The following is a 56,576-nucleotide window of genomic DNA, read 5'->3' as shown; positions in this document are numbered from 1 at the left end:
ACGGCAGCATAGAGTGTACATCCAATGCCACATCTCCTGTTCCTGGCGGCAAGTCAAGAAGAAGGTAATCGAGGTCGCCCCATTCCACTTCTTTAAAAAAGCTCGTCAACATTTTACCGAGCATGGGTCCGCGCCAGATAATCGGGGAGTTATCTTCTACAAAGAAGCCCATCGATACAAGCTTAACTCCGAAACGTTCTACAGGAATAATCTTTTCGCCGCGAACGACCGGGCGTTCTTCCACACCCATCATATCCGGTACACTGAAACCATAGATATCCGCGTCAATAATTCCAACTTTCTTACCAAGGCGGGTTAAAGCCACAGCAAGGTTAACCGTAACCGTGGACTTCCCTACACCACCCTTACCACTGGCAATGGAGATAAACTTCGTCCCGGTATTTCCACCTAGAAGAGAAGCTTCCTGTTCCTGCTCCGCTTCTGGCTGGAATCTTTGAATCACATCATCCGGGAGCTGGTCGAAACGCAGGCCGACCGTTGCGGCTCCCCCACTTTTCAGTTCATTAACAATTTTCTGCTGCAATTCCATCTGTTCAGCGGTATTTGTCTTTCCGATCAATATCTTAACGCTGACATGATTTTTTTCTTCCTTAATTTTTATCTCTTCAACTCCACCTGTTTCTTCCAACGTTTTATGTAAAAACGGGTCTTCGATCGAATGGAGGATTTCTAGTACTTTTCCTTCTGTCAACAAGCCGTTCACCATCCTTAGAAATATGTTTCACTATGGCTAGTATAACATATATGAAACGCTTTCTAAGTGATTTGCTTCAATCAATCTTCTGATGGCAGCTCTCTTTCTGTCACATACCGGAGCACTCCCTGATAGATGGATGCTGACATTTTCCTTTGGTAATCATTATCCTTTAACAATTCTCGTTCCCCTGGGTTTGATAAAAACCCGGCTTCCACTAAGACACCTGGAGCTTTCGCGTGTTTAAGGATATAGATACTGGACAAGCCAAAAGCTCCACGATCCGTATTCCCTATGTTCTCCTTGATTTCGGATTGAATAAACTTGGCCAACGTTTTGCTTTCCTCATTTTTTGGATAGTAAAAAGTCTGGGCGCCGCTCCATTTTTCAGAAGGAATGGCATTCAAGTGTATACTGATGTATAAATCCGCTTCTTTTTCTTCAATGTACTGAACCCTGTTCCTGACATCTTCCGCCTGCCTGCGCCGAGCTTTTTCCGCTTCATCTGATGCAAGGTCATTGTCATCATCACGGGTTAGGTACACGAGTGCTCCCGCTTGCTGCAAATAATCACGAAGGTACTCAGCCATTTGCAGCGTAATGACTTTCTCTTCCGTACCATCTTTGCCAGAAGCACCAGCATCAGGTCCCCCATGCCCAGGATCCAATACAATCACTTTCCCGGACAGTGGAGATGACCATACTGTCCAAGCGTCCTTTGCTTCCTGAATCGGATAGGAAACAGCGCACACCAATACAATGATCCCTACTAACCATAGAAATGTTTTCAACCTAGGATTTCGCATGCCTCACACTCCCTTATACTCCTCCATTTCACTATATGGGACAGGATGGACAAATATGTGAAAGCATAAGGAAGCTTTTTAGCAGGGAATCATAACACTCTATTTTCGTTTTGGTTTAAAATTTAAACAGCTAACCGTATGCGGTTCTTTGATGGGTCTATGGTGTAGATCACTCCATCTTCTTCATCGACAGAAGCTCCCATTTGCCGGATTCTATGGATCGCTTCTTCCCTGGAGTGGTTCTGAGGAAAATGAATATCAAACCATTTCAACCCTGCTTCCTCCTTATCTGGAGACGGGGCATCGGTACCCTTCCATGTGTTGAGGCCGATGTGGTGATGATAGTTAGCCGATGAAATAAACAAGGCTTCATCACCGAGCCGGCCCACTACATCGAACCCTAAGCCATCACAATAGAATTGTTTCGCTTTTTCAAGATCAGAGACATGGAGATGAACATGCCCCATGACCGTCCGGTCCGGCAGCCCCATCCACCCGGGGTTCGTTTCAAAACGGAACAACTCCTCAAAGTCCAATGGGTCAACTGTCATCTTCACCTCACTTCCGGACCATTTCCATAAGGAAGAGGGTCGGTCAATATACACCTCAATACCATTTCCATCAGGATCAGAAAAGTAAATCGCTTCACTAACGAGGTGATCGGCTGAAGCCACCTGTACGTTGTTCTTAATCAAGTGTTTGACCAAATCGGCGAGATCTGACTTTTCTGGCAAAAGCAGAGCAAAGTGATACAGTCCTGTCGCTTTTCTATTAGGTGGTCTAACATCTTGATCCTCCTCAAGGACAAGAAGCGGCTTTTCTCCCCCTGCACTTAAGTGAACGGCTTTACTGGACCGTTCCCATATTTGAAAACCAATGATGTTTGTATAAAACTCCAACGAACGCTTCAGATCCATGACTCTTAAAGTGACCAGATTAACATGGATGTTTTCTTTTTCATGAAAAAGCATGTGAACCACTCCATTCGTATATCTTTTCCCTCAGTATATCTGAATAAGAATTTCACATATATTCATATGCTTTCAAGTATGTCTGGCACGTCATTTAAGACCTCACCGAAACAAATAAACATAAAAAAAGACTCCCAACCGAGTCGGTTGAGAGTCTTTTGTATAAGCATTGATTAACGCTTGGAGAATTGTGGAGCGCGACGAGCACCTTTAAGACCGTATTTCTTACGCTCTTTCATACGTGCGTCACGAGTCAATAGACCAGCGCGCTTCAATGGTGTACGGTATTCAGGATCCGCTTGTAACAATGCACGAGCGATTCCGTGACGGATTGCACCAGCTTGTCCTGTGAATCCACCGCCATCTACGTTTACATAAACGTCATAGTTACCTTCTGTTTCTGTAACAGCTAGAGGCTGTTTCAGAATCATACGAAGCGTTTCATATGGGAAAAAGTCTTCAGCATCACGTTTGTTTACTACTACACGACCAGTTCCTGGAACAAGACGTACACGAGCTGTTGAGCTCTTACGACGACCAGTACCTGAGTATTGTACTTGTGCCACTAAGATTACCTCCTTTGATTATCCGCGAAGTTCGTAAACTTCTGGTTTTTGTGCTTCATGCTTGTGGTCCGCACCAGCGTAAACATGAAGTTTCTTGCCCATCTTACGTCCAAGACTTCCTTTTGGAAGCATCCCTTTAACAGCAAGCTCTAGCATTTGCTCAGGGTATTTCGTACGCATTTCGTTAGCCGTACGGGATTTCAAACCACCTACGTGGTTAGAGTGACGATAATAGATCTTATCGTTGATTTTGTTACCTGTAAGTTGGATCTCACCAGCATTGATGATGATGACGTGGTCACCAGTGTCAACGTGTGGTGTGTATGTTGGTTTATTTTTACCGCGAAGGATCGCAGCAACTTCGCTCGCTAAACGGCCGAGTGTTTGCCCTGCAGCATCCACAACATACCATTTACGTTCAACGTTGTTTTCATTTGCCATGAAAGTTGTGCGCATATCGGTTTCCCTCCTGAAATGTTTGATTTCTCATAGACTTCGTTACTACTTTATCATTTATCTCAAATACGATTAGTTTTCCGGGGCTAACCGTGGTACAGAAATAAAATGCCATAGAATATAATATAACACCTTGTAACTATATGTCAAGGGCATGCACACCTGGATTCGTTGTTTTTTTAAAAGAGTGCCTCAATTTCCGGGGCGAACCCATCTAATAAAACACTTCCCATAAAAACAAGCCTTGCGGGGGTGCCGTCTTCCCTGCTTCGTTACGGTTTTTTGCTTCGATGATCCTCTTTACATCTTCAGGGTCACGTTCGTTCCTTCCAATTTCCAAAAGCGTGCCGACAAGAATCCGAACCATGTTATAGAGAAAGCCTGAGCCACGGAAGACAAAAACCATGTCATTTCCCTCTTTGGTTATCTCTGCTTTATAAATCGTCCGAACCTTGGCCCCTTTGATGTCTGTCTTCGGTGAACAAAAAGAGGTGAAATCATGCTCTCCCTCAAGATGCCGGCACGCTTCTCTCATCCGGTTGATGTCAAGTTCTGCGCGTACGTGGTGAGTATAATGACGGCGGAAGAGGTCCGGCTCATGAGCCTGATGGACATAATAGCGGTACTCTTTTCCCTTGGCATCATACCTTGCATGGAATTCTTCCGTTGCTTGCTCAGCAGAAACGACTTGAATATCATCCGGTAGAAGCGAGCCCAAGGCTCTTTTCCAATTCGCCATAGGAATATGAAGGGGAGTATCAAAATGGATCACCTGACCGACCGCGTGAACACGGGCATCCGTACGTCCGGAAGCGACCACTTTCACCTGATCTCCTTTGTGCATTTTCCTTAATGCTTTTTCAAGCTCAGCCTGAATGGTATTCCCATTAGGCTGAACCTGATAGCCAGCGTAATTCGTCCCATCATAACAGATGACCATACGAATTCTTTTCATAAAACGTTCCTCCCCGTCAGCTTCTCGTCATGAATAGGGCGATGACTAATAGAGCGAACAGGACATACAAAGAAATATCAAGCTTTGATATCCTCAGCTCCCTGAGTTTTGTACGCCCTTCCCCTCCTTGATAGCCACGCGCTTCCATCGCCATAGCGAGCTCTTCTGCGCGTTTGAACGCACTGACGAACAAAGGGACTAGAAGAGGTACAATCGCCTTCACACGGTCCTTTAACGCCCCTGTGCGGAAATCTACACCTCGGGAGGCCTGGGCTTTGGAAATTTTCTCTGTCTCCTGCATCAGTGTCGGAATGAAGCGGAGGGAGATCGACATCATCAGTGCCAGTTCATGGACAGGGAACTTCACTTTTTTCAGTGGACCCAACAGCTCCTCGATGGCATCTGTAATTTCAATCGGCGTTGTTGTCAACGTAAGCAGCGAGGTCACAAGAATGAGGAGAAAGAACCGTAATGAAATGGCTCCCCCCTGGACAAGACCTTCTCTGTATACATCCCAGCCCAATATAGAAAACACGACGTCCCCCTCCCTCGTGACAATCAAATGGAGAAGGAACGTAAACACAATAAGGAACCATACCGGTTTCAAACCTTTCATAATGTAACGGAAGGGGACCCGGGATAGCAAGGCACTGCCAACAGCAAAAAGAGCAAGTACCCCGTAGCTCATAACAGAGTTAGCAAAAAATACGATCACAACAAAAAAGAAGATGATAGCGATTTTCGAACGAGGGTCAAGGCGATGGATCACGGAATCTGTCGGAATATATTGGCCGATAATTAAAGAACTACTCATGATCGCTGCCCCCTCTCACTTTGCGGGCTAATTCTTTTGCTAACTCAGCTATGGTCTGCCCTTTATACTCAAGTTCAATCCCATACTCTTTCTCAGCCTTGCTCAAGAAGGAGATAACTTCCGGAACATCCAACTGGACGCGCTCAAGGTCTTCCTTCTGTTGAAAAATCTCCAATGGAGTCCCTTCTTTGTAAAGTTCCCCATGGTTCAAGATCAAAATATAATCGGCATAAGCAAGCGCATCTTCCATACTGTGAGTGACTAAGATTGTCGTCAGTTCCTTTTCACGATGAAGGTCGTAAAACATATCCATCACTTCTCTTTGACCGCTGGGATCAAGTCCTGCCGTTGGTTCATCTAAAACAAGGACCTTAGGATCCATGGCAAGTACCCCGGATATAGCTACACGACGCATCTGCCCACCACTCAAGTCGAATGGTGAACGATCGAGCAGTTCTTCAGGAAGCTTCGTTGCTTGAACCGCAGCTTTTGTCCGTCGCTCAATTTCTTCCTGGGGGACACCAAAATTCTGCGGCCCGAAAGCAATGTCCTTGGCCACTGTTTCTTCAAACAATTGGTGTTCAGGATATTGGAATACAACACCGACTTTCTCACGTAACTCTCTTAAGTGCTTGTTTTTCACACCGGCTTCAATGGTGAAGTTACCCACCTGTATTTTTCCTTCTGTTGGCTGCAGCAGTCCGTTCAAGTGCTGAATCAGCGTCGACTTCCCTGACCCAGTATGACCAATGACAGCTACAAAGGATCCAGATTCAATCGAGAAGGTCATATCATTCAGTGCTTTGTGTTCGAATGGACTATTCGGTTGATAGGTATAGCTTACATGGTCAAACGAGATGTGCATAAGTCCTCCAACAACTCCTGGTGATTGAGTGGCTCACGAGATAGGCTTAAACCTTCTGCTTTGAGGTGATCAGCCATTTTACTTACAAACGGAGTATCCAAGCCAATTTCAGTCAACTGTTCTTTTCTAGAGAATACGTCACGCGGCGTCCCTTCCATCCAGACTTCTCCACCATTCATGACAATCACTCTTGAAGCCAATGTCACTTCTTGAAGGTCATGGGTAATGGTCACTAATGAAAGGTCTCTTTCCTGCTGGACGTCGCTTACGGTCTGCATGATTTCTTTTCTTCCTTTTGGATCCAGCATAGCGGTTGCTTCATCAAGAATGATAAATTCAGGGGACACAGCAAGGACGCTGGCGATGGCCACGCGCTGTTTTTGGCCTCCTGATAATCGATGGGGTTCATGCGTCTCGTATCCTTCCATACGGACAGAGTTCAGACTTTCTTGAATCCGCTCAAGCATAAGGTCACGAGGCATACCGTGGTTTTCCATACCGAAGGCTACATCATCCCTTACGGTAGTCCCAACAAACTGGTTATCCGGATTTTGAAAAACCATCCCCACCTGTTTTCTGACTTCCCATACCGTCTCAGGAGTCACTTTCATTCCATCGACGATAATTTCCCCTTCCTGAGGGAACAAAAGCCCATTCATTAATTTAGCAATTGTCGATTTGCCTGAACCATTATGACCGATGATGGCCACCCATTCATCCGGGCCTATGGTGAAGCTCACGTCCTTTAACACCCAGGGCATGTCTTCCTGGTATTTAAAGGACACATGACGAAACTCGACTTGTCTCTCTCCCATCTGTGTTCCTCCTCTGCTCAACTGACTATTTCCCAGGAAATATGACACCATTTCCTATCAACCGAAGGGTGGCTCATCTAAATGTCGACGCCACCCTAACGGTATTTCCTTCCATTTGGATATAAAAAAAGGGCTGGATGTAACCTCGCGATGAGATTCAGTCCTGCCCTTTTACCCTCATGGTATTCATTAAACTAGTTCAATGATCGCCATTTTCGCTCCATCACCTTTACGCTCGCCTAGCTTAAGCACGCGAGTGTAACCACCTTGACGGTCTTCATAGCGTGGGCCGATGTCAGAGAATAGCTTTTGCAAAGCTGTTTGCTCCCCATCTTCGTCGGCTTGCGCATTGTAAAGGAATGATTCAGCTTGACGACGGGCATGTAGATCGCCGCGTTTCCCTAGTGTAATCATTTTTTCTACAACAGATTTAAGCTCTTTCGCTTTAGCTTCTGTTGTTTCCAAACGTTCGTGAATGATCAAGTCTGTCGCTAAGTTACGAAGTAGCGCCATACGCTGATCCGTTGTACGTCCTAGTTTTCTAGCCATTGATAATCCCTCCCTTATCTGAATCTCTTAGATGTGTTCTATCAATCAATCGTCTTTTCTTAGACCTAATCCAAGTTCGTCCAACTTGTGCTTCACTTCTTCAAGTGACTTGCGACCAAGGTTACGTACCTTCATCATGTCTTCTTCAGACTTATTCGCAAGTTCCTGCACTGTGTTGATACCAGCGCGTTTCAAGCAGTTGTAGGAACGGACAGATAGATCAAGTTCTTCGATCGTCATTTCAAGAACTTTTTCTTTTTGGTCCTCTTCTTTTTCAACCATGATTTCAGCTTTTTGAGCTTCATCAGTAAGGCCTACAAAGATATTGAGGTGTTCCATATAGATTTTAGCCCCAAGAGAGATCGCTTCTTCCGGACGAATGCTACCATCCGTCCATACATCTAACGTCAACTTATCAAAGTTAGATGTTTGACCGATTCTAGTGTTCTCTACTTGATACGTTACACGGGATACAGGCGTAAAAATAGAGTCAACTGGAATAACGCCAATTGGTTGATCCTCATGGTTGTTTCCTTCAGCCGGACGATATCCTCGGCCGCGTTCTGCTGTAATACGTGCACGGAAGCTGGAGTTGCTATCTAATGTTGCGATGTGAAGATCTGGATTAAGAACTTCTACATCACTGTCGTGCGTAATGTCAGCCGCTGTAACTTTTCCTTCACCCTGTACATCAATCTCCAAAGTCTTCTCTTCGTCGGAATACACCTTCAAAGCTAGTTTCTTCAGATTAAGAATGACTGTGGTTACGTCTTCGACGACACCTTCAATGGTTGAGAACTCATGAAGGACCCCGTCAATTTGAACTGATGTGACAGCAGAGCCGGGAAGTGAGGATAATAGGATACGACGCAAGGAGTTCCCTAGAGTTGTACCATACCCACGCTCAAGCGGTTCTACGACGAACTTACCAAAAGTAGACTCATCGCTGATCTCGACCGTTTCAATCTTTGGCTTTTCAATTTCGATCATTTACACTAAACCCTCCTTCAAAACGTCGAAACCCCGGTTAGACAATAGGTCTAACCGAAATTCCTCAGGTAGGCAGTCCCGATAAAAAGACAACTGCATATTTTCTCTGTCTACGACGGTGATGATATAAAAGCTATCATAACCCATTATAGACAGGGTGACAAATTCTATTCAGAACTATTATACGCGACGACGTTTTGGTGGGCGGCAACCATTGTGTGGAACTGGAGTTACGTCACGGATTGCCGTAATTTCAAGACCTGCTGCTTGTAGAGAACGGATCGCTGCTTCACGACCAGCACCAGGGCCTTTAACTGTTACTTCAAGAGTTTTCATACCGTTGTCCATAGCGTCTTTCGCTGCAGCTTCAGAAGCCATTTGAGCAGCGAATGGAGTAGATTTACGGGAACCTTTGAAACCAAGGGATCCGGCACTGCTCCATGCGATAACGTTACCTTGAACATCAGTGATCGTTACGATTGTGTTGTTGAAAGTAGAGCGGATGTGTGCCACACCGGTCTCTATATTCTTTTTCACGCGACGCTTACGACTACGAGTGTTTCCTTTACGTGCCATATAGTTAGCTTACCTCCTTTGTGATGCTTATTATTTACGTTTGTTAGCCACGGTACGACGTGGGCCTTTACGTGTACGAGAGTTGTTTTTTGTCTTCTGTCCGCGAAGTGGAAGTCCACGACGGTGACGGATTCCGCGATAAGAACCGATCTCGATCAAACGTTTGATGTTAAGAGAGTTCTCACGACGAAGGTCACCTTCCGTGTTGTGTTGTTCCACTGCTTTACGGATTTTACCTAGTTCGTCTTCTGTAAGGTCGCGAACGCGAGTATCTTCAGAAACGCCAGCTTCAGCTAGTACGTCTTTGGCAAGGGATTTACCGATACCATAAACGTAAGTTAGGGATACGACTACTCGCTTATCACGAGGAATATCTACACCTGCAATACGTGCCATAAGTTACGTGCACCTCCTTCAGTTTTAGCCTTGTTTTTGTTTATGCTTAGGGTTTTCACAGATAACCATGACTTTACCTTTACGTTTGATGACTTTGCATTTTTCGCAAATTGGTTTTACAGAAGGCCTTACCTTCATCATCCATACCTCCTTTAAGATCGGAGTTTTATTTATAACGGTACGTAATACGTCCTTTAGTTAAGTCATAAGGGGAAAGTTCTACCGTTACCTTGTCTCCTGGTAAGATTCGAATGAAGTGCATGCGAATTTTCCCGGAAACGTGCGCTAAAACGGAGTGACCGTTCTCGAGTTCAACCTTGAACTGAGCGTTCGGTAAGGTTTCAACGACGGTCCCTTCTACTTCAATTACATCGTCTTTCGCCATCGAGTTGATCTCCCTTCTTCAAATCAGTCACTGCTTCATTGACATATTTTGATACGGCAAATCGAAGCTTGCCATTTGTGACACGACCAGTTTCCAGAAGGCTGTCCTGGACTTCCGGAGAGATGAAATCCATAAGCTCAACATGTTGCAAATTCTTTTTCTTTGGTCGATCATACTTACGTTTCTCTCCGTCGGCAAGCAGCACAAAGCGGCCATCCAGTACATCGATTACTACCGCGTACTGTCCTGCCTCACGCCCCTGCACAATACGAACAATTTGACCTATTCGCGGACTCGACTCAGATTCGTTCAAAAACGATCACCTTCACTTAGGATTTTGTAAGGATTTCGTACCCTTCATCCGTAATTGCAATGGTGTGCTCAAAGTGAGCGCACCTTTTACCATCTTGAGTGACTACCGTCCAATGATCGCCGAGCGTCTTCACATAGCGAGAGCCAGCGTTCACCATCGGTTCTACAGCCAATACCATGCCAGGTTTGAGGCGTGGTCCTTTGTTTGGCGGGCCGTAATGAGGAATTTGAGGATCCTCATGAAGCTCCTGACCTACTCCGTGACCCACATACTCCCTCACAATCGAAAAGCCTTCAGGCTCAACGAAACTCTGGATCGCATGGGATATATTTGAAAGGCGTACACCTGGTTTTGCTTCATCAAGCCCTTTAAACAATGATTGCTCAGTAACTCTCAACAATTCCATGGTTTCATCATCGACGGTTCCGACCGGATACGTCCAGGCCGAGTCTCCGTGATAACCTTTATATTTGGCACCAATATCGATGCTGATGATATCACCTTCGTTCAACACCCTGTCTCCAGGGATACCATGAACGAGTTCTTCGTTGACAGATGCACAGATACTTCCACGGAATCCATTATAACCTTTAAAAGATGGGATTGCATCCATACTGCGTATGAATTCATCTGCAATCTTATCCAATTCCCCAGTTGTTATACCAGGTTGGATCTTTTGTTCCAACTTTTGGTGCGTCAAGGCGACGATCCGCCCTGCTTCACGCATAATATCTAATTCCCGTGAAGTCTTACAAATAATCATTCAGCTAGTTCTCCCAGCTTTTGATCGATGTCTTGGAATACTTCGTTGATATCTTTGTCACCTTCGAATGATACCAAGTAGCCTTTCTCTTGGTAGAAATCAAGCAGAGGTTGTGATTGCTCAACATTGACCTCCAGGCGCTTTCTTACGGTGTCAGGCTGATCGTCTTCGCGCTGAATCAACTCAGAGCCATCGTGATCACACTTGCCATCTTCTTTAGGCGGGTTGAAGACCACGTGATAGGTAGCACCGCACGTCGGGCAGATGCGTCGTCCAGTAAGACGCTCGATGAGTTGCTCCTTGGGAACATCGATATGAAGGACATAGTCCAATGACTCTTTCATATCAGTTAATAGGTTCTCAAGGGCTTCTGCTTGGGCGATTGTTCTCGGGAAACCATCTAAAAGGAATCCTTTTTGACAATCAGGTTTACTTAGACGCTCGCGAACGATTCCGATGGTCACTTCATCGGGAACCAATTCGCCTTTGTCCATATAGGATTTGGCTTCTTTGCCCAGTGCTGTTCCTTCTTTGATAGCTAATCGGAACATATCTCCAGTTGAGATATGAGGGATGTCATATTTTTCGACTATCTTCTCAGCCTGAGTACCTTTACCGGCACCAGGGAGACCCATCAGAATTAAATTCAACGTGTTCCCCTCGCTCTCATTTATTCATTAGCTTTGACACTAATTATTTAATGAATCCTTGATAGTGGCGTTTTACAAGCTGACTTTCCAGCTGCTTCATGATCTGAAGGGCAACCCCTACAACAATCAGCAGTCCGGTACCTCCGATTTGAATACTTGGTGGCAGCTGCGCGGCAGAGCCCAAGATGATCGGCAGGATAGAGACAGCTGCAAGGAAGATGGATCCTACGAATGTTAATCGGTACATCACACGAGTCAAGTACGTTTCCGTATTGGCTCCAGGACGTATCCCCGGGATATACCCGCCTTGCTTCTTCAAGTTTTCTGCCATTTGTTCCGGGTTGACCTGAACAAAAGTATAGAAATAAGTGAAGGCAATGATCAACGCAACATAGATAATCATTCCAGGCCAGTTTTGATAATCAAATATATATTGAATGACGGAGGCTACTTCGCTGTTCTCAAAAAGACCAGCGACGGTTCTTGGTGCGATAATGAAAGATATCGCAAAGATGACCGGAATGACTCCTGCAGCATTCACTTTTAGTGGTAAGTGAGTAGAATGCCCACCTACTGGCGAACGGTTAACCAAACGTTTTGCATATTGAATAGGAATCTTACGAAGGGCTTGTTGGATGAAGATGACTCCCACAACAACCGCAATAATAACAAGTACAATCAGAGCGATGATGACCAGGTTAATGAACAATTCTTCTCCAGCACCGGAAATGTATTGATCATATAACTGGTTGACACCGGTCGGGATTGCAGCAACGATCCCTGCAAAAATTAGAATGGAAATACCATTTCCAACGCCGTGTTCAGTGATTTGCTCACCAAGCCACATTAGAAACGCTGTACCGCCTGTCAAGACAAGAGCAATGATTAAGAATTTTGTAACCCCTGGGTCAGCGATCAATTGACCACCAGCCAGTGCATTAAAACCTATAGACATGCCGATGGCTTGAATGAAAGCGAGCACGATCGTTCCATAGCGGGTAAACTGAGCTAATTTTCGACGGCCGACTTCACCTTGCTTCTTCCATTCCGCAAACTTAGGAACGACGTCCATCTGCAACAATTGCATGATGATGGAGGCTGTAATGTAGGGCATGATCCCCATAGCGAAGATGGAGAAGTTTTGTAATGCCCCGCCTCCGAATGTGTTCAGGAAACCGAACGCATTCTGTTCATCCATGAAATTGATGGCTTCTCTATTTGTAAAAGGAACCGGGATGAATGTTCCCAGGCGAAAAACAATGAGCATCAACAAAGTGAAAATAATCTTCCGTCGAATATCACCCACGCGCATAAAATTGGAGATTGTCCGGAACATTAAATCACCTCAGTTTGACCGCCCGCTGCTTCAATTGCTTCTTTCGCGGAAGCAGAGAACTTGTGAGCTTTCACTGTAAGTTTCTTTTCGATTGAACCTTTAGCTAATACTTTGATTCCGGATTTTTGGTTGCTTACCACACCAGACTCAAGCAATAGCTCAGGAGTAACCTCTGTGCCTTCTTCGAAGCGATTCAGTGCATCAAGGTTGATAATCGCAAATTCCTTACGGTGAACGTTAGTGAAACCACGCTTAGGCAGGCGTTGGAAAAGTGGCATTTGACCACCCTCGAAACCTGGGCGAGTTTTGCTTCCTGAACGCTGGCCTTGACCTTTGTGACCACGGCCGGAAGTTTTACCGTTACCAGATGCCATACCACGACCTACGCGGTTACGTTCTTTACGAGTACCTTTAGCAGGTTTTAGTTCATGCAGTTTCATGCGTTGCACCTCCTTATATCTTTTGTAGAATTAAACTTCTTTAACCGAAACTAGGTGAGACACCTTATTAGCCATACCTCGGATCGCTGGGTTATCTTCAAGTACGACAGTTTGACGGATCTTGTTCAGACCTAGCGCCTTGACAGTAGAGCGCTGATCTTGCGGTCTACCAATAACACTGCGCGTGAGGGTAATTTCTAACTGTTTAGCCATTTTATTTCCCTCCTTATCCTACAGTTCTTCTACTGATTTACCACGAAGTTTAGCGACGTCTTCTGCACGCTTAAGCTCGCTAAGTCCAGTGATTGTAGCACGTACCATGTTGATTGGCGTGTTAGAACCAAGTGACTTAGATAGGATGTCTTGAACACCTGCAAGCTCAAGTACCGCACGGACAGGTCCACCAGCGATAACTCCGGTACCTTCTGCTGCTGGTTTCATAAGAATGTTACCTGCACCAAAACGTCCGTTGATTTCGTGTGGAATTGTCGTGTTCTTCACTGGTACTGTGATTAGATTTTTCTTAGCATCATCAATGGCTTTCTTGATCGCTTCCGGTACCTCTTGGGCTTTTCCTGTACCGAATCCGACATGACCATTTTTATCTCCAACTACAACCAATGCAGCAAAACGGAAACGACGTCCACCTTTAACTACCTTAGCTACACGGTTGATGGTAACTACGCGTTCTTCAAGATCAAGTTTGTTAGGATCGATGTTTGTAATCATTTATGTCCCTCCTTTAACTATTAAAATTCTAGGCCGGCTTCGCGAGCGGCTTCAGCTAGTGCTTTCACACGTCCATGATACAAGTAACCTCCACGGTCGAATACAACAACTTTAAAACCGTTGTCGATCGCACGCTTAGCCACTAATTCACCGACTTTTTGAGCAGCCTCGACATTGCCTGTAGCATCAAGGTTGAAGTCATTGTCGACAGTAGACGCACTGGCTACTGTTACTTGGCTTTCATCGTTGATTAGCTGAGCATAAATGTGTTTGTTAGAGCGATATACGTTCAAGCGTGGGCGTTCAGCGGTGCCAAAGACATTCTTACGAACGCGTGCATGACGCTTTTTACGTACGACATTTTTATCTGCCTTCGTGATCATCAGGGTCACTCCTTTCTATACGTTAGCTACGAGTCTTACTTAGCTGTTTTACCTTCTTTTCTGCGTACATATTCGCCTTCGTAGCGAATTCCTTTACCTTTGTAAGGCTCTGGAGGACGGATCGCACGGATTTTCGCAGCTACTGCACCAACAAGTTCTTTGTCGATTCCCTTAACTGTTACTTTCGTGTTGGATGGAACTTCGATTTCGATACCTTCGTGGTTATCGACTTCAACAGGGTGAGAGTAACCAGCGTTGATTACAACATTTTGACCCTGTTTCTGCGCACGGTAACCAACACCGATGATTTCAAGACTCTTTTCATAGCCTTTAGAAACACCTTCAACCATGTTACCGATCAGGCTGCGTGTAGTACCGTGAAGAGCACGGTGTTCTTTGTGATCGCTCGGACGAGCTACAGTAAGAACGTTGTCCTCAACTTTAACTGTGATGTCCTTGTGGAATGTACGAGTCAATTCCCCTTTAGGACCTTTAACTGTAATCGTGTTGTTATCCTGGATGATTTCTACACCTTCAGGAATTTCAAGTGATTTTAAACCTACGCGAGACATATGTTTGCACCTCCTGTCTGTTCTGTTTTTTTACCAGATGTAAGCTAGAACTTCGCCACCGATGGCTTGTTCACGAGCTTCTTTATCTGTCAATACACCTTTTGAAGTGGATACAACGGCTACACCTAGACCGTTAAGAACTTTCGGAAGTTCTTCAGCGTTAGCGTAAACACGTAGACCTGGCTTACTGATACGCTTCACACCAGTGATTACACGCTCGTTGTTTTGACCGTACTTAAGGAAGATGCGAAGAACTCCTTGCTTGTTGTCTTCTACAAATTCGTAGTCACGTACAAAACCTTCGCGCTTAAGAATATCAGCGATTTCTTTTTTAACGTTGGAAGCTGGAAGCTCAAGCTTCTCGTGACGCACCATGTTAGCGTTACGAATACGTGTCAGCATATCTGCAATTGGATCTGTCATTGTCATAACTCATTAACCTCCTTCCCTGTTTCGGGTTTACCAGCTGGCTTTTTTGACACCAGGGATTTGACCTTTATATGCAAGTTCACGGAAACAAATACGGCAAAGCTTAAACTTACGAAGTACGGAGTGCGGACGTCCGCAGCGTTCACAACGCGTGTATTCGCGCACTTGGTACTTCTGTTTACGCTGTTGCTTCGCGACCATTGATTTTTTAGCCACTATTTTCCCTCCTTATAGTTAGCTCATTATTTTTGGAACGGCATACCGAACTGAGCTAGAAGTTCACGTGCTTCTTCGTCAGAGTCAGCTGTAGTGACAATAACGATATCCATACCACGCACTTTGTTTACTTTATCGTAATCGATTTCTGGGAAAATCAATTGCTCTTTAACACCAAGTGTGTAGTTTCCACGACCGTCAAAAGCTTTCTTAGAAATACCACGGAAGTCACGCACACGTGGAAGAGATACAGCGATCAGCTTTTGGAGGAATTCGTACATGCGCTCTCCACGAAGTGTAACCTTCGCGCCGATTGGCATACCTTCACGTAGACGGAAACCTGCAATTGATTTCTTCGCTTTTGTGATAACTGGCTTCTGTCCAGTGATCAATGTTAGTTCTTCTACAGCTGTGTCAAGTGCTTTCGCGTTTTGAACAGCGTCACCTACACCCATGTTGACAACGATTTTCTCAACTTTTGGTGTTTGCATGATGGAATCATATTCAAATTTGTTCATCAAAGATGAGACAACTTCTTCTTGATATTGTTTCTTTAGTTCGTTCATCGTGTGGCCCTCCTTTCCTGTATGGCTTATTTATCTAGTGCTTCACCAGATTTTTTCGCGATACGAACTTTCTTCCCGTCCTCGACTTTGTAACCAACACGTGTCGGTTCACCAGTCTTAGGGTCGATCGGCATTACGTTGGATACGTGGATCGCAGCTTCTTGTGTTAGGATTCCACCTTGTGGATTCTCCTGAGAAGGCTTCGCGTGCTTTTTCACTTCGTTCACACCTTCAACAAGAACACGATCTTTCTTCGGATAAGCTTCAAGGATTGTTCCTTGTTTGCCCTTATCCTTACCAGTAATCACCATTACTTTATCACCTTTTTTTACGTGCATTCTTCGCGCACCTCCTTAACAAGGCATTTCATTCAGGCTTTTATAATACTTCTGGAGCTAGAGATACAATCTTCATGAATTTAGCATCACGAAGTTCACGAGCTACCGGTCCAAAGATACGAGTACCGCGTGGGCCTTTGTCATCACGCACGATTACTGCTGCGTTTTCATCAAAACGGATGTAAGAACCATCTTTACGGCGCACTCCACTCTTAGAACGTACGATAACAGCTTTTACAACTTCACCTTTTTTAACAACGCCTCCTGGTGTTGCCTGCTTCACAGTAGCAGTGATGATATCACCAATGTTAGCTGTTTTGCGGCCGGATCCACCCAATACTTTGATTGTCTGGATTTCGCGGGCACCAGAGTTGTCTGCAACTTTCAGACGAGATTCCTGTTGAATCATAACATGTAACCTCCCTTCGGATTAACTCCGAGCGAACTTTATTTAGATAATGACAGACTCTTCAACAACTTCTAGAAGACGGAAACGCTTAGAAGCAGACAATGGACGAGTTTCCATGATGCTTACGATGTCGCCGTTTTTCGCTTGGTTGTTTTCGTCATGAGCTTTGAACTTTTTGGAATACTTTACGCGCTTGCCGTAAAGTTTGTGGAACTTATAAGTTTCTACTAGTACGGTGATGGTCTTATCCATCTTGTCAGAAACGACACGGCCAGTATAAACTTTACGATTATTACGTTCAGTCATGTGAGGGTGACCTCCTCTCATCTATTAGTTATTTACGCCTAGCTCACGTTCTCGAGCAACAGTCTTCATACGTGCGATGGACTTGCGAACTTCACGGATACGTGCAGTGTTCTCAAGTTGACCTGTTGCCAATTGGAAGCGTAGGTTGAAAAGTTCTTCTTTAAGAGACTTAACTTTTTGTTCAATTTCGGCAGTGGTTAATTCACGGATCTCATTAGCCTTCATTGATTTCACCACCAATTTCTTCACGTTTTACGAATTTTGTACGGATCGGCAGTTTGTGTGAAGCAAGACGCAACGCTTCGCGTGCAACCTCTTCAGATACACCTGCGATCTCGAACATGATTTTCCCTGGCTTCACGACAGCTACGAAACCTTCTGGAGCACCTTTACCGGAACCCATACGTACTTCTAGGGGCTTAGCAGTATAAGGCTTATCAGGGAAGATTTTAATCCAAACTTTACCGCCACGCTTCATGTAACGAGTCATCGCGATACGCGCTGCCTCGATCTGGCGGGCTGTGATCCATGCAGGATCAATTGCTTGCAAACCATATTCACCGAATGCTACTTCAGTACCGCCTTTTGCACGGCCTTTTAAGCTAGTACGGTGTTGACGACGATATTTAACACGTTTAGGCATTAACATAATGCTTTTCCCCCTTCCTTACTTGTCAGTTTTAGTTGGAAGGACTTCTCCACGATAGATCCACACTTTAACACCAAGCTTACCGTAAGTAGTGTCAGCTTCTGCAGTTCCGTAATCGATGTCTGCACGAAGTGTGTGTAGTGGTACTGTTCCTTCACTGTAATATTCAGCACGAGCGATATCCGCGCCACCTAGACGACCAGATACTTGGGTACGAATACCTTTAGCTCCTGCACGCATAGCGCGTTGAATTGTTTGTTTTTGAGCACGACGGAAAGATACGCGGTTTTCCAATTGACGTGCGATATTGTCAGCCACAAGAGTAGCGTCAAGATCTGGCTTTTTCACTTCAACGATGTTGATGTGAACGCGTTTACCAGTTAGTTGGTTTAGAGCTTTACGAAGTGCTTCTACTTCAGAACCGCCTTTACCGATAACCATTCCTGGCTTAGCTGTGTGCACAGTAATGTTTACACGGTTTGCTGCGCGTTCGATTTCTACCGTAGAAAGAGCAGCATCTTTAAGACGATTTTCAACATATTCACGAATCTTAATGTCTTCATGTAACAAGTCTGCATAGTCTTTGCCAGCGTACCACTTGGATTCCCAATCGCGGATAACGCCGATACGAAGACCTACCGGATTAATTTTTTGACCCACTGATTATCCCTCCTTTTTTTCTGATACGACCACTGTGATGTGGCTTGTGCGTTTGTTGATTTGGCTTGCGCGGCCCATAGCGCGAGGGCGGAAACGTTTAAGAGTTACGCCTTCGTTTACAAACGCTTCGGAAACGTATAGGTTTTCCGGGTCCATTTCATAGTTGTGTTCTGCGTTAGCGATCGCGGAGTTAAGAAGTTTCTCAACTACTGGAGATGCGCCACGCTGTGTTAAACGTAGTGTAGCTAGAGCTTCACCAACATTTTTTCCTCGAATTAAATCAATTACCAGACGAGCTTTACGAGGAGCGATACGAACGGTTTTAGCAACTGCTTTAGCTTGCATTAGAGTGCCTCCTCTCTATATTAACGTTTTGTTTTCTTATCGTCGCCAGAGTGTCCCTTGAACGTACGGGATGGCGCGAATTCACCTAGTTTGTGACCAACCATGTCTTCGGTCACATAAACTGGTACGTGCTTACGACCGTCATAAACGGCGATTGTGTGTCCGACGAAGTTAGGGAAGATCGTAGAACGGCGAGACCAAGTCTTTACGACCTGCTGTTTATTATCTTCGTTCAACTTCTCGACTTTTTTCATTAAGTGATCATCTACAAAAGGTCCTTTTTTCAGGCTGCGGCCCATGAATAAACCTCCCTTCGTGATTGAGAGACGGGTTTTACTGCCCGCCCGACAATCCCGTTATTTTTTACCGCGTCTACGTACGATATATTTATCAGACGGCTTGTTGCGTTTTCTCGTTTTGTATCCAAGAGTTGGTTTACCCCATGGAGATACTGGAGATGGCATACCGATTGGTGCGCGTCCTTCACCACCACCGTGTGGGTGATCACTAGGGTTCATTACGGAACCACGTACTGTAGGGCGCTTACCTTTCCAACGAGAACGTCCAGCTTTACCTACGCTGATTAGTTCGTGCTCAAGGTTACCGACTTGACCGATCGTTGCACGGCAAGAGCTTAGTACCAAGCGAACTTCACCTGAAGTCAGGCGTACGAGCGTGTATTTTTCTTCACGACCAAGGATTTGTGCAGAAGCACCTGCAGAACGGACAAGCTGTCCTCCGCGTCCTGGTTTAAGTTCTACGTTGTGTACGATTGTACCAACTGGAATGTCTTTCAACTGAAGTGCATTACCAGGTTTGATATCTGCACCTTCACCAGAAATAATTTCCGTTCCAACCTTCACACCTTTCGGAGCTAGGATGTAACGTTTTTCACCATCAACATAATTGATTAGTGCAATGTTAGCGGAGCGGTTCGGATCATATTCGACTGTAGCAACGCGTCCAGGTATTCCATCTTTGTCACGCTTGAAGTCGATAATACGATACTGACGCTTGTGGCCTCCGCCCTGATGACGAACTGTCAGCTTACCCTGGTTATTACGTCCACCTTTTTTATGAAGTGGAGTGACAAGGGAGCGTTCAGGTTTGTCAGTTGTGATTTCAGCGAAATCAGATACTGACATGTGTCTACGACCGTTAGTAATTGGTCTGAACTTTTTAATCGCCATCTTTATTTCCCTCCTTCATATTTCAATTCGTGTATTTTATGCTTCGAAGATTTCTAGTTCTTCGCTGTCCTGAGTCAATGTGATGACTGCTTTCTTACGATCGGAGCGGTAGCCGCCGTAACGACCCATACGCTTGAACTTACCTTTAAGGTTCATTGTGTTGACTTGTGCAACTTGAACGCCAAAGATTTCTTCAACTGCTTTTTTAATTTCAGTTTTGTTAGCTTTCGGGCTAACTTCAAACGTATATTTCTTTTCTCCCATAAGATCAGCAGAATGTTCAGTAATGACAGGGCGCTTGATAATATCGCGTGGTTCTTTCATTATGAGAGCACCTCCCCTGCTTTTTCAGCTGCTTCCTTAGTAAGGATCAGCTTGTCATGCGTTAGCAAGTCTAACACACTTACTTGCTCTACAGGAAGACTCTTCACTGTAGGGATATTGTTAGATGATAGAGTTACATTTTCGTCTGCTTCAGCAGTAACGATCAATGCTTTCTCGTTAACATCTAGTGCTTTTAGAATGTTTGCAACTTCTTTTGTTTTCGGAGCATCAAGAGAAAGGCTCTCAAGAACAATGATGTTTTCTTCTTTCACTTTAGAAGAGAAAGCAGATTGAAGCGCCAAACGACGTACTTTTCTTGGCATCGTGTAGCTGTAGCTGCGTGGTGTAGGACCGAAAACAGTTCCGCCACCTACCCATTGTGGTGAACGGATAGATCCTTGACGCGCACGGCCTGTACCTTTTTGGCGCCATGGTTTGCGTCCGCCGCCACTAACTTCAGAACGTCCTTTTACTTTGTGTGTGCCTTGGCGAAGATTCGCGCGTTGCATCAACACAGTTTCGTGTAAAACGTGAGTATTAGGTTCAATTCCAAATACAGATTCATTTAGTTCGATTTCACCAACATTAGAACCGCTTTGGTTTAATAGTGCTACTTTAGGCATGACATATCCTCCCTTCGTTTATTATTTGCTAGCCTTAATTGCACTTGTGATCTTAACGTAAGATTTTTTCGCGCCTGGCACATTACCTTTGATAAGTAGTAGATTACGCTCAGCGTCCACTTTTACTACTTCAAGGTTTTGTAGAGTTACTGTTTCGCCACCCATTTGTCCTGCAAGACCTTTGCCTTTGAAGACTTTGGACGGGTCAGCACCTTGCCCCATAGAACCGGAACGACGGTGGAAACGGGAACCGTGAGTTTTAGGTCCAGTAGATTGGTTGTGGCGCTTGATTGCACCCTGGAATCCTTTACCCTTAGAAGTTCCTGTAACGTCAATTGCGTCACCAGCTTCGAAAATATCAACTTTAACCTCTTGACCTAATTCAAAGTCATCAAGGTTTGTATTACGGAATTCACGAACGTAGCGCTTAGGTGTTGTGCTTGCTTTATCAGCGTGCCCTTGAGCAGCTTTCTTCAAGCGGTTTGACTTTTCATCAGCAAAACCAAGTTGGATCGCTTCATAACCGTCATTTTCTGTTGTTTTCTTTTGAAGAACAACGTTTGGCTCAGCCTGAACAACTGTTACTGGGATCAACTCGCCATTTTCAGAGAAAATTTGAGTCATGCCGACTTTTCGTCCTAAGATTCCTTTCGTCATCCGTTACACCTCCTATTATCTTTACGATTTATTTATAGTTTAATTTCGATATCCACACCAGATGGTAGATCCAAACGCATAAGTGAATCAACAGTCTGTGGTGTTGGATTAACAATGTCGATTAGACGTTTGTGTGTGCGCATTTCGAACTGCTCACGAGAGTCTTTATACTTGTGAGTCGCACGAAGTACAGTATATACAGAACGCTCTGTTGGAAGCGGGATCGGACCAGATACATTAGCTCCGGAACGCTTCGCAGTGTCTACGATCTTCTCTGCGGACTGATCAAGTACTCTGTGATCATACGCCTTTAAACGAATACGAATTTTCTCTTTTGCCATTATTTTCCCTCCTTCTTCGCCCATTTTTGAAATAGACATTCTCCGCGAAAAAAACTTGACCACCAGCCATGGCAAAGGGGCCGGGTGTGTCAACAACCTTTCGCTTCATCGCCTTTTATGACCAACATTATTCATTATATAGAAGAAATGCAGTCAATGCAAGGATAAATCCATAATTTTTTTCATCACGGACACTTAAAATATTATACTAGCGTTCACCACTTTTTTCAAGGGGATAGCTAGTATTCATAGGCTTCCCGCCAAATGTTTCCGACTACCTCTTTGAAATCCATTGTCCATTTAAACAAATATGAATGAGGATATCAACCATCTCTGTGTAAAGAATAATTTTCTGAACATTCATATAAAATTAGTTCCTTATAAGGTTGTCAGTGATGGAAATATAAAAGCCGATTAACGGCAAGACGGATAACCTTCCCATTTCATTCGGCCGGTATGTTATAGCAAAGACTATATTCTTTGGAAGGAATTCAATAGCATGGTTGTATTTCTTCATTAAAAAAGAGCAACAGCCAGAAGCTGTTGCTCTCTATATAGGATAGAACTGAAATTACTTAGTGATTTCAGAAACTACGCCAGAACCTACTGTACGTCCACCTTCACGGATAGAGAAACGAGTTCCGTCCTCGATCGCGATTGGGGAGATAAGTTCTACAGTCATTTCAACGTTGTCCCCAGGCATAACCATTTCTACGCCTTCAGGAAGTTGAATAACACCAGTTACGTCCGTAGTACGGAAGTAGAACTGTGGGCGGTAGTTAGAGAAGAATGGAGTGTGACGTCCACCTTCGTCTTTAGCTAGTACATAAACTTCAGCTTTGAAGTTTGTGTGTGGAGTGATAGAACCAGGCTTAGCTAGTACTTGACCACGGTTGATGTCTTCACGCTTAACACCACGAAGAAGTGCACCGATGTTGTCTCCAGCTTCAGCGTAATCTAGAAGCTTACGGAACATTTCAACACCAGTTACAGCAGTTTTGCTGGACTCTTCAGCCATACCGATGATTTCAACTTCGTCACCGACTTTAACCGTTCCACGCTCAACACGACCAGTTGCAACTGTACCACGACCAGTGATAGAGAATACGTCCTCAACTGGCATCATGAATGGCTTGTCAGTGTCACGGTCTGGAGTTGGAACATACTCGTCAACTGCGTCCATAAGATCGTAGATTGCTTGCTCATACTTCTCTTCACCTTCAAGAGCTTTAAGAGCAGAACCGCTGATTACTGGTACGTCATCACCATCGAAGTCGTACTCAGAAAGTAGATCGCGAACTTCCATTTCTACTAGTTCAAGAAGCTCTTCGTCGTCTACCATGTCAACTTTGTTCAAGAATACAACGATAGCTGGTACACCTACGTTTTTAGAAAGTAGGATGTGCTCACGAGTTTGCGGCATTGGACCGTCAGCTGCAGATACAACTAGGATCGCGCCGTCCATTTGAGCAGCACCAGTGATCATGTTCTTAACGTAGTCAGCGTGACCTGGGCAGTCAACGTGTGCATAGTGACGAGTTTCAGTTTCGTACTCAACGTGTGCAGTGGAGATTGTGATTCCACGCTCACGCTCTTCAGGAGCACCGTCGATCATGTCATATGCCATTGCTTCACCAGAACCAGAACGCTTGTGAAGTACAGTCGTAATCGCTGCAGTTAGAGTTGTTTTACCGTGGTCAACGTGTCCAATTGTACCAATGTTAACGTGGGACTTGGACCGGTCAAATTTTTCTTTACCCATTGTATATTTCCTCCTTTAGATAAGTAACAATTTTGGTTTTCAAGATTTATGATGCAGCTTAGGAGTAAGCAAGAGTCACTCCTAAGCTTACACTACAAGTTATACTTTAACTCGTCTAAAAAATCAATTATTCACCAGCATTTTTCTTGATGATTTCCTCAGAGATGCTCTTCGGAACTTCTTCATAGTGGTCGAAGTGCATTGTGTACGTACCACGGCCTTGAGTGTTGGAACGCAACGCTGTTGCATAACCGAACATCTCAGATAGTGGAACGAATGCTTTAACCACTTGTGCATTACCACGAGTTTCCATACCTTCTACACGTCCACGACGGGAAGTTACGTCACCCATGATGTCGCCCATGTATTCCTCAGGAATAACAACTTCTACTTTCATCATCGGTTCAAGTAGAACAGGCTTACACTTGTTTTTCGCCTCTTTAAGTGCCATGGAAGCGGCAACTTTAAAGGCCATTTCGTTGGAGTCGACATCGTGGTAAGAACCGTCATAAAGAGTCGCTTTGATGTCTACCATAGGGTAGCCAGCCAATACACCGTTTTCCATAGACTCTTTAATACCTTGTTCTACAGATGGAATGTATTCACGTGGTACAACACCACCGACGATCTTGTTAACGAATTCGAAACCAGCGCCTTCTTCGTTAGGCTCGAACTCAACCCATACGTGACCGAATTGTCCACGACCACCGGATTGACGTACGAACTTACCTTCCACTTGTGCACTACCGCGGAATGTTTCACGGTAAGCAACTTGTGGAGCACCAATGTTCGCTTCAACTTTGAACTCACGCTTCAGACGGTCAACGATGATGTCCAGGTGAAGTTCACCCATACCTGCGATGATCGTTTGACCCGTTTCAACGTTTGTTTCCGTTTGGAACGTTGGATCCTCTTCAGCTAGTTTACCAAGAGCGATGGACATCTTATCTTGGTCAGCTTTAGATTTAGGCTCGATAGCAACAGAGATTACCGGATCAGGGAATTCCATGGACTCAAGAATAACAAGACTCTTTTCGTCACATAGTGTATCACCCGTACCTGTATCTTTAAGGCCTACCGCACCTGCGATATCCCCTGCATACACAGTGGAGATCTCTTCACGAGAGTTTGCGTGCATCTGTAGGATACGACCTACACGTTCACGCTTGTCTTTCGTGGAGTTTTTCACGTATGATCCAGCATTCAATGTACCGGAGTAAACGCGGAAGAAAGTCAATTTACCTACATAAGGGTCTGTAGCGACTTTAAATGCCAATGCAGAGAATGGCTCGTTGTCGTCAGGCTTACGTACAACTTCTTCTTCTGTTTGTGGTACGTGACCTTCAATTGGAGGTACATCTAGTGGAGATGGTAGATAATCGATAACACCATCAATTAGAAGTTGAACTCCTTTGTTCTTGAAGGCAGAACCACAGAATACTGGGTAGAATTCAACACTTAGAGTTGCTTTACGGATGGCGTCCTTAAGCTGGTCGTTTGTGATTTCTTCTCCCTCTAGATACTGCATCATCAAGTCTTCATCGAGTTCTGCAACAGCTTCTACTAGCTTGCCACGGTACTCTTCAGCTTGATCTTTGTAGTCGTCAGGAATCGGGCGTGCTTCAGCACGTGTTCCCAAGTCGTCCATGTAGTAGTATGCTTCCATCGTTACTAGGTCGATGATTCCTTCGAACTCATCTTCCGCACCGACAGGAAGTTGAACAGCTGCTGCATTTGCTCCTAGGCGGTCTTGCAACGTACCTAGGGAGTAGATGAAGTCAGCTCCGATTTTGTCCATTTTGTTAATGAAGACAATACGTGGAACACCGTATGTCGTAGCTTGGCGCCAAACAGTTTCTGTTTGAGGCTCAACACCAGATTGTGCGTCAAGGACAGCTACGGAACCATCAAGTACACGTAGGGAACGTTCAACTTCAACAGTGAAGTCTACGTGTCCTGGAGTATCGATGATGTTGATACGGTGACCTTTCCACTGAGCAGTCGTAGCGGCGGATGTAATTGTAATTCCGCGCTCTTGTTCCTGCTCCATCCAGTCCATTTGGGAAGCTCCTTCGTGAGTTTCACCAATCTTGTGGATACGTCCTGTGTAGAAAAGAATACGCTCTGTCGCCGTTGTTTTACCAGCGTCGATGTGAGCCATTACCCCGATATTCCGAGTCTTTTCCAAGGAGAACTCTCTAGCCATGCATCTTTCTCCTTCCTGTTTGAACCTTTATTTTTTGGTGATTACCAGCGATAGTGAGCGAATGCTTTGTTCGCTTCCGCCATCTTGTGCATTTCTTCGCGACGCTTCACAGATGCACCTGTGTTGTTAGCAGCATCTAGAATTTCGTTAGCTAGGCGCTCTTCCATCGTTTTCTCTCCGCGAAGACGCGCATAGTTTACGATGAAACGCAAGCCTAGTGCCTGGCGACGTTCTGGACGAACCTCAACAGGTACCTGGTAGTTGGAACCACCTACACGACGAGCGCGTACCTCCAATACAGGCATTACGTTCTTCATTGCTTGATCAAATGCTTCCATAGCGTCATTGCCGCTACGTTCTTGAACAAGTTCAAATGCTTTATAAAGGATTTTCTGTGCTTTACCGCGCTGACCGTTAACCATGATTTGGTTGATCAAGCGAGTAACAAGCTTAGAGTTATACATTGGATCTGGTAACACATCACGTTTAGCTACTGGACCTTTACGTGGCATATGTTCCCCTCCCTTCTTCGATGTTTTTATTTAAGCGATATTTGCATATCGATTATTTTTTAGCTTTTGGCTTTTTCGTACCGTATTTGGAACGACCTTGCATACGGCCATCAACACTTGCTGTGTCAAGAGCACCACGTACAACGGTGTAACGTACACCTGGCAAGTCTTTAACTTTACCGCCACGGATAAGAACAACACTGTGTTCTTGAAGGTTGTGGCCTTCACCAGGGATATAAGCGTTAACCTCAAGCTGGTTAGTTAGACGAACACGTGCATACTTACGTAGGGCAGAGTTCGGTTTCTTAGGTGTCATTGTTCCAACACGTGTGCAAACCCCGCGCTTTTGTGGAGAAGAAAGATCAGTCATACGCTTTTTATAGCTGTTGTAACCTTTGTTCAAAGCTGGAGAGTTTGACTGCTTCGTTTTGCTTACGCGTCCTTTGCGTACCAATTGGTTAATTGTTGGCATGTTTGTATCCTCCCTTCGTACTTTTTTAATACCACACATCCAGGTGGTTCATATAAAGGCAAAAAACAAAGCTTTCGCGTCATACGCCAAAACTTTATTGCTTTATCGCCACTGTAGCCGCACCAACATCAATACCACATGCATTCCCGAGTTCCTCCATCGAAGGGACCCGTGTGTGAGGAATGTTCAGTTGTTGGGCTAATTTAGCTACTTTAAGTGTCATCGACTGATCAGCATCGTCAGCCGTTATGACTTCAACCACTTCGCCATTTTTCATGGCTTTCAGTGTTTGTTTGGTTCCAATAATTATATCGGATTTAGCCTGTGCTACTTTTTCATAAGACATCTTCATATCCTCCAAAGTAACAAGGATAAATGGAAGCACCTTGATTATATTATCACTCACCCAAATGCATGTCAACTGCATCTGGGTGAGTTTTTTTAGTGCTTCCTTTAATTTTACACCTTGTTAACATCTACTTCTTTATTTTAAGAATGTGTGACTTCTTCGGTCACTTCTGGAACCTCTTGTCGTTGTTGCTCGGATTGCGCTTTAATCTTGCGGTAACGAGTCATACCCGTACCTGCAGGAACAAGCTTACCGATAATAACATTCTCTTTCAATCCTAGCAACTCATCGCGCTTACCTTTAATGGCTGCGTCTGTAAGGACACGTGTTGTCTCCTGGAAGGATGCAGCGGATAGGAAGCTGTCTGTTTCAAGAGACGCTTTGGTAATACCAAGGATGACTGGACGGCCGACAGCCGGCTGGCCACCTTCCATAAGCGCTTTTTGGTTCGCTTCTTTGAATTGGTGAATTTCAAGTAGAGAACCTGGAAGTACATCGGTGTCACCAGAATCAAGGACACGTACTTTACGAAGCATCTGGCGTACCATGACTTCGACGTGCTTATCGGAGATTTCAACCCCCTGCATTCGGTAAACTTTCTGCACTTCTTTGAGAAGGTATTCTTGAACGCCGTCAAGTCCCTGTACGGTCAGCAATTCTTTAGGATCAATGGAACCTTCAGTCAGAGGTTCACCTGCTTTGACCTCATCTCCAACCGACACTTTCATACGTGCACCGTATGGAGCCGTGTATGAACGTGATTCTACAGCACCTTGAACGACAATTTCCTGCTTCTCTTTGACTTCATTGATTTCGTGTACCGTACCATCAATTTCTGTGATAACGGCTTGACCTTTCGGATTACGTGCTTCCACGATCTCCTGGATACGTGGAAGACCCTGCGTGATATCGTCTCCGGCTACACCACCTGTGTGGAAGGTACGCATTGTAAGCTGTGTACCCGGCTCACCGATGGATTGTGCAGCGATGATTCCGACTGCTTCACCGACTTCAACTTCATCACCTGTTGCAAGGTTACGACCGTAACACTTCTTACAAACCCCATGTTTTGTATTACAAGTGAATGCCGTACGGATTACGATCTCTTCAATGCCGGCATCGACGATTTGACGTGCGACATCTTCAGAAATCACTTCATTTCTTTCAACCATAACAGCGTCAGTTTCAGGATGTTTCACTGTCTGGAATGCTGTACGTCCAATTAGACGATCGATCAATGGTTCGACCACTTCGCTACCCTCTGTCAATGCAGCTACCGGGAGACCTCGGTCCGTTCCACAGTCATCCTCACGAACAATAACATCCTGCGCTACGTCTACAAGACGACGAGTCAAGTAACCAGAGTCAGCTGTCTTAAGGGCCGTATCGGCAAGTCCTTTACGGGCACCGTGTGTAGAGATGAAGTACTCGAGTACCGTCAGACCTTCACGGAAACTAGACTTGATCGGAAGTTCGATGATTCGTCCAGCCGGGTTGGCCATCAGACCACGCATACCAGCAAGCTGCGTAAAGTTAGAGGCGTTACCACGGGCTCCGGAATCACTCATCATGAAGATTGGGTTGCGCGGGTTCAAGGACTTCATCAGACGGTTCTGAATATCATCCTTGGCCGCAGACCAAATTTCGATGACGCGATCGTAACGTTCTTCTTCAGTGATTAGACCACGACGGAACTGCTTCATGACCTTATCTACTTTCTCCTGTCCTTCATCAAGGATTTCCTGCTTCTCTGGAAGTACGACAACGTCGGATACACCGACAGTGATACCGGCCTTAGTGGAGTAAGCAAAACCAAGGTCCTTCATACGGTCAAGCATCTTAGACGTTTCACTGATAGAGAAACGCTTAAACACTTCAGCGATGATATCACCAAGGATACCTTTCTTGAATGGAGATACTTCTTCACGCTTCGAAATCTCTTCACGGATATCTGTACCTTTTTCAATGAAGTAATGATCAGGAGTCTTGATTTCCAAGTTCTCTTTCGTCGGTTCATTGATATATGGGAATGAATTCGGCAGCATTTCGTTGAAGATCAACTTTCCTACTGAAGTCAGTAGAAGCTGCTGATTCTGTTTCTCAGTAAATGTTTCGTTATTCAAAGAGCTAGCCTGAACTGCTACACGCGTGTGCAGGTGGGCATAGCCATTTTGGTAAGCCATTAGAGCTTCGTTCAAGTCTTTGAAGAACATGCCTTCTCCGATGGCACCTTTTCTTTCAAGGGTCAGGTAGTAGTTACCTAGTACCATGTCCTGGGAAGGTGTAACGACCGGCTTACCATCCTTAGGGTTAAGGATGTTTTGAGCAGCTAGCATCAAGATGCGCGCCTCTGCCTGAGCTTCTGAAGATAGTGGCACGTGTACGGCCATTTGGTCTCCGTCGAAGTCGGCGTTGTATGCAGTACATACAAGCGGGTGCAGACGAATGGCACGACCTTCGACAAGTGTCGGTTCAAAGGCCTGGATACCCAAACGGTGCAATGTTGGTGCACGGTTGAGTAGAACCGGGTGTTCTTTGATGACATCTTCAAGGACATCCCATACTTCGTGGTGCACGCGTTCGATCTTACGCTTCGCTGATTTGATGTTATGAGCAAGACCTCGGGATACGAGTTCTTTCATAACGAATGGTTTGAACAATTCAAGGGCCATTTCTTTAGGAAGACCACACTGGTACATCTTCAAGGACGGTCCTACGACGATAACAGAACGACCGGAATAGTCGACACGCTTACCTAGCAAGTTCTGACGGAAACGTCCTTGCTTACCTTTCAACATATGAGAAAGGGATTTAAGTGGTCGGTTTCCTGGTCCTGTTACAGGACGGCCGCGACGACCATTGTCGATCAAAGCATCAACAGCTTCCTGCAGCATACGCTTTTCGTTTTGAACGATGATGGTCGGTGCACCAAGATCCAACAAACGCTTCAGGCGGTTGTTACGGTTGATCACACGACGATACAAGTCGTTCAAATCAGAAGTTGCAAAACGCCCACCATCAAGCTGGACCATTGGACGAAGTTCCGGTGGAATGACCGGAAGAACGTCAAGAATCATCCATGATGGATCGTTTCCTGAGTTACGGAAGGATTCTAATACTTCAAGACGCTTGATTGCACGTGTACGGCGTTGTCCTTGAGCTGTCTTCAGCTCTTCTTTCAACGTCTCTACTTCACCATCAAGGTCGATATCATATAGAAGCTTACGGATCGCTTCCGCGCCCATAGCTGCCTGGAATCCTTGTCCGAACTTCTCGCGGTAAGAGCGGTACTCTTTTTCAGAAAGCAATTGCTTCCTTTCAAGAGCCGTCTCACCCGGATCCGTTACAATATAGGCTGCGAAATAGATGACTTCCTCCAAAGCTCTCGGAGACATATCCAACACAAGCCCCATACGGCTCGGAATTCCTTTGAAGTACCAAATATGAGAGACAGGGGCAGCTAGCTCTAGGTGCCCCATACGCTCACGGCGAACTTTCGCCTTGGTTACTTCAACGCCACAGCGGTCACAAACGACACCCTTATAACGGACACGCTTGTATTTTCCACAGTGACATTCCCAGTCTTTCTGCGGGCCAAAGATTCGCTCGCAGAAAAGACCGTCTTTTTCTGGTTTCAACGTACGATAGTTGATGGTTTCTGGCTTCTTAACCTCACCGTAGGACCAAGAACGAATCTTATCCGGTGAAGCCAGGCCTATTTTCATATACTCAAAGTTATTTACATCTAGCAAGGGGCCTACCTCCCTTTCAGTATCCGGGTTTTACCCTAAGCTTAGAACACGAGCAGCAGCAGTGTTTCTATCTTAATCGTCTAAGTTCAAATTCTCGGATTCTTTGGTTTGCTCTTCTTCGATATCGCGCATTTCGATCTCTTGTTCGTCACCAGAAAGGATCTTCACATCCATACCTAAACTCTGAAGTTCTTTAATTAGGACCTTGAATGATTCAGGGACCCCTGGTTCAGGAACGTTATCACCTTTAACGATGGCCTCGTACGTTTTCACACGTCCGACGACATCATCTGATTTGACAGTCAAGATCTCTTGAAGAGTATAAGCCGCACCGTATGCTTCAAGTGCCCATACCTCCATCTCACCGAAACGCTGTCCACCGAATTGTGCTTTACCACCAAGCGGTTGTTGCGTGACCAATGAATACGGTCCAGTTGAACGGGCGTGCAGTTTATCGTCAACCATGTGCGCAAGTTTAATCATATACATAACACCAACGGATACACGGTTATCAAATGGATCACCTGTACGTCCGTCATAAAGAATTGTTTTCGCATCACGGGCCATACCTGCTTCTTGCAGTGTCTCCCAAACGTCTTCCTCACGCGCACCGTCAAATACCGGGGTGGCAATTCTCTCACCCATTAAGCGAGCAGCCATACCCATGTGAAGCTCCAGTACCTGACCGATGTTCATACGCGACGGAACACCTAGTGGGTTCAACATGATGTCTACCGGTGTACCATCCGGAAGGAAAGGCATGTCTTCTTCTGGAAGAATCTTAGAAATAACACCTTTGTTTCCGTGACGACCGGCCATTTTATCCCCTTCAGAAATCTTACGCTTCTGAACGATATAGACACGGATCAACTGGTTAACACCCGGTGGTAGTTCGTCACCATCTTCGCGGTTGAAGATCTTCACATCAAGGACAATTCCGCCTGCACCGTGTGGCACACGCAGGGAAGTGTCACGCACTTCACGAGCTTTTTCACCGAAAATCGCATGTAGAAGACGCTCCTCTGCCGATAGTTCTGTCACACCTTTTGGAGTAACTTTACCAACAAGCAGATCGCCATCGCTTACTTCAGCACCGACACGGATAATTCCGCGGTCGTCCAAGTCACGAAGAGCATCTTCCCCAACGTTCGGGATGTCACGAGTGATTTCTTCTGGTCCAAGCTTCGTATCACGAGCTTCAGACTCATATTCTTCAATGTGAATGGACGTGTACACATCATCTTTAACAAGGCGTTCACTCATGATGATCGCATCCTCATAGTTGTAACCGTCCCATGTCATGAAGGCAACAAGCGGGTTTTGACCCAGTGCCAGTTCACCCATGTCCATGGAAGGTCCGTCAGCCAGGATTTCGCCCTGTTTGACGCGATCTCCTTTAGAAACAATCGGGCGCTGGTTGTAACAGCTTCCCTGGTTGGATCGAATGAATTTCTGCAGACGATAACGGTCAAGATCTCCTTCGACCTCTTTGCCATCCACTTCAGAAATACGGCGGACACGAACTTCTTTCGCTTCTACGCGCTCTACAATTCCTTCGTGTCGGCAGATAACCGCAGCACCAGAGTCTTTACCAGACACATACTCCATACCTGTACCCACAAGCGGAGCATCAGGCTTAAGCAATGGCACCGCTTGACGCTGCATGTTCGCACCCATCAAGGAACGGTTGGAGTCATCGTTCTCAAGGAAAGGAATACATGCGGTCGCTGCAGATACAACCTGCTTCGGTGATACGTCCATGTAGTCGATACGGTCACGACTGACAACGGTGTTCTCACCACGGAAACGGGCGATTACTTCTTCATCTGTAAAGGCTCCATCATCTTCTAGCTTGGCGTTCGCCTGAGCGACAACGTAATTGTCTTCCTCATCAGCTGTCAGATAATCGATTTGCGCTGTAACTTTATTCGTATCTGGATCAACGCGGCGGTATGGTGTTTCGATGAAACCAAACTCATTTACTTTCGCATAAGAGGAAAGGGAGTTGATCAAACCGATGTTCGGACCTTCCGGCGTTTCGATCGGACACATACGACCATAGTGGGAGTAGTGTACGTCACGAACTTCAAATCCTGCACGTTCACGAGTCAGACCACCAGGTCCCAGTGCTGAAAGACGGCGCTTGTGCGTCAGTTCTGCCAACGGGTTCGTTTGGTCCATGAACTGAGACAATTGCGAGCTTCCGAAGAACTCTTTAATAGAAGCGATGACAGGACGAATGTTAATCAATTGTTGTGGTGTGATGGAGGACGTATCCTGAATGGACATACGCTCACGAACCACACGCTCCATACGGGAAAGACCAATACGGAATTGGTTCTGCAGCAATTCACCAACAGAACGCAGGCGGCGGTTTCCAAGGTGGTCGATGTCATCTGTTCCACCCACATCGTGCAACAAGTTGAAGAAATAGCTGATGGAAGACAGGATATCCGCAGGGGTAATGTTCTTCACGTCACGGTCAATGTTTGCATTACCGATGACATTGATGGAACGTTCACCTTCTGGGTCCGTCGGGTCAACAATTTTGACAGACTGAACCTGGATAGGATCTTCAAGGACACCGTCTACCGGGTCCAACGTTTCTTCACTCAATGTGCCCTCTTCGTCATCAAAGTGAGGGATCAGCTTATTCAATAGACGACGATCGATCTTGTCCCCTTTTTCAGCGATCACTTCGCCCGTTTCTTCATCTACCAGCGTTTCCGCCAGCGTCTGGTTGAACAAGCGATCTTTGATGTGAAGTTTTTTATTCATTTTATAACGACCTACACGCGCTAGGTCATAGCGTTTCGGGTCGAAGAAACGGGAAACAAGTAAGCTTTTCGCATTTTCTACTGTCGGCGGCTCGCCAGGGCGTAGACGCTCGTAGATTTCAAGCAATGCTTTCTCTGTGTTTTCCGTATTGTCTTTTTCCAACGTGTTCTTCAAGTATTCGTTATCACCAATAAGATCGATGATCTCCTGGTCTGTGCCGAATCCTAAAGCACGTAAAAGCACGGTGATCGGTAACTTACGAGTACGGTCGATACGGACGTGTACGACGTCTTTAGCATCGGTTTCGAACTCAAGCCACGCTCCGCGGTTCGGGATGACGGTAGCTGTGTAACCTCTCTTACCATTCTTATCAATCTTCTTGTTAAAGTACACGCTAGGAGAACGAACAAGCTGAGAAACGATAACACGCTCAGCACCATTGATTACAAAGGTACCTGTGTCTGTCATAAGTGGGAAGTCACCCATAAATACTTCTTGTTCTTTCACTTCTCCCGTCTCATTATTTAAGAGACGTACTTTCACACGAAGTGGTGCGTTATATGTTACATCGCGATCCTTTGACTCATCGACTGGATACTTTGGTTCGCCAAGACTGTAGTCCACAAACTCCAATGACAAATTACCTGTGAAATCTTCGATTGGGGAAATATCCTGGAACATTTCCTTCAAACCTTCTTCTAAGAACCAATCGTAAGAAGCGGTTTGAATTTCAATCAAGTTCGGCAATTCTAATACCTCACTGATGCGTGCGTAACTTCTGCGCTGGCGGTGTCGTCCATACTGAACTAGTTGACCTGTCAACTGATTCACCCCTCAAATCAAGCATTTTAATAACGAAAAAAGGGTCCGGCAAGACATGCCGAACAGGCTTGCGGTTGATCTTGCCACAAGCACTATTTAAACATCCGTTTCACAACGAATGGTGATTCTTCATTTCTCTCTAACGTTAGACAAAAAAGAAAAAGGCTTTTCATACGTAAAAACCTCATTTACTTTCAGTGTTCGATTTTACCATTCTGACCATCTATCAACTTTTTATACACATTTCTAAAAAAAGACTTGACAGAGTTCAGATATATTGGCATTTTTCAATACTAGCACAACTAATAGGGCTAGTCAAACTTTTTAGCTCTAAGGATGTAGTACCCTTTGTGCTTATCCACGACTTCTGCATTTCCGAACAAATCTTCAAGTTTTTGCTTCGCAGACGGCGCCCCTTGTTTCTTTTGAATCACGACCCACAGCTCTCCTTCATCAAGTAGAGCTTCCTTCGCTTCTTCAAACATTGTGTGGACCACTTGTTTCCCGGCCCGGATGGGCGGGTTTGTAAGGATAGCGGCAAACTTCTGATCTACTATACCTTGTAAACGGTCACTTTCTTGAATCGTAATGTTCACTACTTCATTATCTGCGGCATTTTTTTCGGCCAGCCCCAACGCTCTCTCATTTACATCGACCATAAATACATGACGGTCTTCGTGAGCTTTAGCTAGGGACAAACCGATCGGGCCGTAGCCACAACCAAGGTCAAGAATGTCACCTTGAACACCTGGTTCCTGGAAGGTATCAATTAAAAAACGCGATCCGAAATCCACTTCTTTTTTGGAAAAGACAGCATTATCCGTCGTGAATGTGAAGACATGACCGAGCAACTCAAAGTTCCATGTCTTTTCTTCACTGCTCGTCGTTGTTTTCTTTGAATAATAATGCTCCGACATAACCCGAACACCTTCTTTTTCATCTATTGAAATGGCAAGGTTTATTCCTGATTCTAGCAAGTCTAGCAAATCATGAGCACTCTTGCTAAATATGCCTGTTAAGAAAAAGAAAGCCCGCCGATAAATCAGCGAGCTTTACTTTAAACATTCTCTTACTTAACTTCGACAGAAGCGCCTGCTTCTTCAAGCTTAGACTTGATTTCTTCAGCTTCTTCTTTAGAAACAGCTTCTTTGATTGTTGCCGGAGCACCATCAACCATTTCTTTCGCGTCTTTAAGACCAGCACCAGTGATTTCACGTACTGCTTTAACTACTTTGATCTTAGAAGATCCAGCAGATTCTAGTACTACATCAAATTCAGTTTGCTCTTCAGCAGCTTCGCCACCTGCAGCAGGCGCGCCAGCAGCAACTGGAGCTGCAGCAGATACACCAAATTCTTCTTCAATTGCTTTAACTAGATCGTTAAGCTCAAGAACAGACATTTCCTTAATCGCTTCGATAATTTGTTCGTTAGACATGAGAAATTTCCTCCTTAGTTTTTGTTGTTATAGTTTAAACGAACGCTAACTTACGCGCTTTCTTCTTCTTTTTGATCCGCGATCGCTTGCGTAGCGTAAGCGAAGTTGCGGATAGGTGCTTGTAGTACGCTTAGGAACATAGATACAAGACCTTCGTAGTTTGGAAGGTTTGCAAGTTCTTTGATTTGCTCAAGAGTTGCAACTTGACCTTCAACTACCCCACCTTTGATCTCAAGGCTATCATGATCTTTAGCGAAGTTGTTCAATACTTTAGCCGCAGCTACAGCATCGTCTTCATGGAAAGCGACAGCTGTCGGTCCTTGAAGGACTTCGTTAAGTTCAGATAGTTCGACTTCGTCAGCAGCACGACGGACCATTGTGTTTTTATACACTTTGAAATCTACGCCTGCTTCACGAAGCTGGGTACGAAGTTCAGTAACTTCTGCTACATCAAGTCCGCGGTAGTCTACAACGACTGCAGATTTACTGTTGCGGAACTTGTCAGCCAAGTCAGATACAATCTGTTTCTTCTGTTCGATAACACTGCTCATTGTTCCACCTCCTATTGACTTTTCATCATACCGTTCGAAGGTTTTACTCATAAAAAACACCTCCACATAGACATGGAGGTGTTTCATAGAGCAGGGCAGATCGCGCTGCTCTATTTATATCACACACCTCGGCAGGACATTAAGTGGAAACCCACACCTGCTGTCTACGGTATAACGTATTTATTTATACAACGCTACCTAGTATATCTCATAGATAACGGAAAGTCAACACTTTTTTATTACTTCGTGTAACCAGAAACGTCTACTTTAATTCCAGGTCCCATCGTAGATGAAACAGCAGCGTTACGCATATAAGTTCCCTTAGATGCTTGTGGCTTCGCTTTAACAAGTGTTTCAGTGATTGCTGCGAAGTTTTCAGCCAGCTTGTTCTCATCGAAAGATGCTTTACCGATTGGAACATGGATGTTCGCTGCTTTATCAACACGGTATTCTACTTTACCTGCTTTGATTTCGTTAACAGCTTTTTCTACTTCGAATGTCACTGTACCTGTTTTAGGGTTTGGCATAAGACCTTTTGGTCCTAGTACTCGACCTAGTTTACCAACTTCAGCCATCATATCAGGAGTTGCTACTACAACATCAAACTCGAACCAACCTTGGTTGATCTTGTTGATTAGGTCTTGTTCACCTACGTAGTCAGCACCTGCTGCTTCTGCTTCTTTCGCTTTATCACCTTTAGCGAAAACAAGCACACGCTGAGATTTACCTGTACCGTGTGGAAGCACCATTGCGCCACGGATCTGTTGGTCCGCTTTCTTAGGATCTACACCCAGACGGAATGCCGCTTCGACAGTTTCGTCAAAGTTCGCTTTTGAAGTTTCTTTTACAAGCTTGATGGCTTCTTGCACATCGTAAGCTTTTGTACGGTCAACAAGCTTCGCTAGCTCTTGTTGCTTTTTCGATTTCTTAGCCATTATTAATTTCCTCCTCGTTGTGGTTTTAACGGATTTTCCTCCCACGAATAAAGGTTGCGAAAGAGTCACAAGCTCCATTTCCGCAACCTTTTCCTATCTCCATGTAACGCTGTGGGATTAATCTTCGATCGTGATTCCCATGCTGCGCGCTGTACCTTCAACCATGCGCATTGCAGCTTCAACGTCAGCAGCGTTCAAATCAGGCATTTTCGTTTCTGCAATTTCGCGTACTTGGTCGCGTTTAACAGAAGCTACTTTGTTACGGTTCGGTTCACCGGAACCTGATTCAACTCCTGCCGCTTTCTTAAGAAGAACAGCAGCTGGTGGAGTTTTCGTAACGAATGTAAAGGAACGGTCCTCATAAACCGTAATTTCTACTGGAATGATCGTACCTGCTTGTTCCTGTGTACGAGCGTTAAATTCCTTACAGAATCCCATGATGTTAATACCTGCTTGACCTAGTGCTGGTCCAACTGGCGGTGCTGGGTTCGCTTTACCTGCAGGAATCTGAAGCTTTACAACATTAATAACTTTTTTAGCCACGAGACACACCTCCTTAAAGTCCGTGATGTGGTAATAGGGTTCAACCCCTCCCACTCATTGCGATATCTACGCAATCGCCCTCTTTTGGGGCGCATATAGAACATAAAAATTCTAGCATCTTTATTTCCAATATGCAAGGGGAGAGTTGAATTTTATAATTTTTCGATTTGGGTAAAGTCTAACTCTACCGGAGTTTCACGCCCGAACATATTGACGTGGACTTTCACTTTCTGCTTGTCCGTATCAATATATTCAATGGATCCTGTGAAGTTTGCGAAAGGTCCGTCTGTCACTTTAACACTTTCCTTCACCTCGAAGTCAACCTCCGCTTTTGGCTGTTCGTTCATGCCCATGCGCTTAAGAACTGTTTCTACTTCTTCAGGCAGGAGAGGGATCGGCTTAGAACCGGAACCGGTGGATCCTACGAAACCAGTAACACCTGGCGTATTACGTACCACGTACCAGGAGTCGTCTGTCATGACCATTTCAGCCAAAACATAACCAGGAAATACTTTTTTCTTTGCCACTTTCCTCTTGCCATTTTTAATTTCTGCTTCTTCGTCCTCGGGAACAAGAACACGGAAGATCTTGTCTTCCATTCCCATTGATTCCACACGCTTTTCCAGGTTTGTTTTCACCTTGTTCTCATAACCTGAATAGGTGTGGACTACATACCATCTTTTTTCCATATTCGCAGGACAAGTGCTTGCCCTTCCCTCCCTTATACTAGAGTTGATGAATATTACTCCAACATGAAAAAACCCGCGGGACGGGTTTTTTGTAAGTCTATCTCCTATTATAGCATAAAAACCACTCTACTATTCTTGAGCGATGAGTTCAATCACCTGGGAAATCCCAAGATCTACAATAGCGAAGAATACAGCTACGAAAGTGACAGTCAAAATAACCGTAACCGTGTACTTCCACAGTTCCTGACCTTTAGGCCAACTAACCTTCTTCATCTCTCGTGCTACATTCTTGAAGAACTTAAACATGCTGTAATACCCCCAAACTTGCGCCAACTGGCTTCCTTCTCTATTTCGTCTCGCGGTGTAAAGTATGCGTTCCGCACTTTTTACAAAACTTGCGGACTTCAAGACGTTCGGATTGGTTGGATCGATTTATATATGAACTATAATTCCGACTTAAACATTCTGTACAAGCTAATATGACTTTTTTTCTCATTATCCGTCACCTCAATCTAGAGAGGTTTACACATACTCACTAAATGTAGCACTCTTACCGATTACTGTCAATGCAGCTTTCATAGAGTGATTTCATTGACTTCCAAGTATTTTTCAAGCTTTCTCTTCACACGCTGTAAAGCGTTATCAATAGATTTCACGTGTCGATCAAGCTCAACCGAAATCTCCTGGTAGGAACGTCCATCCAAGTAGAGGGTCAGCACTTTTTTCTCTAAATCACTTAATAACTCTGACATTTTCTCTTCCATGTCTGAAAACTTCTCTTTATTAACAATCAATTCTTGTGGGTCGATAGCCTTCGAACCAGCGATGACATCCAGTAATGTCCGGTCTGATTCCTCATCATAAATAGGCTTGTCCAAAGAAACGTAGGAATTCAATGGGATATGCTTCTGTCTTGTGGCGGTTTTAATTGCGGTGATAATTTGACGGGTGACACATAATTCTGCAAAGGCTTTGAAGGATGACTGCTTGCCCTCTCTGTAATCGCGGATGGCTTTGTAAAGACCGATCATCCCTTCCTGGACGATATCCTCCCGGTCTGCGCCAATAAGAAAGTATGTCCGAGCTTTCGCGCGCACAAAATTCTTGTACTTATTAATCAAGTAATCTAGCGCCTGGACCTGTCCTTGATTAATCCGTTCAACGACTTCTTCGTCATCAAGCTTGCTAAGATCCAAATCGTTGGTGCTTTTCTCCGTTTGTAAGATGCTCACACAGGATCCCTCCGACCGTGCTACCTCAATATAGCAATATTATACAGTACGATTCTGAAAAGCGTCAACAAGTTGTCAGAATTATTTATCTCCTCGGCGCCATTTCTCAAAAAGTTCCCTTACCTCTTTATTGATTGGTATTTTAGATTGGTAAGGGTACTGGTTCTGGCTTTCGACATCTTTCTCTATTTGGTTTTCAATATTTTTCACTTCGATATACAGCTCTCTTGCTGATTTTCTGAAAGCTCCCTGCCCGAAAATGGTTCGTTGTTCTGCATAGTCTGACGTCGCGACATAGACTTGAGTACGAACATCATTCAACTCTCCAGCGAGTTTTTCAATCCGTTCATCAGCGGTTTCGTTTTCTTTTGTAAAGATAACTTCAACTTTGTAATTTTTTTGTTTTTTTTCAACTCCCCGGACATGGTAAGCATCAAAAACGATCATGATCCGGTCCCCGGTGTAGGATTGATACTCCGCCATCATCTCTATAAGGAGATCCCGGGCCTGGCCGAGATCTTTTTCCTTTAGATTTTTTAATTCCGGCCAAGCGCCAATCATATTGTATCCATCGACAATTAAGACGTTCATGCCTTATTCCCCTAAAGGATGACGCTTTCTATAGACTTCGTACATCAAAAGGGAAGCCGCTACAGATGCGTTCAAAGAAGTTACTTCTCCAGCCATAGGCAGACTGACCGTCCAATCACACTTATCTTTCGTTAATCGGCTCATGCCGCGGCCTTCACTTCCTATGACGAGGGCAATCGGCATGTTCCCATCAAGCTGGCGGTAATCTTCCGTCCCAACAGCGTCTGTTCCGACCACCCAGACAAACCTTTCCTTCAACTCATTAATCGTCCGGGCAAGGTTCGTTACACGAGCAACCGGAATATATTCGATCGCACCTGTCGACGTTTTCGCAACGGTTGCCGTTAAAGAAACAGAACGTCTCTTCGGTATGATTACACCATGTGCTCCTGCCGCATCTGCCGTCCGCAGTATGGAACCGAGGTTATGAGGGTCTTCAATCTCATCACAAATAATGAAAAAAGGAGGCTCGTCCCTTTCTTCTGCTTTCGCAAATAAATCTTCCAAATCACTGTATTCATACGCAGCCACCGAAGCAATGACCCCCTGGTGATTTCCATCAACAAGCTGGTCAATTTTCTTCTTTGGCACTTTTTGAACAATGAGCCCTTGTTCCTTGGCCAGCTGTTCAAGCTTTTTGTAAGCCTGGTGCTGCAACTGATCCGATACCATCACTTTATTGATTGGTCTGCCTGACCGGATGGCTTCCTGGACCGAATTCTTTCCGATGATCCATTCTCCGCTCATGATTCTTCACTCCTTTCTTCAACTATTTGAATAGCGTTTTGTATCAACGTTTCTAGCCTCTCTATCTGTCCGGATAAATACAAAAACCCTAACACCGCCTCGAATGCGGTCGAATAGCGATAAGTCTGTACATTGGTGCTTTTAGGGACGGATCCCGATTTTGCGTTCCGCCCCCTCCTGAGCACACCTTCCTCTTCTTCCGTGAGCCTTCCTTCTTGCTGCCATACATTAACCACATTCGCCTGCGACACAGCCGAAACAAACTGGATGGCTGCCTGGTGAAGGTGCTGAGGCTTCACCTCTCCTTTTTCAAGCAGGTGCTGCCTCACATAAAGCTCATAAACAGAGTCGCCCATATAGGCGAGAGCAAGACTCTTCATCTGTTTCGCATTTGCGATCGCCATCGTCCTACCCCCGCTTCCATCTCGTGCCCTGGGATGTATCTTCAAGGATGATGTTGCGATCTTTCAACTCATCACGAATTTCGTCGGCACGCGCGAAGTCACGATTCTTTCTGGCTTGCTTCCGCTCTTCAATTAGAGCATCCACTTCCTCATCAAGCAATTCTTCCTGAGCCTGCAGTTGAATACCGAGAACCCCTGTCAATTCTTCGAACAACTCTTCAAAAGCCGTCAAGACTTTTTCGTGAGTCTGCTCCTCCTGTAAATATAAGTTTGCAGTTTTGGTTAAATCAAACAGGACGGAAATCGCGTTCGCCGTGTTGAAGTCATCATCCATTTCTTTAATGAATTGCTCTTTATAACCAGCCACTTTATCCAGCCACTCACTTTGATCTTCCTTCAAGCTCATCGTAGAATTTTTTCGGTGCTGGATGTTTTCATACGCATTCTTGATACGATCAAAGCTGCTTTTCGCCCCTTTCAACAACTCATCACTGAAGTTGATGGGATGACGGTATTGGACACTCAGCATGAAAAAGCGGATCACTTGAGGGTCATGCTTTTTCACAAGATCGTGGGCAAGGATGAAGTTCCCTAAGGACTTCGACATTTTTTCATTGTCAATATTAATATACCCGTTATGCATCCAGTAGCGAGCAAAAGATTCCCCGTTATGAGCTTCTGATTGCGCAATCTCATTTTCATGGTGGGGGAATGTTAAATCCTGCCCGCCCGCATGGATATCAATCGTATCTCCAAGGTATTTCTTCGCCATCGCTGAGCACTCGATATGCCACCCCGGCCGGCCGCTTCCCCAAGGACTCTCCCAGGTGATTTCGCCTTCCTTCGCATCTTTCCAAAGTGTGAAGTCTAGCGGATCTTCCTTTTTGTCCCCGACTTCAATGCGGGACCCGGATCTTAACTCATCAATGGACTGGTGGGAAAGCTTTCCGTATTGATCGAAAGAGCGCGTACGGAAATACACGTCCCCTCCTGCTTCATAAGCAAACCCTTTGTCGATCAACCCCTGGATAAAGCTGATAATCTCATCCATGTTTTCCGTCACACGCGGATGATCCACGGCTTCTTTCACGCCAAGTGCCCCAACGTCTTCTTTGTATGCCGTAATGAAACGATTGGCGATATCTGTGACTCCTTCGCCCATTTCATTCGATGCTTTAATTAATTTGTCATCGACATCTGTAAAGTTGAGTACATAATGGACATCATATCCTCTGTATTCAAAATACCTTCTCACTGTATCGAATACGATCGCCGGCCTTGCATTCCCTATGTGAATGTAGTTATAAACAGTAGGACCGCAAACGTACATTTTCACTTTTCCTTCTTCCAGCGGCTGGAACGGTTCTTTTTTTCTTGTCAGTGTGTTGTATATGTTAATCGCCATGTTGGTTCACTCCTTTGGTTTCCTTCAATTGTTTGCGCAGTTCCGCCATTTCCTTTTCGATTTCGTTCAATCGGTCGTACACAGGGTCTGGGAGTTTGTGATGGTCAAGGTCCTTCTTTTGGACTTTCTTGCCATCCTGGATGACGACATGACCAGGGATACCGACAACCGTCGAGTTGTTCGGAACATCATGGAGCACTACCGAACCAGCTCCTACCTTAGAGTTTTCCCCAATCGTAATCGATCCCAGCACTTTCGCTCCCGTAGCGACTAATGAGTTATCAAGGAGTGTCGGGTGCCTTTTCCCTTTTTCTTTCCCTGTTCCTCCAAGCGTCACTCCCTGAAAAATCGTCACATTATCACCAATCTCACACGTTTCCCCAATAACGACACCCATGCCATGGTCAATGAAGAAACGCCTCCCGATCTTCGCTCCAGGGTGTATTTCAATGCCCGTCAGGAAGCGGCTCCATTGAGAGATCAGCCGGGCGAGGAAGAAAAACTTCCGCTTGTGACAAGCATGGGCCACCCGGTGCCCCCATATCGCATGCAGTCCTGAATATGTCAGAATCACTTCAATATAAGAACGAGCAGCAGGATCTTGATCGAACACCACATCAACATCTTCTTTAAACATTTTGAACAGCCCCATACTTGCTCCCCTCCTTGTGCTGAAACAGAAGCGTTCCCCACATAAATAAAAAACGCGCCTTTGTGCCAATGGCACAGAGACGCGTCGAACGTGGTTCCACTCTGTTTGGGATCGGCTTTTACACCTTTCCCCGCTTCATCCTTGATAACGGAAGGTACCCGCTTCGGCATACTTCGTTCAGCCGAAGACTCCGAGGTGCATTTCAAAGGCTTCTCTACGAACCACTTCCAGCCGTGGTGATTCTCTCTGTAGAAGAGAGGGCCTCTTACTTCTCCTCATCAACGTTTCGTATAGGTATCTCTACTATATGATATTCTTTCCCACTTGTGAACGAATTAAGCTTGCAACTTGCTTAATACATCATTGAGACGAACCGTGACCGTTTCGAGTCCAAGCAAATGAATCGCATTCGGAAGTTCAGGGCCGTGGGTTTGACCGGTCGTTGCTACACGGACAGGCATAAACAACTTCTTCCCTTTATGCCCTGTCTCTTTCTGAACAGCTTTGATTTGCTTTTTAATGTTTTCTGGTGTGAATTCTTCAAGCTCATGAAGGTTCTTCTTGAACGTTTCCAATACTTCCGGTACTTGTTCCCCTTCAAGGACTTCCATAGCAGCCTCATCATACTGAATTTCCTGATTAAAGAACAATTCGGTCAGTTCGACGATTTCCGCTCCATAGCTCAATTGTTCCTGGTAAAGACTGATAAGCTCACGAGCCCACTTTCGATCTTCCTCACTCATATCTTCAGACAAGCGTCCAGCTTCAATTAAATGAGGCAGAGCAAGCTCAACAACGCGGTCCAAATCAGAAGCTTTAATGTACTGATTGTTCATCCACTTCAGCTTCGCCGGGTCAAAGACCGCTGGTGAAGTGGATAGTCGATCTGCATCAAAGATCTCCACAAGCTGATCCTGCGTGAATATTTCTTCTTCCCCGACTGGCGACCACCCTAGTAGAGTGATGAAGTTGAAGAGAGCTTCCGGAAGGTATCCTAGATTCTTATATTGTTCAATAAACTGAAGAATGTGCTGGTCACGCTTACTCAGTTTCTTACGCTCTTCATTGAGGATCAATGTCATATGACCGAACTTTGGAGCTTCCCAGTCGAACGCTTCATACACCATCATTTGCTTAGGTGTATTGGAAATATGCTCTTCCCCGCGAAGGACGTGTGTGATTTTCATTAAGTAATCATCAATCGCAACAGCAAAATTATACGTTGGAGTTCCGTTCTGCTTAACGATGACCCAATCCCCAAAATCGCTGGATTCAAAAGTAATGTCCCCACGGACGATATCGTTGAACGTATACGTATGGTTTTCAGGGACGCGGATACGAATACTAGGCTTACGGCCTTCCGCTTCAAATGCTGCGATTTGCTCTTCTGTAAGGTCGCGGTGCGCACCAGAGTATTTCGGCGCTTCGCCACGTGCCATTTGCGCTTCACGTTCTGCTTCAAGCTCTTCTGATGTCATATAGCATTTGTAAGCAAGACCGCGTTCCATTAGTTCATCGACATATTTCTTGTAAATATCCAGACGTTCCATCTGACGGTAGGGACCATATTCGCCCCCTTTTTCAGAACTCTCGTCCCATTCAATACCCAACCATTTCAAGTAGTCGAGCTGGCTCTTTTCTCCGCCCTCGACGTTACGCTTTTCATCCGTATCCTCAATACGAATGACGACCTTTCCACCTGCGTTTTTGGCATAAAGGTAGTTGAATAGAGCTGTCCTCGCATTACCAATGTGAAGGTGCCCTGTCGGACTTGGTGCATAACGCACCCTTACTTCGTTAGACATAATTGTTCTCCTTTCATGTTCCGGTCTATATCCTTGACTTATTTTATCACTTTTTGTTTAGGTATGCTGATTATTTTGCAAAAGGACGACCGCTTGTGCGGCAATTCCTTCCTTCCGTCCCGTAAAGCCGAGTTTTTCTGTAGTTGTTGCTTTCACGTTAATCCGTCCAGGTTCCACCCTAAGGAGAGAGGCGATGCTCTCACGGATTTGTTCAATGTAGGGCGCCATTTTAGGGGCCTGGGCGATTACCGTACAATCCATGTTCCCCAGTTCATACCCACGCTCTGTCACGATATCCCACACGTGCTGAAGCAGTTTCCCTGAGTCTGCATCTTTGAATGCAGGGTCCGTGTCTGGGAAATGTTTGCCGATATCCCCTTCACCAATCGCTCCAAGACACGCATCCGCAATCGTATGAAGCAGGACATCTGCGTCTGAATGACCGAGCAGCCCCTTTTCATACGGGATTTCAATTCCTCCGATGATACAAGGACGTCCTTCCGTCAATTGGTGTACATCAAATCCTTGGCCGACACGAAACATAGGGCCATCCTCCACCTTTCCATTTCTCTGATTATTCAAGTAAGCTTGGGCTTTATGTAAGTCTTCCGGAGTCGTAAGCTTGATATTGTCATAGCTTCCCTTCACGATGGCCACTTCTTTATCCAACCTCTCTACGAGAGAAGCGTCATCTGTGCCGTAGTATCTGCTTTTCCTCGCTCGTTCATGCGCTTCATAAATCAAATCATAAGAGAAGGCTTGAGGAGTCTGGGCCGCCCATAACGTACTTCTATCCAATGTGTCCAACCCATGATCTGACTTCTGCTTAATCGTATCCGTCACCGGTACAGCAAGAAGAGCAGCCTCTTTTTCGTATGTCATCACCGACAGTTCGTGTAAGAGCTCCTGAGGGACAAACGGACGCGCCCCGTCATGAATAAACACAGGAATCCCTCTGTTTCGAACCGCCTGCAACCCTGCAAATACACTATCCTGCCGTTCTGCTCCTCCGTTTACGAGGTGGACCGGCTGACGGAGCGGATATTCTTGTAGAAGCTCTTCCATCTGGGATCGTTCGCGTTCGTTAGTCACTAAGATCAACTCTTCACACCAATCATCCTCATCAAAGACGGAAAGGGTATGACAGATTAAGGGTTGGTCACCGATTCTCAAAAACTGTTTGTTGCGGCCGGCGAGCATCCGCTTACCCTGCCCTGCCGCGAGTATAATGGCTGTATATTTTTTCATGTGTATCCATCCTACGTTTGTTTAGACGTTCATAAAATAACAAAAGCGATAACACGCATGTTATCACTTTTGTCATTCTCTATTTGTTTATACCGTTTTTACAAGGCTTTTTCAAGTGATTTCGGCTTTGCAAAAATCATACGACCGGCTGATGTCTGCAACACGCTGGTCACTACCACTTCAATTGTCTTCCCGATAAAGTCTTTCCCTTCTTCGACAACGATCATTGTGCCGTCATCCAAGTAGGCGACCCCTTGATTCTGCTCTTTCCCATCTTTGATGACTTGAATCGTCATCTCTTCCCCTGGAAGAACGACCGGTTTCACAGCATTCGCAAGATCATTAATGTTCAAGACTTGAACATTTTGAAACTCACAAACTTTATTCAAGTTGAAATCATTCGTTACGACAATCCCGTCCATCACTTTCGCAAGCTTCACAAGCTTACTGTCTACTTCCTGAATGTCTTCGAAATCCCCTTCGTAAATCTCAACATTCACAGGAAGATCTTTTTGAAGACGGTTCAGGACATCCAATCCACGACGTCCACGATTTCTTTTCAGACCATCGGATGAATCAGCGATGTGCTGCAATTCTTCCAATACGAATTGTGGAATCACAATTGTTCCTTCCAAAAAATGTGTATCGCAAATATCTGCAATACGGCCATCGATGATGACACTTGTATCCAAGATTTTTCGTTTCGGAATCAAAGCAGGATCCAAGGTAGAATCCTCCTGAAGTTCTCCTTCTGGCTTCTTCTCTTTCCTTGAAACCAAATTCAGGAATTCATCCTTCCGTTTAAAACCGACCTGAAACCCAAAGTAACCTAATAAGAATGTTAAAAAGATCGGTACAACCTGATTAACTACTTGAATTTGGATATCTTGCACAGGGATATTGATCAAGTAGGCGATAATCAGCCCGACAATCAAACCGAGACTTCCAAACAGCAAATCTGCTACTGGGGCCCGGACGAGAGTGTCCTCAATCCACCTTAAAAAATCCACAATATAATCCACAATCCAAAAAGTAAATAAAAATAATATAAGTGCTCCTAGTACGGCCCCTAAGACAGATTGAATCCAATTCTGCCAGGTCAGTCCCATGGTTGTGAACAGCTCTGGAAAATAGAGGTAACCGATGGTTCCGCCGGTTATGACAATAAACAACTGTACGATACGTTTAAGCACTTGTATTCACCTCCTCAAACACAGTATGACCAAACCTAACAACCATTAACCATATAAAAAAGGAATGATGGTTTTTAACTTAGCACAACTTCCAAATTAAGTCAATGAGCAAACAAATAATCATACCATATTGTTCACAAATAAGTCAATATTCTTATATATGCCGGTCTACGAACAACTGTTCTTGTATGCGGTCAAGACCATCTCTAATTTTCATCGCACGGATCTCTCCTACACCATCGACTTCAACAAGTTCTTTAGGAGAAGCCTGGATCAGCTCTTCCAACGTACCAAACCTTTCTACCAAGTGTTCAATAATGAGAACTGGAAGTCTTGGGATCCGGCTTAAAATCCGGTACCCTCTTGGCACGATAGGGTCCGACAATTTCGTATTCGGTGAATACCCCATAAGTTTCAATACCTGCTCATCCGAGAGAAGTTCCGTATTGGTGATTTCCTGCATTTTTCTCAGAATATAATAAGGTTCATAATCCGGCCGCTTACTATAATCCCGTAAAAGTAAGGTTGCTTCATCTTCAATATTCGAAACTAATTCCGTCAATTGCAGCTGAATCAAACGTCCTTCCGTACCGAGCTCATTCACATAGTTCAAAATCTCGGTCTTCGTTCGGAGCACCATTTCAATACGGTGGACGACCTGAACGACTTCAGAAAAGGAAACCATGTTTTCAAACTCCATGGCACCAAGATTCGTCACACTTTGATCCAGCACATTTTTATACTTTTCCAACGTCTGAATCGCCTGGTTGGCCTTCGTCAAAATCACACCAATATCCTTGAGCGAGTAACGGAGAGAGCCTTTATACAACGTAATTACGTTCCGACGTTGAGATATAGCTATGACAAGAGCACCTGTTTGTTTAGCCACCCGCTCTGCCGTCCGGTGCCTCATCCCTGTTTCCGTGGACAGGATATCCGGGTCCGGCATCAATTGTGCATTGGCATACAGAATGCGCGTTCCTTCATCATTTAAAATTAACGCCCCATCCATTTTCGCCAATTCGTAAAGGTGGGCGGGCGTGAAATCAGACTGGATATGGAACCCGCCATCCACGAGATCCCGCATATGATCGCCGTAGCCGAGCACAATCAATCCACCTGTTTTTGCACGCAGGACGTTATCAATACCATCTCTCAGTGGTGTGCCGGGGGCCACCAGCTGAAGAATTTCTCCGATTCCATTTTCGTTGATTTCATGCCATTCCATTTATGAATCCCCCAGTGTTACCTTCATCGCCTCCTGAACGGTACTGACACCGATCACTTCGATTTGAGAGGGAGGCGTCCAGCCATCCATGTTCTTCTTGGGAATGATGACCCTTTTAAAGCCTAATTTCGCCGCTTCCTGGACCCTTTGTTCAATTCTTGCAACTCTTCGTATCTCACCCGTCAAGCCAACTTCCCCAACCACCACATCATCTCCATTCGGAGACTGATTCCGGAAGCTTGAGGCAATGCTGATCGCAACGGCTAAGTCAATCGCCGGCTCATCCAATTTCACGCCACCAGCGACTTTTACGTAAGCATCCTGGTTCTGAAGAAGGAGCCCTGCTCTCTTTTCCAAAACCGCCATTAAAAGCGGTACACGGCTGTTATCAAGACCGGTAGCCATCCGTCTCGGATTTCCGTATGCCGTAGGTGAAATCAAGGCCTGTATTTCTACAAGTACCGGTCTTGTCCCTTCCATGGAAGCCACCACGATCGAACCCGCAGCCCCTTGCGAACGTTCTTCCAGGAAAATTTCTGAAGGGTTCAGAACCTCTTCCAGGCCTTTCTCCTTCATTTCAAAGATTCCCATTTCATGAGTACTTCCAAAACGGTTCTTCACACTTCTTAGAATTCTGAATGTGTGATGCTGCTCCCCTTCAAAATAAAGGACGGCATCCACCATATGTTCAAGTAGACGTGGACCGGCAATGGAACCTTCTTTAGTAACATGCCCCACGATGAAAATAGGGATACCTTTGCTTTTAGCGATTCTCATCAAGTGACTTGTACATTCACGAACTTGGGAAACGCTCCCTGGAGCAGAGGTAACATCTTCTTTGAAAATGGTCTGGATCGAATCTATGACCACAAATTTTGGTTCGATGTTTTCAATTTGGTTGATGACATCCTGTAAGTTTGTTTCCGGTAAAACATAGAGTTCATCAGATGTAATATCCAACCGTTCCGCCCGAAGCTTCGTTTGTCGCGATGACTCCTCCCCGGATATGTAGAGGACAGGAAAGTCTTTTTTCGCAATCTGTGCAGAGACTTGAAGCAAAAGAGTGGATTTACCGATTCCCGGATCCCCGCCTATCAAAACTAGAGACCCCGCCACGATCCCTCCACCTAACACCCGGTTGAACTCAGGCATATCTGTCGGCATACGCGGTTCTTTTTGCGACTTTATTTGTGTGATTTTTTCAGGTTTCGTTGTTGCGGAAGTGGAGCTTGTCTGAAACACATGTCTGGAATTCGCCGGAGCAGCTGTCATTTCTTCAACCAGCGTATTCCATTGATTACACCCAGGGCATTTTCCCATCCATTTAGGTGTCTCATACCCACATTCCTGGCAAACAAACTTCGTTTTCCTTTTTGCCAAGATCATCTCGCCCCTTATTCTTATTATTCTATACGTAAAAGATTGTGAATCAGTTTCACGATCTTATCAATTGTATTAAATCATTCTAGTAAAATCATAGCGGAAGAAGAAAAAAATCGGAAGGCAAACCCTTCCGATTTTTCTTAGGCTCTGTTCACTATATGATGAATTTCTATGATTTAGAAGAAGGGGGCAGCCCTTCCTCCTCGTCATTTCCACCATCTGTGTGATCCGAGTCTTCCTGCTTCTATACAACTATTTACTTTGTAGACTCTTGCTGGGTATGAACCACAAAGTTCTTATCATCATCAAGCTCAATTTTCACGCTTTGCCCTTTGGCGATGTTTTCTTTCAAGAGTTCTTCGGAAAGCAGGTCCTCAACATTCTTTTGTATAGAACGGCGCAATGGACGTGCTCCGTATTCCGGATCGAACCCTGATTCTGCAATATGCTGAATAGCGGCATCCGATAAGACGAAGTCAATCTCTTGTTCTTTCAAACGTTTACGCAGTTCTTCGACCATCAATGTCACAATATCTTTCATGTGTTTTCTCTCCAGGGAGTGGAAAACAATCGTTTCATCGATACGGTTCAAGAACTCAGGACGGAACGCTTTCTTCAAAGCATCTGTCACTTTAGATTTCATATCTTTATAATCCTGATCGGTATCACCCATGGAGAAGCCAACATATTTGTTCTGCTTCAATTCTTGAGCACCAACGTTGGATGTCATGATCAGCACCGTGTTACGGAAATCGACGACGCGTCCTTTGGAATCGGTCAGACGACCATCCTCAAGAACCTGAAGCAAAATGTTGAATACTTCCGGATGCGCTTTTTCAATTTCGTCAAGCAGGACCACAGAGTAAGGCTTATTGCGTACTTTCTCTGTTAATTGTCCGCCTTCATCATAGCCGACATAACCTGGAGGTGAACCGACCAGGCGGGACGTACTGTGTTTTTCCATATACTCGGACATGTCGATTCGAATCATCGCATCTTCTTCTCCGAACATGCTCTCCGCTAAAGCACGAGCGAGTTCCGTTTTACCGACACCCGTTGGTCCAAGGAAAATGAATGAACCGATTGGACGTTTCGGATCTTTAAGTCCGGCACGGGCACGTCGAATCGCTTTGGAAATCGCTTTGACTGCCTCTTCCTGACCAATGACGCGGTTGTGAAGTGTATCTTCAAGATGCAGAAGGCGTTCGCTCTCATCTTTCGTCATCTTGGATACAGGCACTCCCGTCCATGTAGATACGACAGAAGCAATGTCCTCTACTGTAACTTCGGAATCTTCCTGCCCTTGTTTTTCTTTCCACTCATCTTTCGTTTGTTCCAACTCATCTCTCAAGCGCTGTTCACTGTCTCTTAAAGAGGCAGCTTTCTCAAATTCCTGACTCTGTACAGCGGCATCCTTCTCTTTCCGCACTTCTTCAAGCTTCTGTTCTAACTCTTTCAAGTTCGGTGGAGCTGTGTAGGAGCGCAAACGAACTTTGGAAGCAGCCTCATCAATCAAGTCAATCGCTTTATCCGGCAAGAAGCGGTCTGTGATGTAACGATCAGAGAAACGTACCGCGGACTCAATTGAGTCATCCGTAATCGTTACACGGTGGTGCGCTTCATAACGGTCGCGAAGACCTTGGAGAATTTGGATGGATTCATCGAGGTTCGGTTCATCCACTTGAATAGGCTGGAACCTACGCTCAAGAGCAGCATCCTTCTCAATGTATTTGCGGTACTCATCGAGTGTCGTAGCACCAATACATTGCAATTCACCACGGGCAAGAGACGGCTTAAGGATATTGGATGCATCAATAGCACCTTCTGCCCCACCAGCACCGATTAACGTGTGCAGCTCGTCGATGAACAGGATGATGTTCCCTGCCTGACGAATCTCTTCCATCACTTTTTTCAGGCGGTCTTCAAATTCACCACGATACTTGGTCCCGGCAACGACGGTACCCATATCAAGTGTCATCACTCGCTTATCGCGAAGAATCTCCGGAACTTCATTGTTCATAATCTGTTGTGCCAGGCCTTCAGCGATGGCTGTTTTACCAACACCAGGCTCACCGACAAGAACCGGGTTATTCTTCGTACGACGGCTCAATACTTGAATGACACGCTCAATTTCTTTACTTCGCCCGATGACAGGGTCAATGTTACCCTCTTTCGCAATCGCTGTAAGGTCACGAGCCAGTGAATCAAGCGTCGGGGTATTAGCATTCGCTGCCTGAGCACCTGATCCACCACCACGACGGTTTTGACCACCTGTGGACTCATTATTCCCAAGCAATTGTAATACCTGCTGACGGGCCTTGTTCAAGCTTACACCCAGGTTATTCAGGACACGGGCGGCCACGCCTTCTCCTTCACGGATCAATCCAAGAAGGATATGTTCTGTTCCTACGTATGAGTGTCCCAGTTTACGAGCTTCATCCATAGAAAGCTCAATGACTTTTTTCGCACGAGGCGTATAATGAATCGTTTGGGACACTTTCTCTCCCTTACCGATTAATTTCTCTACTTCCTGCTGGATTTTTGAAGACTCAAGTCCTAATGCAGTCAGAGCTTTGGCAGCTATGCCTTCTCCTTCACTGACTAAGCCTAAAAGGATATGCTCCGTACCAATGTTATTATGACCTAAACGAACAGCTTCTTCCTGTGCCAGCGCCAATACTTTTTGTGCTCTTTCTGTAAATCGCCCAAACATCATGGACATTCCCTCCTAACATTATTCTTCATTTTCTAATTGAAGTCGTTCGCGAATTAATGATGCTCTTCTTACATCCCTTTCATCAGGGGATAAAGGAGTTTTCGCGTATTGTTGCAAGAACCCGGGCTGTGTAAGAACCATCAATTCATTTAAAATCGTTCGCGGAATATGATCGATGAATCCTAGATCGATGCCAAGTCTCAAGTCAGAAAGGCATTTTGCCGCCTCCTTAGATTCTATGATTCGACTATTGGTCAATACACCATAGGAGCGAAAGATACGGTCCTCCAATTGAATACTCGAGCGGGCCATCAATGCTTCTCTTGCTTTTCTCTCTTGTTCAATCAGCTGTTTGACGACACTGTGAAGGTCTTCAACAATATCCTCTTCTGATTTACCAAGGGTAATCTGATTGGATATCTGATAAATATTCCCAAGCGCCTCGCTGCCCTCCCCGTAGATCCCCCTCACCACAAGACCCAGTTGGTTAATGGCAGGCGTCATACGGTTTATTTGGTTCGTCATGGATAAGGCAGGCAAATGCATCATGACAGAAGCTCTCATTCCCGTACCCACATTAGTCGGACAGGCGGTTAAATAACCCCGTTTCTCATCAAAAGCATAATCCACTTTTTCTTCGAGCCAATCATCCAGTTGACTGGCTTGTTCCAGTGCCTGATCCAACTGAAAGCCGGGGAAATATAACTGTATGCGAATATGATCCTCTTCATTAATCATGATTGATACTTGTTCATTTTGTGAAATGAGAGACGCCGACTTATCCGCTTTTTCAGCTAAATGTGGACTGATCAAATGTTTTTCTACCAATACTCTCTTTTCGATCGGCTGTAAATCTTTCATCTGGACCAGCTCAAAATCTTTATAATCTCTGAAAGACTTCTTTTGGAACTCTTGTTGGAAGAATTCCAACACTTTATTCAATGTCTCCTCTGAAGCAATGATAGGAAAAGGATGTTGTGAGAAATTACGAGCAAGTCGTATACGGCTGCTGAGTACAATATCACTGTCCGGACCCTCTTGCTTCATCCACGGACTAATGGCTTCATTCATGAATTGCTGTAAAGACATTACTCATCACCATCCTCCCTATGATGCAGTTGACTTTCTAAAGATCTGATCTTATCTCTAACTTTCGCTGCCTCTTCGAATTCTTCCTGCTCAATTAATTGTCGAAGATTAGTTTTATATTCTTCCATCTCTTTTTTAAGGTGTAAGTTTCCACCTTCCCTTTTCGGGATCTTTCCATCATGTCTTGTGTTCCCGCTGTGAACACGGCGCAGAATGGGATTCAGTCGTTCATCGAACGTTTTATAGCATTCTGCACAGCCAAACTTCCCTATCCTTGCAAACTCCTCGTAGCTCAGCCCGCAATTGGGACATTTCAGCATTGGTTTTTGAGTATATGAGTGAGCGCTCTGCCCTTTTAAAGGAGAAGGTCCCTCGGAATGGAACAGACCTGAAAGGAGATCATTCAAGGTGAAGTTCTCTTCCCCATAATTCATGTACCCATTTTCCTTCGCACATTTTTCACATACATGGACTTCTGATTTTTGACCATTAATCACCTGCGTCAAATGGACGGTAGCAGGACGCTGGTGACATTTCTGACACTCCATCTGAATCTCTCCCTTCTCACTCAACATTTATATTTAAGGGTGAATAGCATCGCTGTCATGATTCGCGCACGAACTTCATCGCGAAGAGGTAAAGAAAATGCAAGAACGTCACGATCGATAACACTTGCCATCAGTTTGCTTTCCCGTTCAGTGATGATCTCATAATCTACCAGCCTTTCAAGAACATCAATGGCTTTCGTTTGGGATACATGGGGGTTGATGAGCTCCATCACCTCTTCAATCATTTCTGATCCTTTTCGGTACTGGATTCGGCTGATACGGATATACCCGCCGCCTCCCCTTTTACTTTCCACTATATACCCTTTTTCCACAGTAAAACGTGTCTTAATCACATAATTGATCTGTGAAGGTACACAATCAAATTTCTCGGCAAGTTCACTACGCTTGATTTCAATCGCCTGGTGTCGATTTTCATCTAAGATCTCCTTGAGATATTCTTCAATAACATCAGAGATATTCCGCATGCTCCCTCCCCCTCTTTTGACTTTGACTATCTTTGACTTTAATTTTATTATACTCATTTTTGATTGTCATGCAACTTGTTTGTTTAGAAGAATTACATCTTCTATGTTTCCCCTTTTCATCATGAAATAAAACAAAAAAACTGCACAGAATCAACTGTGCAGCTCTTTAGTACCGATGTCCACATTCTTCTACACCATCCATCAAAGACAGACGCTCTAAAAGAAGGGATCGATCATACATTTGCCCTTTATTCAATTCAACAACGACCTTTTTTTGACTTTGATCCAATGCAACAATATCTATTTTCCGGACATCCAGCTTCATTTGTTCAAATACTGTCAATACTTTATTAACCGGTGCATCCTTACCAATGGTCACTTGAAAAATATTTTTTCGATTCCCATTGAACTTTTCTTTTTCAACCTTATTTAGAAAAACTAAACTCAAAAGCACAAAAATTGTTGTGACCGTCGCCACATCATACATCCCTGCGCCGACAACGAGGCCAATACCAGCCACCGTCCATATGGACGCTGCAGTAGTTAACCCTCTAATAGTCATCCCATTGACGATAATGGTGCCCGCCCCTAAAAATCCAATTCCGCTAATGACGTAGGAGGGGATACGAGCTGGATCGAAACGGACATGTTCATATTGATCAATAAACGTTTCAAATCCATACAATGAAAGAAGCATCATCATACAAGCCCCTACTCCGACAAGAATATGGGTGCGGAAGCCCGCCGAATGATTTTTGACTTCCCTCTCGAAGCCAATCAATCCTGAAAGAAGGAGTGCAAAAAATAACCGGAAAACAAATAAAAGAATGTCATCATGAAAGAAATATGACCAGTTCAAGCGATCCCTCCTTTCTTTTATGTCTATGTTTAATGAAGTTGATATAGAAAAAAACCAGAAGAATGATCTTCTGGTTTTTCAAGTGAT

Annotated in this window: 71 protein-coding genes and 2 other annotated features (1 of these 73 running past the window's edge); all 71 genes read right to left on the bottom strand. The window is 44.9% G+C overall.

Features of this window, described 5'->3' with window-relative positions; translation table 11 throughout:
• Positions 1-715, bottom strand: partial view of an Mrp/NBP35 family ATP-binding protein gene (locus J0K78_RS17545; protein ID WP_206948251.1) — the 5' portion only. Its footprint begins 338 nt before the window's first position; 715 of the gene's 1,053 nt are visible here — the first part of the coding sequence; it begins with the start codon at positions 713-715; its stop codon lies off the left edge, out of view.
• 80 nt (positions 716-795) lie between these two features.
• Positions 796-1,521, bottom strand: coding sequence for an N-acetylmuramoyl-L-alanine amidase CwlD (gene cwlD, locus J0K78_RS17540; protein ID WP_206948250.1), 726 nt, complete (start codon positions 1,519-1,521; stop codon positions 796-798).
• 122 nt (positions 1,522-1,643) lie between these two features.
• Positions 1,644-2,492, bottom strand: coding sequence for a VOC family protein (locus J0K78_RS17535; RefSeq protein WP_206948249.1), 849 nt, complete (start codon positions 2,490-2,492; stop codon positions 1,644-1,646).
• A 173-nt stretch (positions 2,493-2,665) separates the two neighbouring features.
• Positions 2,666-3,058, bottom strand: coding sequence for a 30S ribosomal protein S9 (gene rpsI, locus J0K78_RS17530; protein ID WP_075038155.1), 393 nt, complete (start codon positions 3,056-3,058; stop codon positions 2,666-2,668).
• 18 nt (positions 3,059-3,076) lie between these two features.
• A complete protein-coding gene (gene rplM / locus J0K78_RS17525; protein ID WP_146818442.1) occupies positions 3,077-3,514 on the bottom strand; it encodes a 50S ribosomal protein L13 in 438 nt (145 codons plus the stop codon).
• Between the two features lie 214 nt (positions 3,515-3,728).
• Positions 3,729-4,469, bottom strand: a complete 741-nt coding sequence (gene truA / locus J0K78_RS17520; protein WP_206948248.1) for a tRNA pseudouridine(38-40) synthase TruA — start codon at positions 4,467-4,469, stop codon at positions 3,729-3,731.
• A 16-nt stretch (positions 4,470-4,485) separates the two neighbouring features.
• Positions 4,486-5,283, bottom strand: coding sequence for an energy-coupling factor transporter transmembrane component T family protein (locus J0K78_RS17515; protein ID WP_115894998.1), 798 nt, complete (start codon positions 5,281-5,283; stop codon positions 4,486-4,488).
• The gene (locus tag J0K78_RS17510; RefSeq protein WP_206948247.1) at positions 5,276-6,148 is read right to left on the bottom strand and encodes an energy-coupling factor ABC transporter ATP-binding protein; all 873 of its coding nucleotides are present in this window, start codon (positions 6,146-6,148) and stop codon (positions 5,276-5,278) included. Before J0K78_RS17510 ends, J0K78_RS17515 begins: the two co-directional genes overlap by 8 nt.
• On the bottom strand, positions 6,124-6,963 hold the full coding sequence (locus tag J0K78_RS17505) for an energy-coupling factor ABC transporter ATP-binding protein (RefSeq protein WP_206948246.1): 840 nt from the start codon (positions 6,961-6,963) through the stop codon (positions 6,124-6,126). The genes J0K78_RS17510 and J0K78_RS17505 overlap by 25 nt, the downstream gene beginning before the upstream one ends.
• A 189-nt stretch (positions 6,964-7,152) precedes the next feature.
• Positions 7,153-7,512: a 50S ribosomal protein L17 gene (rplQ, locus tag J0K78_RS17500; protein ID WP_160916742.1), complete on the bottom strand. Its 360-nt coding sequence runs from the start codon at positions 7,510-7,512 to the stop codon at positions 7,153-7,155.
• Positions 7,513-7,557: 45 nt separating this feature from the next.
• On the bottom strand, positions 7,558-8,502 hold the full coding sequence (locus tag J0K78_RS17495) for a DNA-directed RNA polymerase subunit alpha (protein ID WP_089654419.1): 945 nt from the start codon (positions 8,500-8,502) through the stop codon (positions 7,558-7,560).
• 180 nt (positions 8,503-8,682) lie between these two features.
• A complete protein-coding gene (gene rpsK / locus J0K78_RS17490) occupies positions 8,683-9,078 on the bottom strand; it encodes a 30S ribosomal protein S11 (protein WP_146818455.1) in 396 nt (131 codons plus the stop codon).
• Between the two features lie 30 nt (positions 9,079-9,108).
• Positions 9,109-9,474 carry a 30S ribosomal protein S13 gene (rpsM, locus tag J0K78_RS17485; RefSeq protein WP_160916740.1) on the bottom strand — a complete coding sequence of 122 codons (366 nt, stop codon included), beginning with the start codon at positions 9,472-9,474 and terminating at the stop codon, positions 9,109-9,111.
• A 24-nt stretch (positions 9,475-9,498) separates the two neighbouring features.
• Entirely contained in the window at positions 9,499-9,612 is a 114-nt protein-coding gene (rpmJ, locus tag J0K78_RS17480; protein WP_002509257.1) for a 50S ribosomal protein L36, read from the bottom strand.
• A 28-nt stretch (positions 9,613-9,640) separates the two neighbouring features.
• Entirely contained in the window at positions 9,641-9,859 is a 219-nt protein-coding gene (infA, locus tag J0K78_RS17475) for a translation initiation factor IF-1 (protein WP_008636026.1), read from the bottom strand.
• Positions 9,837-10,172, bottom strand: a complete 336-nt coding sequence (locus J0K78_RS17470) for a KOW domain-containing RNA-binding protein (protein WP_035511657.1) — start codon at positions 10,170-10,172, stop codon at positions 9,837-9,839. The genes infA and J0K78_RS17470 overlap by 23 nt, the downstream gene beginning before the upstream one ends.
• A 16-nt stretch (positions 10,173-10,188) precedes the next feature.
• On the bottom strand, positions 10,189-10,935 hold the full coding sequence (gene map, locus J0K78_RS17465; RefSeq protein WP_160916738.1) for a type I methionyl aminopeptidase: 747 nt from the start codon (positions 10,933-10,935) through the stop codon (positions 10,189-10,191).
• Positions 10,932-11,585 (bottom strand): adenylate kinase, encoded by a 654-nt coding sequence (locus J0K78_RS17460; RefSeq protein WP_115895002.1) that lies wholly within the window; start codon positions 11,583-11,585, stop codon positions 10,932-10,934. The genes map and J0K78_RS17460 overlap by 4 nt, the downstream gene beginning before the upstream one ends.
• 43 nt (positions 11,586-11,628) lie before the next feature.
• Positions 11,629-12,921 (bottom strand): preprotein translocase subunit SecY, encoded by a 1,293-nt coding sequence (gene secY, locus J0K78_RS17455; protein WP_115895003.1) that lies wholly within the window; start codon positions 12,919-12,921, stop codon positions 11,629-11,631.
• Positions 12,921-13,361: a 50S ribosomal protein L15 gene (rplO, locus tag J0K78_RS17450; RefSeq protein WP_206948245.1), complete on the bottom strand. Its 441-nt coding sequence runs from the start codon at positions 13,359-13,361 to the stop codon at positions 12,921-12,923. Before rplO ends, secY begins: the two co-directional genes overlap by 1 nt.
• A 30-nt stretch (positions 13,362-13,391) precedes the next feature.
• Positions 13,392-13,574: a 50S ribosomal protein L30 gene (gene rpmD / locus J0K78_RS17445; RefSeq protein ID WP_089654426.1), complete on the bottom strand. Its 183-nt coding sequence runs from the start codon at positions 13,572-13,574 to the stop codon at positions 13,392-13,394.
• A gap of 18 nt (positions 13,575-13,592) precedes the next feature.
• Positions 13,593-14,087 carry a 30S ribosomal protein S5 gene (rpsE, locus tag J0K78_RS17440; RefSeq protein WP_326315280.1) on the bottom strand — a complete coding sequence of 165 codons (495 nt, stop codon included), beginning with the start codon at positions 14,085-14,087 and terminating at the stop codon, positions 13,593-13,595.
• 23 nt (positions 14,088-14,110) lie between these two features.
• Positions 14,111-14,473: a 50S ribosomal protein L18 gene (gene rplR, locus J0K78_RS17435; RefSeq protein WP_115895005.1), complete on the bottom strand. Its 363-nt coding sequence runs from the start codon at positions 14,471-14,473 to the stop codon at positions 14,111-14,113.
• A 35-nt stretch (positions 14,474-14,508) separates the two neighbouring features.
• Positions 14,509-15,045, bottom strand: a complete 537-nt coding sequence (gene rplF, locus J0K78_RS17430) for a 50S ribosomal protein L6 (RefSeq protein WP_089654428.1) — start codon at positions 15,043-15,045, stop codon at positions 14,509-14,511.
• Positions 15,046-15,075: 30 nt separating this feature from the next.
• The gene (gene rpsH / locus J0K78_RS17425) at positions 15,076-15,474 is read right to left on the bottom strand and encodes a 30S ribosomal protein S8 (protein WP_089654429.1); all 399 of its coding nucleotides are present in this window, start codon (positions 15,472-15,474) and stop codon (positions 15,076-15,078) included.
• Between the two features lie 30 nt (positions 15,475-15,504).
• Positions 15,505-15,690, bottom strand: coding sequence for a type Z 30S ribosomal protein S14 (locus J0K78_RS17420; protein WP_035511674.1), 186 nt, complete (start codon positions 15,688-15,690; stop codon positions 15,505-15,507).
• Between the two features lie 26 nt (positions 15,691-15,716).
• Positions 15,717-16,256 (bottom strand): 50S ribosomal protein L5, encoded by a 540-nt coding sequence (gene rplE, locus J0K78_RS17415; protein ID WP_115895006.1) that lies wholly within the window; start codon positions 16,254-16,256, stop codon positions 15,717-15,719.
• Between the two features lie 26 nt (positions 16,257-16,282).
• Positions 16,283-16,594 (bottom strand): 50S ribosomal protein L24, encoded by a 312-nt coding sequence (gene rplX / locus J0K78_RS17410; protein WP_035511676.1) that lies wholly within the window; start codon positions 16,592-16,594, stop codon positions 16,283-16,285.
• A 40-nt stretch (positions 16,595-16,634) separates the two neighbouring features.
• On the bottom strand, positions 16,635-17,003 hold the full coding sequence (rplN, locus tag J0K78_RS17405) for a 50S ribosomal protein L14 (RefSeq protein ID WP_035511677.1): 369 nt from the start codon (positions 17,001-17,003) through the stop codon (positions 16,635-16,637).
• A gap of 42 nt (positions 17,004-17,045) precedes the next feature.
• Positions 17,046-17,309: a 30S ribosomal protein S17 gene (gene rpsQ / locus J0K78_RS17400; protein ID WP_035511679.1), complete on the bottom strand. Its 264-nt coding sequence runs from the start codon at positions 17,307-17,309 to the stop codon at positions 17,046-17,048.
• A gap of 24 nt (positions 17,310-17,333) precedes the next feature.
• Positions 17,334-17,534, bottom strand: coding sequence for a 50S ribosomal protein L29 (gene rpmC / locus J0K78_RS17395; RefSeq protein ID WP_008636054.1), 201 nt, complete (start codon positions 17,532-17,534; stop codon positions 17,334-17,336).
• Positions 17,524-17,958: a 50S ribosomal protein L16 gene (gene rplP / locus J0K78_RS17390; RefSeq protein WP_027953416.1), complete on the bottom strand. Its 435-nt coding sequence runs from the start codon at positions 17,956-17,958 to the stop codon at positions 17,524-17,526. Before rplP ends, rpmC begins: the two co-directional genes overlap by 11 nt.
• Positions 17,959-17,976: 18 nt before the next feature.
• Entirely contained in the window at positions 17,977-18,618 is a 642-nt protein-coding gene (gene rpsC, locus J0K78_RS17385; protein WP_035511682.1) for a 30S ribosomal protein S3, read from the bottom strand.
• Positions 18,619-18,621: 3 nt separating this feature from the next.
• Entirely contained in the window at positions 18,622-18,963 is a 342-nt protein-coding gene (gene rplV / locus J0K78_RS17380) for a 50S ribosomal protein L22 (RefSeq protein ID WP_035511684.1), read from the bottom strand.
• Positions 18,964-18,983: 20 nt separating this feature from the next.
• A complete protein-coding gene (rpsS, locus tag J0K78_RS17375; protein WP_035511685.1) occupies positions 18,984-19,262 on the bottom strand; it encodes a 30S ribosomal protein S19 in 279 nt (92 codons plus the stop codon).
• Between the two features lie 57 nt (positions 19,263-19,319).
• Positions 19,320-20,153 carry a 50S ribosomal protein L2 gene (gene rplB, locus J0K78_RS17370; protein WP_146818467.1) on the bottom strand — a complete coding sequence of 278 codons (834 nt, stop codon included), beginning with the start codon at positions 20,151-20,153 and terminating at the stop codon, positions 19,320-19,322.
• 36 nt (positions 20,154-20,189) lie between these two features.
• The gene (gene rplW / locus J0K78_RS17365) at positions 20,190-20,477 is read right to left on the bottom strand and encodes a 50S ribosomal protein L23 (protein ID WP_146818469.1); all 288 of its coding nucleotides are present in this window, start codon (positions 20,475-20,477) and stop codon (positions 20,190-20,192) included.
• Complete coding sequence (gene rplD, locus J0K78_RS17360; protein ID WP_089654433.1) at positions 20,477-21,100, bottom strand: 50S ribosomal protein L4; 624 nt, start codon at positions 21,098-21,100, stop codon at positions 20,477-20,479. The genes rplW and rplD overlap by 1 nt, the downstream gene beginning before the upstream one ends.
• Positions 21,101-21,121: 21 nt before the next feature.
• Positions 21,122-21,757 (bottom strand): 50S ribosomal protein L3, encoded by a 636-nt coding sequence (gene rplC / locus J0K78_RS17355; RefSeq protein ID WP_089654434.1) that lies wholly within the window; start codon positions 21,755-21,757, stop codon positions 21,122-21,124.
• 32 nt (positions 21,758-21,789) lie between these two features.
• Complete coding sequence (rpsJ, locus tag J0K78_RS17350; RefSeq protein WP_089654435.1) at positions 21,790-22,098, bottom strand: 30S ribosomal protein S10; 309 nt, start codon at positions 22,096-22,098, stop codon at positions 21,790-21,792.
• Positions 22,099-22,669: 571 nt separating this feature from the next.
• The gene (gene tuf / locus J0K78_RS17345) at positions 22,670-23,860 is read right to left on the bottom strand and encodes an elongation factor Tu (RefSeq protein WP_089654436.1); all 1,191 of its coding nucleotides are present in this window, start codon (positions 23,858-23,860) and stop codon (positions 22,670-22,672) included.
• 127 nt (positions 23,861-23,987) lie between these two features.
• On the bottom strand, positions 23,988-26,066 hold the full coding sequence (fusA, locus tag J0K78_RS17340; protein WP_115824706.1) for an elongation factor G: 2,079 nt from the start codon (positions 26,064-26,066) through the stop codon (positions 23,988-23,990).
• A gap of 41 nt (positions 26,067-26,107) precedes the next feature.
• Positions 26,108-26,578 carry a 30S ribosomal protein S7 gene (gene rpsG, locus J0K78_RS17335; RefSeq protein WP_160916734.1) on the bottom strand — a complete coding sequence of 157 codons (471 nt, stop codon included), beginning with the start codon at positions 26,576-26,578 and terminating at the stop codon, positions 26,108-26,110.
• A gap of 52 nt (positions 26,579-26,630) precedes the next feature.
• The gene (gene rpsL / locus J0K78_RS17330) at positions 26,631-27,050 is read right to left on the bottom strand and encodes a 30S ribosomal protein S12 (protein WP_089654439.1); all 420 of its coding nucleotides are present in this window, start codon (positions 27,048-27,050) and stop codon (positions 26,631-26,633) included.
• Positions 27,051-27,144: 94 nt separating this feature from the next.
• Positions 27,145-27,396: a 50S ribosomal protein L7ae-like protein gene (locus J0K78_RS17325; RefSeq protein ID WP_089654440.1), complete on the bottom strand. Its 252-nt coding sequence runs from the start codon at positions 27,394-27,396 to the stop codon at positions 27,145-27,147.
• 143 nt (positions 27,397-27,539) lie between these two features.
• Complete coding sequence (rpoC, locus tag J0K78_RS17320; RefSeq protein WP_206948244.1) at positions 27,540-31,151, bottom strand: DNA-directed RNA polymerase subunit beta'; 3,612 nt, start codon at positions 31,149-31,151, stop codon at positions 27,540-27,542.
• A gap of 72 nt (positions 31,152-31,223) precedes the next feature.
• Complete coding sequence (gene rpoB / locus J0K78_RS17315; RefSeq protein ID WP_206948243.1) at positions 31,224-34,751, bottom strand: DNA-directed RNA polymerase subunit beta; 3,528 nt, start codon at positions 34,749-34,751, stop codon at positions 31,224-31,226.
• A gap of 311 nt (positions 34,752-35,062) precedes the next feature.
• The gene (locus J0K78_RS17310) at positions 35,063-35,737 is read right to left on the bottom strand and encodes a class I SAM-dependent methyltransferase (protein WP_370551173.1); all 675 of its coding nucleotides are present in this window, start codon (positions 35,735-35,737) and stop codon (positions 35,063-35,065) included.
• Between the two features lie 83 nt (positions 35,738-35,820).
• Positions 35,821-36,186: a 50S ribosomal protein L7/L12 gene (rplL, locus tag J0K78_RS17305; RefSeq protein WP_160917558.1), complete on the bottom strand. Its 366-nt coding sequence runs from the start codon at positions 36,184-36,186 to the stop codon at positions 35,821-35,823.
• A 50-nt stretch (positions 36,187-36,236) separates the two neighbouring features.
• Positions 36,237-36,737 carry a 50S ribosomal protein L10 gene (gene rplJ, locus J0K78_RS17300; protein ID WP_160916763.1) on the bottom strand — a complete coding sequence of 167 codons (501 nt, stop codon included), beginning with the start codon at positions 36,735-36,737 and terminating at the stop codon, positions 36,237-36,239.
• A 41-nt stretch (positions 36,738-36,778) separates the two neighbouring features.
• Positions 36,779-36,925, bottom strand: a sequence feature (ribosomal protein L10 leader region).
• A gap of 51 nt (positions 36,926-36,976) precedes the next feature.
• Positions 36,977-37,672, bottom strand: coding sequence for a 50S ribosomal protein L1 (gene rplA, locus J0K78_RS17295; RefSeq protein ID WP_206948242.1), 696 nt, complete (start codon positions 37,670-37,672; stop codon positions 36,977-36,979).
• A 117-nt stretch (positions 37,673-37,789) separates the two neighbouring features.
• Entirely contained in the window at positions 37,790-38,215 is a 426-nt protein-coding gene (rplK, locus tag J0K78_RS17290) for a 50S ribosomal protein L11 (RefSeq protein WP_035511717.1), read from the bottom strand.
• Positions 38,216-38,367: 152 nt separating this feature from the next.
• Positions 38,368-38,904: a transcription termination/antitermination protein NusG gene (nusG, locus tag J0K78_RS17285; RefSeq protein ID WP_146818487.1), complete on the bottom strand. Its 537-nt coding sequence runs from the start codon at positions 38,902-38,904 to the stop codon at positions 38,368-38,370.
• A gap of 129 nt (positions 38,905-39,033) precedes the next feature.
• A complete protein-coding gene (secE, locus tag J0K78_RS17280; protein WP_160916728.1) occupies positions 39,034-39,210 on the bottom strand; it encodes a preprotein translocase subunit SecE in 177 nt (58 codons plus the stop codon).
• Positions 39,211-39,250: 40 nt separating this feature from the next.
• The gene (rpmG, locus tag J0K78_RS17275) at positions 39,251-39,400 is read right to left on the bottom strand and encodes a 50S ribosomal protein L33 (RefSeq protein WP_074736204.1); all 150 of its coding nucleotides are present in this window, start codon (positions 39,398-39,400) and stop codon (positions 39,251-39,253) included.
• A gap of 79 nt (positions 39,401-39,479) precedes the next feature.
• Entirely contained in the window at positions 39,480-40,136 is a 657-nt protein-coding gene (sigH, locus tag J0K78_RS17270) for an RNA polymerase sporulation sigma factor SigH (RefSeq protein ID WP_206948241.1), read from the bottom strand.
• Between the two features lie 81 nt (positions 40,137-40,217).
• Positions 40,218-40,727, bottom strand: coding sequence for an NYN domain-containing protein (locus J0K78_RS17265; RefSeq protein ID WP_115824702.1), 510 nt, complete (start codon positions 40,725-40,727; stop codon positions 40,218-40,220).
• A gap of 3 nt (positions 40,728-40,730) precedes the next feature.
• Positions 40,731-41,474 carry a 23S rRNA (guanosine(2251)-2'-O)-methyltransferase RlmB gene (gene rlmB, locus J0K78_RS17260; protein ID WP_206948240.1) on the bottom strand — a complete coding sequence of 248 codons (744 nt, stop codon included), beginning with the start codon at positions 41,472-41,474 and terminating at the stop codon, positions 40,731-40,733.
• Entirely contained in the window at positions 41,471-41,878 is a 408-nt protein-coding gene (locus tag J0K78_RS17255) for a Mini-ribonuclease 3 (RefSeq protein ID WP_206948239.1), read from the bottom strand. Before J0K78_RS17255 ends, rlmB begins: the two co-directional genes overlap by 4 nt.
• Before the next feature lie 4 nt (positions 41,879-41,882).
• Positions 41,883-43,283, bottom strand: a complete 1,401-nt coding sequence (cysS, locus tag J0K78_RS17250; RefSeq protein WP_206948238.1) for a cysteine--tRNA ligase — start codon at positions 43,281-43,283, stop codon at positions 41,883-41,885.
• The gene (cysE, locus tag J0K78_RS17245) at positions 43,273-43,935 is read right to left on the bottom strand and encodes a serine O-acetyltransferase (RefSeq protein WP_206948237.1); all 663 of its coding nucleotides are present in this window, start codon (positions 43,933-43,935) and stop codon (positions 43,273-43,275) included. Before cysE ends, cysS begins: the two co-directional genes overlap by 11 nt.
• Before the next feature lie 72 nt (positions 43,936-44,007).
• Positions 44,008-44,226, bottom strand: a binding site (T-box leader).
• 44 nt (positions 44,227-44,270) lie between these two features.
• Positions 44,271-45,740, bottom strand: coding sequence for a glutamate--tRNA ligase (gene gltX, locus J0K78_RS17240; RefSeq protein WP_160916719.1), 1,470 nt, complete (start codon positions 45,738-45,740; stop codon positions 44,271-44,273).
• A gap of 57 nt (positions 45,741-45,797) precedes the next feature.
• Positions 45,798-46,988: a bifunctional 2-C-methyl-D-erythritol 4-phosphate cytidylyltransferase/2-C-methyl-D-erythritol 2,4-cyclodiphosphate synthase gene (locus tag J0K78_RS17235; RefSeq protein WP_206948236.1), complete on the bottom strand. Its 1,191-nt coding sequence runs from the start codon at positions 46,986-46,988 to the stop codon at positions 45,798-45,800.
• A gap of 98 nt (positions 46,989-47,086) precedes the next feature.
• A complete protein-coding gene (locus tag J0K78_RS17230) occupies positions 47,087-48,181 on the bottom strand; it encodes a PIN/TRAM domain-containing protein (protein ID WP_206948235.1) in 1,095 nt (364 codons plus the stop codon).
• Between the two features lie 154 nt (positions 48,182-48,335).
• Positions 48,336-49,409: a DNA integrity scanning diadenylate cyclase DisA gene (gene disA / locus J0K78_RS17225; RefSeq protein WP_206948234.1), complete on the bottom strand. Its 1,074-nt coding sequence runs from the start codon at positions 49,407-49,409 to the stop codon at positions 48,336-48,338.
• Positions 49,410-50,789, bottom strand: coding sequence for a DNA repair protein RadA (gene radA / locus J0K78_RS17220; RefSeq protein WP_115895011.1), 1,380 nt, complete (start codon positions 50,787-50,789; stop codon positions 49,410-49,412).
• Positions 50,790-51,048: 259 nt separating this feature from the next.
• Positions 51,049-53,508 (bottom strand): ATP-dependent protease ATP-binding subunit ClpC, encoded by a 2,460-nt coding sequence (gene clpC / locus J0K78_RS17215; protein ID WP_206948233.1) that lies wholly within the window; start codon positions 53,506-53,508, stop codon positions 51,049-51,051.
• An 18-nt stretch (positions 53,509-53,526) separates the two neighbouring features.
• A complete protein-coding gene (mcsB, locus tag J0K78_RS17210) occupies positions 53,527-54,597 on the bottom strand; it encodes a protein-arginine kinase McsB (protein ID WP_160916707.1) in 1,071 nt (356 codons plus the stop codon).
• A complete protein-coding gene (mcsA, locus tag J0K78_RS17205) occupies positions 54,597-55,145 on the bottom strand; it encodes a protein-arginine kinase activator protein McsA (protein ID WP_160916705.1) in 549 nt (182 codons plus the stop codon). Before mcsA ends, mcsB begins: the two co-directional genes overlap by 1 nt.
• 20 nt (positions 55,146-55,165) lie before the next feature.
• On the bottom strand, positions 55,166-55,630 hold the full coding sequence (locus J0K78_RS17200; protein WP_160916703.1) for a CtsR family transcriptional regulator: 465 nt from the start codon (positions 55,628-55,630) through the stop codon (positions 55,166-55,168).
• Positions 55,631-55,796: 166 nt separating this feature from the next.
• The gene (locus tag J0K78_RS17195; protein WP_206948232.1) at positions 55,797-56,489 is read right to left on the bottom strand and encodes an MgtC/SapB family protein; all 693 of its coding nucleotides are present in this window, start codon (positions 56,487-56,489) and stop codon (positions 55,797-55,799) included.
• Positions 56,490-56,576: the final 87 nt, after the last annotated feature.

This window comes from Halobacillus sp. GSS1, assembly GCF_017307035.1.
Taxonomy (GTDB): Bacteria; Bacillota; Bacilli; order Bacillales; family Halobacillaceae; genus Halobacillus; species Halobacillus litoralis.
The sequence above is the reverse complement of the archived record's forward strand: the minus strand, read 5'-3'. Positions and strand labels throughout refer to the sequence as shown.

Bases quoted from the DNA above. Each gene is read 5' to 3' on its own strand.
- J0K78_RS17515 (WP_115894998.1), bottom strand. From the start codon at position 5,283: ATGAGTAGTTCTTTAATTATCGGCCAATATATTCCGACAGATTCCGTG.
- tuf (WP_089654436.1), bottom strand. From the start codon at position 23,860: ATGGGTAAAGAAAAATTTGACCGGTCCAAGTCCCACGTTAACATTGGT.
- rpsH (WP_089654429.1), bottom strand. From the start codon at position 15,474: ATGACAATGACAGATCCAATTGCAGATATGCTGACACGTATTCGTAAC.
- rpsK (WP_146818455.1), bottom strand. From the start codon at position 9,078: ATGGCACGTAAAGGAAACACTCGTAGTCGTAAGCGTCGCGTGAAAAAG.
- fusA (WP_115824706.1), bottom strand. From the start codon at position 26,066: ATGGCTAGAGAGTTCTCCTTGGAAAAGACTCGGAATATCGGGGTAATG.
- cysS (WP_206948238.1), bottom strand. From the start codon at position 43,283: ATGGCGATTAACATATACAACACACTGACAAGAAAAAAAGAACCGTTC.
- rpsQ (WP_035511679.1), bottom strand. From the start codon at position 17,309: ATGACTGAACGTAATAATCGTAAAGTTTATACTGGCCGTGTCGTTTCT.
- mcsB (WP_160916707.1), bottom strand. From the start codon at position 54,597: ATGTCTTTACAGCAATTCATGAATGAAGCCATTAGTCCGTGGATGAAG.
- rplB (WP_146818467.1), bottom strand. From the start codon at position 20,153: ATGGCGATTAAAAAGTTCAGACCAATTACTAACGGTCGTAGACACATG.
- secY (WP_115895003.1), bottom strand. From the start codon at position 12,921: ATGTTCCGGACAATCTCCAATTTTATGCGCGTGGGTGATATTCGACGG.
- J0K78_RS17265 (WP_115824702.1), bottom strand. From the start codon at position 40,727: ATGAACGTCTTAATTGTCGATGGATACAATATGATTGGCGCTTGGCCG.
- rplM (WP_146818442.1), bottom strand. From the start codon at position 3,514: ATGCGCACAACTTTCATGGCAAATGAAAACAACGTTGAACGTAAATGG.
- rplA (WP_206948242.1), bottom strand. From the start codon at position 37,672: ATGGCTAAGAAATCGAAAAAGCAACAAGAGCTAGCGAAGCTTGTTGAC.
- rpsL (WP_089654439.1), bottom strand. From the start codon at position 27,050: ATGCCAACAATTAACCAATTGGTACGCAAAGGACGCGTAAGCAAAACG.
- rpmJ (WP_002509257.1), bottom strand. From the start codon at position 9,612: ATGAAGGTAAGGCCTTCTGTAAAACCAATTTGCGAAAAATGCAAAGTC.
- rpsG (WP_160916734.1), bottom strand. From the start codon at position 26,578: ATGCCACGTAAAGGTCCAGTAGCTAAACGTGATGTGTTACCAGATCCA.
- rplE (WP_115895006.1), bottom strand. From the start codon at position 16,256: ATGAACGAACTAAAGAAACAATATCAAGAAGAAGTTGTCTCATCTTTG.
- rplW (WP_146818469.1), bottom strand. From the start codon at position 20,477: ATGAAAGAACCACGCGATATTATCAAGCGCCCTGTCATTACTGAACAT.
- truA (WP_206948248.1), bottom strand. From the start codon at position 4,469: ATGAAAAGAATTCGTATGGTCATCTGTTATGATGGGACGAATTACGCT.
- rpsJ (WP_089654435.1), bottom strand. From the start codon at position 22,098: ATGGCAAAAGAGAAAATTCGTATTCGTTTAAAGGCGTATGATCACAGA.
- rplC (WP_089654434.1), bottom strand. From the start codon at position 21,757: ATGACGAAAGGAATCTTAGGACGAAAAGTCGGCATGACTCAAATTTTC.
- rplQ (WP_160916742.1), bottom strand. From the start codon at position 7,512: ATGGCTAGAAAACTAGGACGTACAACGGATCAGCGTATGGCGCTACTT.
- clpC (WP_206948233.1), bottom strand. From the start codon at position 53,508: ATGATGTTTGGGCGATTTACAGAAAGAGCACAAAAAGTATTGGCGCTG.
- nusG (WP_146818487.1), bottom strand. From the start codon at position 38,904: ATGGAAAAAAGATGGTATGTAGTCCACACCTATTCAGGTTATGAGAAC.
- rplX (WP_035511676.1), bottom strand. From the start codon at position 16,594: ATGCACGTAAAAAAAGGTGATAAAGTAATGGTGATTACTGGTAAGGAT.
- cysE (WP_206948237.1), bottom strand. From the start codon at position 43,935: ATGGGGCTGTTCAAAATGTTTAAAGAAGATGTTGATGTGGTGTTCGAT.
- rplN (WP_035511677.1), bottom strand. From the start codon at position 17,003: ATGATTCAACAGGAATCTCGTCTGAAAGTTGCAGACAACTCTGGTGCC.
- J0K78_RS17535 (WP_206948249.1), bottom strand. From the start codon at position 2,492: ATGCTTTTTCATGAAAAAGAAAACATCCATGTTAATCTGGTCACTTTA.
- J0K78_RS17495 (WP_089654419.1), bottom strand. From the start codon at position 8,502: ATGATCGAAATTGAAAAGCCAAAGATTGAAACGGTCGAGATCAGCGAT.
- mcsA (WP_160916705.1), bottom strand. From the start codon at position 55,145: ATGGAGTGTCAGAAATGTCACCAGCGTCCTGCTACCGTCCATTTGACG.
- J0K78_RS17200 (WP_160916703.1), bottom strand. From the start codon at position 55,630: ATGCGGAATATCTCTGATGTTATTGAAGAATATCTCAAGGAGATCTTA.
- infA (WP_008636026.1), bottom strand. From the start codon at position 9,859: ATGGCGAAAGACGATGTAATTGAAGTAGAAGGGACCGTCGTTGAAACC.
- J0K78_RS17510 (WP_206948247.1), bottom strand. From the start codon at position 6,148: ATGCACATCTCGTTTGACCATGTAAGCTATACCTATCAACCGAATAGT.
- rplV (WP_035511684.1), bottom strand. From the start codon at position 18,963: ATGCAAGCTAAAGCAGTTGCTAAAACCGTTCGTATCGCTCCTCGTAAA.
- rplP (WP_027953416.1), bottom strand. From the start codon at position 17,958: ATGTTAATGCCTAAACGTGTTAAATATCGTCGTCAACACCGTACTAGC.
- rplD (WP_089654433.1), bottom strand. From the start codon at position 21,100: ATGCCTAAAGTAGCACTATTAAACCAAAGCGGTTCTAATGTTGGTGAA.
- secE (WP_160916728.1), bottom strand. From the start codon at position 39,210: ATGTTTAAGTTCTTCAAGAATGTAGCACGAGAGATGAAGAAGGTTAGT.
- rpsS (WP_035511685.1), bottom strand. From the start codon at position 19,262: ATGGGCCGCAGCCTGAAAAAAGGACCTTTTGTAGATGATCACTTAATG.
- rplL (WP_160917558.1), bottom strand. From the start codon at position 36,186: ATGTCTAACGAACAAATTATCGAAGCGATTAAGGAAATGTCTGTTCTT.
- rpmC (WP_008636054.1), bottom strand. From the start codon at position 17,534: ATGAAGGCTAATGAGATCCGTGAATTAACCACTGCCGAAATTGAACAA.
- disA (WP_206948234.1), bottom strand. From the start codon at position 49,409: ATGGAATGGCATGAAATCAACGAAAATGGAATCGGAGAAATTCTTCAG.
- rplO (WP_206948245.1), bottom strand. From the start codon at position 13,361: ATGAAACTGCATGAACTAAAACCTGCTAAAGGTACTCGTAAAGAACGT.
- rplJ (WP_160916763.1), bottom strand. From the start codon at position 36,737: ATGAGCAGTGTTATCGAACAGAAGAAACAGATTGTATCTGACTTGGCT.
- J0K78_RS17255 (WP_206948239.1), bottom strand. From the start codon at position 41,878: ATGGCGATCGCAAATGCGAAACAGATGAAGAGTCTTGCTCTCGCCTAT.
- J0K78_RS17505 (WP_206948246.1), bottom strand. From the start codon at position 6,963: ATGGGAGAGAGACAAGTCGAGTTTCGTCATGTGTCCTTTAAATACCAG.
- map (WP_160916738.1), bottom strand. From the start codon at position 10,935: ATGATTATTTGTAAGACTTCACGGGAATTAGATATTATGCGTGAAGCA.
- J0K78_RS17235 (WP_206948236.1), bottom strand. From the start codon at position 46,988: ATGAAAAAATATACAGCCATTATACTCGCGGCAGGGCAGGGTAAGCGG.
- J0K78_RS17325 (WP_089654440.1), bottom strand. From the start codon at position 27,396: ATGTCTTATGAAAAAGTAGCACAGGCTAAATCCGATATAATTATTGGA.
- rlmB (WP_206948240.1), bottom strand. From the start codon at position 41,474: ATGAGCGGAGAATGGATCATCGGAAAGAATTCGGTCCAGGAAGCCATC.
- cwlD (WP_206948250.1), bottom strand. From the start codon at position 1,521: ATGCGAAATCCTAGGTTGAAAACATTTCTATGGTTAGTAGGGATCATT.
- rpmG (WP_074736204.1), bottom strand. From the start codon at position 39,400: ATGAGAAAAAAAGTCATATTAGCTTGTACAGAATGTTTAAGTCGGAAT.
- rpmD (WP_089654426.1), bottom strand. From the start codon at position 13,574: ATGGCTAAACAGTTAGAAATTACCCTCACGCGCAGTGTTATTGGTAGA.
- rplR (WP_115895005.1), bottom strand. From the start codon at position 14,473: ATGATCACGAAGGCAGATAAAAATGTCGTACGTAAAAAGCGTCATGCA.
- gltX (WP_160916719.1), bottom strand. From the start codon at position 45,740: ATGTCTAACGAAGTAAGGGTGCGTTATGCACCAAGTCCGACAGGGCAC.
- rplF (WP_089654428.1), bottom strand. From the start codon at position 15,045: ATGTCTCGCGTAGGTTTAAAATCACTTGAAATTCCTGAAGGTGTAGAA.
- rpsM (WP_160916740.1), bottom strand. From the start codon at position 9,474: ATGGCACGTATTGCAGGTGTAGATATTCCTCGTGATAAGCGAGTAGTC.